This window comes from Amycolatopsis eburnea (genome assembly GCF_003937945.1).
Classification (GTDB): Bacteria; Actinomycetota; Actinomycetes; order Mycobacteriales; family Pseudonocardiaceae; genus Amycolatopsis; species Amycolatopsis eburnea.
Genome location: NZ_RSEC01000063.1, coordinates 1 through 57671, shown reverse-complemented (window position 1 = coordinate 57671; position 57671 = coordinate 1). Strand labels below are relative to the sequence as shown.

Sequence of the window (57671 nt, the reverse complement as noted above, 5' to 3'; positions counted from 1 at the left end):
CTTCGGCGGCTCGCCCGGCGGGCAGCGGCGCACCGTGCAGCGCCTGGTGCAGCCGCCCCACGGCGGCCTCCGCCGCTCCCGGCGCACCCAGGCCCGTCAGGACCTCCGTCGCGGGCAGCCCGGCGAGTTCGACGAACAGCCGCGCGTCGAGGCGGGCTTCCAGCCGGGGCGGCAGGCCGTCCGACGCCTGGGTCAGCAGGAGCAGCGGGCGGCTCGTGGCCGACCGGTGGGCCCGGGCCGCGGCCACGACGTCGGTCACGGCGTCGTCCAGGCGGCGGACTTGCGTGCCCGGGCGGGTCGGGACCGGCGAGCCGATCAGGTCGGCCCAGCGCAGCACGACGGCGGTGAGGCCGCCTGCGTCGCCGGGGTCCAGGAGGGCGCCGAACACGCGGGTGGTGACGGTGAGGCCGGGCGGGGTCGCGAACCGGGTCAGCAACTGCGCGGCTTCGCGGTGGAGCGGCTCGGCCGGGCCGGTCGTCGCGAGGGTCAGGCCCGGCGCGGCGGCGCGGACGGGTTCGCTCAGCGCCGGCCCGGGAACGGCGTCGTCGGGCCGCGCGGCCATCCGCCGCACCACCGACTCGAACCGGGTGACCAGGTCGGCCACGACGTCGTCGCCGAGCCGCCCGCTGTCGTACTCGGCGGTGGCGCCCAGCTCACCGTCTTCCCAGTGCAGGTGCAGGAACAGCTCGTACTGGGTGGCCGCGAGCGGCGGGTCGAGCGTCCGCACGGAGACCTCCGGCAGGTCGAGCCCGGCCGACCGGTCGCCGACGACGTTGAGCGCGTGCTGGAAGACCGGGTGGTGCGCGGGCTCGCGCGGCGGCCGGACCACCTCGACGATCCGGCTGAACGGCACCCCGCGGTGCCGCTGCGCGGTCAGCACCGCTTCGTGCACGCGGTGCAGGAGCGCCCGGGACGTGGTGGCTCCAGCCAGGTTCAGGCGGATCGGCATGAGGTGGGCGAAGCGGCCGACGACGCCCTGCAGCTCCGGGCGGTCCCGGCCCGCGGTCGGCACTCCGAGGACCACGTCTCCGCTCCCGGCTTCCTCCCCCAGCGTCAGCGCGTACGCGGTGAGCAGCACGACGAACGTGCTGACGCCGGCCACCCGGGCCAGCTCCCCGGCGAGCGGGCCGAGGCCGTCGCCGAGCCGCCGGTGCCGCACCCCGGCGTCGCCGGTCGCCCGCGGGCGGGCGCGGGCCAGCTCCAGCCGCGGTGGCGCGCCCCGCAGGCACTCGGCCCAGTACGCGGCGTCGGCGGCGGCCGCCGGGCCGGCCAGCTGTTCCCGTTCCCACACCGCGTAGTCCGCCATCTGCACGGGCAACGGCGGCAGCGGCTCGCCCAGCCCCAGCCGGGCCCGGTACGCGGCGGCCAGGTCGGTGAGGAGCAGGTGCCAGGACTCGTTGTCGCAGACGGCCTGGTGCAGGCCGATCAGCAGGTGGTGGCGGCCCGGTCCGTCGCGCAGCAACCGGATCCGCAGCAGCGGCCCGGTCGCCAGGTCGTACGGGTGCGCCGCGAGTTCGCGGACCGCCGCGCCCACTTCGGTCTCCGTGCCCGGCCACCAGCAGTCGAGTCCCTTGTGGACGATCAGGACCGGGCGGCCCCGCACCGCGCCGATGGTCGTCCGGAGGGATTCGTGCCGCCGCACGACGTCCTCGACCGCCGCGCGCAGCGCCGCCTCGTCGAGCGAGCCGGTCAGCGTCGCGGCGAAGGTGACCGCTCCCGAGTGGACACCGAGCTGCGCCAGCGCCCACAGGCGTTTCTGGGTGGCCGCCGGTTCGACGGGTTCGCCGCGGGGCGCGGGGCGGATCCCGGCGGCTTCCGGCGCGGCCTCGCCTGCCAGGTCGATCGTGGTGGCCAGCGCGGCGATCACGGGGTCGGCGTAGAACTCGTGGAACGGCACGCTCACGCCGAACTCGCGGTGCACCAGCGCGAGCATCCTGGTGACCAGCAGGGAATGCCCGCCCAGCGCGAAGAACCCCGTCCGCACGCCGACCTCGGCGGTGCCGAGCTGCTCGGCCCAGAGCACGGCCAGCCGCTTCTCCGTCTCGGTCCGCGGGGCCACGTATTCGTCCGCGCCGGCGGCGGGTCCCGCGACGGGCCGGGCCGCCGCGGCGATCCGCGCGGCGGTCGCCAGGTGCGTGGCGGCGTACTCCGCGCGTTCCGGGCCGGGCCGCGGGATCCCCCACCGCGCGTGCAGCCGGTCGACGGCCAGCGTGCCGAGCGCGGCGAAGAACTCTTCGGTGTAGGGAACGTGCCCGAGCGCGTCGGCGGCGGGGTCGGCGATCTCGGTGACGCCGAGGCCCGCGGCGAACTCGCCGGGCCACGTCACCTCGGCCCCGCGCACGGCGGCCAGGCCCCGCGCCAGCCGTTCGTCGGCGGCCGGGAAGGCGGTCCCGGGCTCGGGCGGGCAGACCACCAGCAGCAGGGGCGCGGCGGTCCGGGCGCGGAACGCCTTCACCGCGGCGAGGAGCTCGTCGACGACGCCGTCGAGGAACCCCGCCGAGGCGTCCCGGCGGCGGGTCCAGTCGCTCCAGCGCAGCAGGACGACCTGCGCGTCCCCGCCGTCCCCGGCGAGCAGCTGCTGGAGCACCTGGCCGTAGGGGGCGAACCGCACGTCGGCGGGGACCCGCCGGAAACCGGCCCAGAACCGCATCGCGTCGCCCATCGGCTCGGCCGTGAAGGACGCGGCGACCTCGACCCGGCGGCGCGGCGGCAGCAGCCCGGCCACCGGCCGCCCGGGCGCGGCGGCCAGCCCGGTCAGCACGGTGACCAGGCCGTCGGTGAGGTACCGGGCCGTCTCGGCCAGGTAGAGATCCGTGCTGTAGCCGAGAACGCCGGTCAGCCCCGCCGGGCCGCGGCGCACCGTCAGGAACAGGTCGAACTCGGTGGTGCCGGTTTCGACGCGCTCGGGGGCGAAGGTGACGCCGCCCGCTTCCTTCGCGCCCACGGCGATTTCGCTGACGCTCAGCATGATCTGGAAGAACGGGTTGTACGCGAGCCGCCGGGCGGGCGCGAGCTCCCGCACCAGCTCGGAGAACGGGACGTCCTGGTGCGCCACCGCGGCCGCGGCCGACCGCTGGACGCGGCGCAGCAGCTCCTCGCCGGACGGGTCACCGGACAGGTCGACCCGCGTCACCACGGTGTCGGCGATGCTGCCGATGAGCGGCTCCAGCTCGGTCCGCCGCCGGCGCGCGACCGGCGTGCCGAACAGCACGTCGTCCTGGCCCGTCGCCTGCTGGAGCAGGACCGCGAACGCCGCGGTGACGACGGTGTTGAGGGTGCTGCCGCAGCGCCGGGCCAGCGCGGTCAGCCGGTCGGTCACCTCGGCGCCGACGGTGAACTCCGCGTGGGCGCCCCGCCTGCTCTGCGCCGGCGGGCGCGGGCGGTCGGGCGGGACGGTCGACAGGGCCGGGGCGCCGGCCAGGCGCTCGCGCCAATAGGCGACCTGCTCGGCGAGCCGTCCGACGGCTTCGCGTTCGGCCACGGCGTAGTCGGCGAAGCGGAGCCGGAGCTCGGGCAGCTCACCGGTCCCGCCGTAGCAGGCGATCAGCTCGTCGAGGAAGACCTGGGTGGACCAGCCGTCGATGACGATGTGGTGGACGCAGACCAGCAGCAGGTGGTCGGCGGGGGCCGTCTCGAACAGCGTCACGGCCACCGGGGGCCCGGCGGTCAGGTCGAAGGCCTGCCGAACGCGTTCGGCGAGTTCGCTCGGCTTCGCCGTGACCAGCGGGGGCCGGAACTCTTCGAGGACCACCTGCCGGGGTCCGTCGGGGGTCTCGCGGAAGACGGTGCGCAACGCGGACTGCCGGGCGATGACGGCGGCGATCGCATGGTGAAGGCGGGAGCGGTCCAGCGGGCCGGTCAGGCGGATCGCCAGGGTGACGGGTGCGGACCGGCCGGGCGAGAGGCGATCGGCCAGCCACAAGCGTTCCTGCGCGGGCGAAAGGGGGTACCCGTCGGCGGGTTCCGGTACCGCCGCCCGCTGGGCCAGCCGGGCGCGCACCAGTTTCTGCTGCCGCGGCGTCAGTCCGCCGAGCAGGTCGTCGAGGTTCGTCGTCATCGCTGTCGTCCGCTCTTCCGGGTCGGCCGCATCACGGGGTGCGGGCGTGGTCATCGGTGCGGCCGACGACTTCGAGGCGGCCGTCGGGCAGGACGCGTGCCAGGTCGCCCGTCCGGTAGAGGCGGGCGCCCGGCTCGCGGGCGAACGGGTGCGGGCCGAACAGCTCGGCCGTCAGCGCGGGACGGCCCAGGTAGCCGCGGCAGACCGTCGGGCCGCCCACGTACAGCTCGCCCACCGCGCCGCACGCCACCGGCCAGAGGTCGGCGTCGAGGACGTACACCTCGACCGCGGGCAGCGGACGCCCGGCCGTGACCGCGATCGACGTCGTTTCCGGTGCCCCGCAAGCCGAGGGCGGCCGGTCGGGCAGCCACGGCGGGTCGGTGCCGGGTGGGGGCAGCACCACGGCGCCGCCGCTGGTCAGCGGGCCGAAGATGTCGCCGACGACGGCGTCGAACGTGCTTCCGGCGAACCGCGGGTGCCCCGGCCCGCAGCGGCTGCCGAGCGCGGCGAGGAAGGCCGTCACGCACCGGTGCTCGACCATCACACCCGGCCGCCCGGCCGCCGCCGACGCGTACACGACGCACGCCAGGTCTTCCGGCCGGGCGCCGGCGGCGGGCGGGCCGTCGCCGGTCGGGACGGCGGCCGGCTCGTCCACCAGCACCACGGGACCGGCGTCGCCGGGCAGCAGGCGGGCGAGGTCGGTGCGGGTGACCACCAGCGCGGCCCCCGCGTCGCGGAGCACCACGCCGAGCCGCCGGGACGGGTGTGCGGGCTCCAGCCCGATGTAGGCCGCCCCGGACTTCAGCACCGCCAGCAGGGCCACGACCAGCTCGGGCGACCGGTCGAGGAGCACGCCGACGTACCCGCCCCGCCGGGCCCCGCGCTCGCGCAGCCGGGCGGCCAGGCCGCGAGCCGCCTCGTCGAGTTCGGCGTAGGTCCGCGCGGTGCCCCCGTGGCAGACGGCGACCGCGTCCGGGGCCGCCCTCCGCCGGCGTTCGAAGAGGCCGTGGATGGTGTCCCAGCCGGGCGGGTGGTCGTGGGCACTGATCATGGCTGGCTGGTTACCTTCCTGCGGCGCGGCCGTGGAACCCACCTTCGCCGAGTGCTCTGACGCCCCGCTGACGGCGCCCTCACGCGCCGTCGCCGGTGCAGACCGCCTGCAGCTGCCTGACCTCCCCCGGCCCGGCCAGCTCGGCCGCGACCAGCCGCACCAGCGTGGACATCCGGTACCGCCCGTCCCGCGGCGCGCCGAGCAGGTGGACGTCGGCGAGGGTGTTGAGGGCACCGAGGACGCGGGGCACCGCGAGCCCGCTGTGCGCGGCGAGCTCGCGCGGGGTCACGCCGTCGTGCGGCCGGGCCCCGAGCAGCCGGAACACCCGCCGCGCGTCCGCCGACGCCAGCCGGTCGTACCCCGCCCGGATCCGGGCCCGCAGGGTCAGCCCGCCGAAGGCGAGCTCGTCGAGGCGGCGCTGCTCGTCGAGGAACTGGCCGGCCAGCGCCTGGAGCGGGAGGTCCGGCCGGGCCGCCAGCCGCGCGGCCACGATGCGGATCGCCAGCGGCAGGTTCTCGCAGAGGCGGACGACGGTCCGGGCGGCCGCCGGTTCGGCGTCGACCCGCCGCGGGCCCGCCGTGCGGCGCAGCAGTTCGAGCGCTTCCTCGTCGCCCGGGACGTCGAGGGTGTGGTGCGCGGATCCGTCGATCACGGTGAGCGCGCGCTTCCCGGTCAGCAGCGCGGCGGACGTGCCCGCGCCGGGCAGGAGCGGGCTGACGTCGCCGAGGCAGGCCGCGCCGTCCACGACGACGAGCACGCGCCGGGTGGCGAGCGCCGAGCGGAACACCGCCGCCAGCTCCTCCTCGTGCGCGGGCAGCGCCGTGACGCCCAGCATCGGGAGCCAGCGCCGGAGGATCTCCGCCGGCGCCGGGGTGTGCCCGGGGTCGGCGTGCAGGTTGGCGTAGAGCTGGCCGTCGGGGAAGCGCGGGGCCAGCCGGTGCGCCGCGTGCACCGCGAGCGTGCTCTTGCCGACCCCCGCCGGGCCGCTGAGCATCCCGACCCGGCCGGCGCCGTCCCCGTCGAACCAGCCGCAGACGGCGGCGAGTTCGGCTTCGCGGCCCACGAAGGTCGAGGTGTCGCGGGGCAGCTCGGCGGCAGGCCGGATCGACCCGGCGCCGCGCTGGCGCGGCAGCTCCGGCGACCGGAAGCCGCCCGCGCGCCCGGACAGGATGTCCCGGTGCAGCTGGCGCAGTTGCGGTCCCGGCTCGATGCCGAGGTCCTCGCGCAACCGGGTGCGGGCCCGGCCGTAGGTCGCGAGCGCGTCCGCCTGGCAGCCGGTGCCGAGGAGCGCGACCATCAGCAGGCCCCACAGCCGTTCGCGGTAGGGGTGCGCGGCCACCAGGGTTTCCAGCCGCGGCACCAGTTCCGCCTGCCTGCCCAGCGCGAGCGCGGCCTCCGCGGCGTCCTCCGCCACGGCGATGCGCAGGTCTTCCAGGCGCTGGGCGTCACCCTGCAGCGCCGTGGCCGACACGTCGGCGAAGGCGGGCCCGCGCCACAGGTCCAGGGCGTCCTGCAGGGCGGCGTACCCCTCGTCGAGGCGCCCGGCCTTGACCGCCGCGCGCCCCCGCGCCGACAGCCGCTCGAAGCGGTGCAGGTCGAGCGCGCCGTCGGGCAGCAGCATCCGGTAGCCACCCGGTTCGGTCACCAGCGCGGTGTCCGAGTCGAAGTTCAGGGTCTGCCGCAGCCGGTAGACGTAGGCCTGCAACGTGTTCTTCGCCTTGCTGGGCGGCGCGTCACCCCACAGCTGGTCCTCGAGCTCGTGCACGGGCACGGTCTGCCCGGCACGCAGCAGCAGGACCGCCAGCACGGTCCGCTGCTTGTCGGCGGCGATCTCGACCACCCCGGCGCCGTCCCGCACCTGGAGGCAGCCGAGGATCCGGAACTCCATCATGCGAGCGGCGCCGGCGGTGAGCCGGCGGACGAGCGGACACGGCGACGGCACGAACGATCCATGGTTCCCCCAGCGGTTCCCGGTCTCAGCCGGATCCATCATCACGGCGGGGGCTGAACGCTTCGCTGAACAACACCTGCTTCCGTCAGGCTTCCTCGCGGAGGCGGTCCTCGACCTCTTCGGGCGACATTTCCGCGATCTCCGCGATCAGGCGGGCCACCAGCTCCGGATCCCGCGGACCGTCTTCGGCGGCGGCGAGGCCGTTTTCTTCGAGCAGCGCGACGAGTTCCCCAGGCGTCTGCGCGACGTACAGCGCGTCGCCGGGCAGCTGCACGCCGGTCTCGTCGGCCAGGCGGGCGACGATCCGGGCGGCCAGCAGCGAATGGCCGCCGAGCTCGAAGAAGTTGTCGTCGAGCGCGACCCGGTCCACGCCGAGCAGGTCGCGCCAGACGCGCAGGACGATCTCGGCCGGGCCGGCCGGCGCCACCTCGACGGGTTCGGCGGGCGGAAGCGCTTCCGGCGCGGGCGTCCCGGCCGGCTCGATCCAGTGCCGCCGCCGCTGGAAGGGGTACGTCGGCAGCGGGACGCGCGACCACGGCCCGCGGCGCCACGAAGCCCAGTCCACGGGCGCGCCGGCCTCCCACAGGCGGCCCAACGTCCGGGCGAGGTAGGCGTCGTCGGCGTCGCGCTCCGCACCGGGCAGGCCGCCGATCGCGACCCGGTCGTCACCGGTCTTGCCGACGAGCGAGCGCAGCGTGGCTCCCGGACCGACTTCGAGCAGCACCGACGGCGGGCCGCTCAGCAGCCGCTGCACGCCTTCGTGGAAACGCACCGGGGAGAGCAGGTGCCGCACCCAGTACTCCGGGTCTTCGGCCTCTTCCGGGCGGATCCAGTCGCCGGTCAGGTTGGAGACGAAGGGGATTTCCGGCGGTTTCGGCGCGGCCGCGCGCAGCAGCGGCCGGAACCGCTCGGCCACGCCCGCCATCATCGGCGAGTGGAACGCGTGGGACGTCCGCAGCCGCCGGCAGGTCACGCCGTCCGCGCGCAGCCGTTCTTCCAGCGCCGCGACGGCGGCCACCGGGCCGGACACCGCGCACAGCTCGGGGCCGTTGACCGCCGCGACCGCGACGTCGTCGCCGAGGAGCGCGAAGACCTCGTCGGCGGGCAGGTTGACGCTGAGCATCGCGCCGGGCGGCTGCTCCTGCATCAGCCGGGCGCGCTCGGCGACCAGGTCGAGCGCGGTCCCGAACTCGAAGCAGCCGGCGAGCGTCGCGGCCACGTACTCGCCGACGCTGTGCCCGATCATCGCCGACGGCGCGAGCCCGAGTTCCGCCCAGAGGCGCGCCAGCGCGTGCTCGACGGCGAACAGCGCCGGCTGGGTGCGGGCGGTCCGGGCCAGGACCTCCGCGTTCCCGGCCGGGTCCCCGGCGTACAGCAGGCCGCGCAGGTCGAAGTCCAGCCGCTCGTCCGCGGCGTCGATCCAGCCGCGGAAGGTCTCCTCGCTCTCGTACAGCGCGCGGCCCATGCCCACCCGCTGGGCGCCCTGGCCGGGGAACATGAAGACCACGTCGCGATCGCGGGCGTCCGCGGCCGCCGGGCGCACCGCGGCCAGCGCGTCGACCGCCGAGCCGACGTCCGCGACGGCGATCGCCACCCGGCGGCGCAGCGGCGTGCGGCCGCTCTGCAGCGTGGCGGCGACGTCGGCGAGCCGGGCGTCCGGCCGGTCCTTCAGGTGCTCCCGCAGCCGGGTGGCGAGTTCGAACAGCGGCTCGTCCTCGCGGGCGGACAGCGGCAGGACTTCGTACGCCCGTCCGCCCCGCGGCGAGCCGGGCGCCGGCGCGGGCGGCGCTTCCAGGACCAGGTGCGCGTTGGTCCCGCCGATGCCGAACGAGCTGATCGCCGCGCGCCGGTGGCCCTCCCACGGCACCGGCTCGGTGACCAGGCGGAACCGGCTGCCGTCGAGGTCGATGTCGGGGTTCGGCCGGGTGAAGTGCCTGCTGGGCGGCAGCACGCCGTGCTCCACCGCCAGCACCGCCTTGATGAGCCCCGCGATGCCCGCCGCGCCGGACAGGTGGCCGACCTGCGCCTTCAGGGTGCCGAGCGTGCACGGCGGCCCTTCGCCGCCGAACGCCTCGGTCAGCGCCTCGAACTCGATCGGGTCGCCGAGGGACGTACCGGTCCCGTGCGTCTCCAGGTACGTGATCGTGCTCGGGTCGACGCCCGCGACGCGGTGCGCGGCGCGGATCACCCGCACCTGCCCGTCGACGCCGGGCGCGGTGAAGCTCATCCGCCGGGCACCGTCGTTGTTCACCGCCGAGCCGAGGATGACGGCGTGGACGGTGTCGCGGTCGGCGAGCGCGTCCGCGAGGGGCTTGAGCACGACCACGCCGACGCCGTTGCCGAACACCGTCCCGTCGGCCCCGGCGTCGAAGGGCAGGCAGCGCCCGGTCGAGGAGAACACCGAACCGTTCGTGTACTCGTAACCCTCGTACTGGGGCACGTGCACCGTGACCCCGCCCGCCAGCGCCATTTCGCACTCGCCCGCGATCAGCGCCTGGCAGGCCATGTGCACCGAGACCAGCGAAGACGAGCAGGACGCTTGCACGCTCAGGCTGGGCCCGCGCAGGTCGAGGTGGTAGGAGACGCGGGCCGCGAGCATGTCCTTTTCGGTCGCCAGCAGGAACTCCTGCGGGCTCGTGTGGTCCAGCGCCCCCGGCGTTTTCAGGACGTGCGAAAGCAGGTAGGCGTTCTGGCTGACGCTGGCGTAGACGCCCACCGGCGCGCCTTCGGTGCGGGGCGCGTACCCGGCGTCTTCCATGGCGGCCCAGGCGCATTCCAGGAAGATGCGCTGCTGCGGGTCGAGCAGGGCGGAATCCCGGGGCGTGTACCCGAAGAGCCCGTTGTCGAAGTGCTCGACGCCGTCGAGCACGCCGTGCACGTGCCGGTAGCCGGGCCGCCGGGCCACCTCCGGCGCCACCCCGGCGGCGATCGACTCCTCGGCGGTGAACGTGGTGACCTGCTCGCCGCCGTCGAGCACGTTCTCCCAGAACCGCGCGACCGAGGCGGCGCCGGGGAAGCGGCCCGCCATGCCCACGACCGCGATCTCGAGCCCGGTTGGCTCCGCCGTCATCGCTCGCCCCCGCTCATGGCGGCGCGGCGGCGGTCGCGGGCGGCCGCGGTGAGCCGGTTGCGGCCGCGGCCGTCACCCGCCTCCGCCGCCGGGCCGCCTGCCGCTTCGAGGTGCCGCACCAGCAGGTGCACGGTCGGGTTGCGGAAGAGCGTGACCATCGAGATCTCCCGTTCCATGGTCTGGACCAGCCGGGCCCGCAGCCGCATCAGCAGCAGTGACGTGCCGCCGATGTCGAAGAAGTTGTCGTGCGGACCCACGTTGTCGTGGCCGAGGGTCGCGGCCCAGGCGGCGGTCACCTGCTCGGCCAGCCCCGCGCCGGGCGCGCCCGGCCGGTTCGCCGCCCTGGCGAAGGGATCCGGCAGGGCGGCGCGGTCGACCTTGCCGTTCCCGTTCAGCGGCAACGCGTCCAGCACCACGATCGCCGACGGGACCATGTGCTCCGGCAGCAGCCCCGCCGCGAACGCGCGCAGCTCCGCCGGGGTGATCCCGGCTCCCGTCACGTAACCCGCCAGCCGCCGTTCGCCACCGGCGCCGTGCGGCACGACGACCGCGCGCGTCACCCCCGGGTGGCGGTCGAGGACGGCGGCGACCTCCCCGGGTTCGACGCGGTAGCCCATGATCTTGACCTGGTCGTCGGCGCGGCCGACGAACTCCAGGTCTCCGCCGGGCGAGCGCCGGACCAGGTCGCCGGTCTCGTACATCCGTCCCCCGGGTTCGCCGGGACACGGCGTGAAGGCGGCCGCGGTCGCGGCGGGCGCGCCGAGGTAGCCGCGGGCCACGTTGCCCCCGGTGATGCCGAGCGTCCCGGTGACGCCGTCGGGGACCGGCTCGCCGTCCGGCCCGAGGACGTGCACGCGCACCCCGCGGAACGGGCGGCCGAGCGGGATCGGGTCGGGAACCTCGGCGGGGACGGGGTAAGCGAGCATCGAGACGGTCGTTTCGGTGGGCCCGTAGTGGTTTTCGACGGCCAGGTCCGGCCGGGCGACACGGATCCGGCGCACCAGCGCGGGCGTCAGCGGCTCGCCCGCGCAGATCAGCAGGCGCCGCGGCAGCACGCCGGCGAGGGCGGCGCCGTCCCCGCCGGCCAGCGCGGCGAGGTGGCTCGGGACGAGCTTCACCGCGTCGATCCGGTGCCGCGCGAAGTAGTCCGCGAGCGCGCCGGCATCGACGGCCTGTTCCCGGGACAGCACGTGCAGCCGGCCCCCGGTGGTCAGCGCCGCGAACACGTTGGTGCTGCCCAGGTCCGCGGAGAACGTCGACAGCAGGGCCCACGACCACCCCGGCTCGATCCGCTCCGCGAGACCGGCCAGGTAGTGGGCGTACTGGCGGTGCTCGACCGCGACGGCCTTGGGCGCGCCGGTCGAGCCCGACGTGAAGAGCACGTAGCACAACGCCGACGCGGGCACGGGCGGCCGCGCCGGTCCCGGTTCGCCGTCGCACTCCCCCAGTACGACGACCGGCCGATCGGCGACGCGGTCCGCCAGCTCCCGAGTCGTCACCACGGCGACCGCGCCCGCGGCGGAAAGCAAGGCACCGAGCCGGGAACCGGGCAGTTCGGGGTCGAGCGGGAGGTAGGCCCCGCCCGCCCGCAGGATGCCCAGCATGCCCGCGATCATCGCCGCCGACCGCGGCACCAGGAGCCCCACCGGCCGGTCCGGTCCCGCGCCGAGCGCCGCGAGCCGCGCGGCCACCCGCTCCGCCCGGTGCTCCAATTCGGTGTAGGTGAGGTCGCCGTCCGGCCCGGTGACCGCGATCTTCGACGGGGCCGCCCGCGCCTGCGCGGCGATCAGTTCGTGCAGCGTCGTTCCTTCGGAGGCTCCCATGAACGCAATCGTCGTGCCGCACACTGACTTTGCGCTGAACCGGCGGTACCCCGCGCGGCACTGGGATGATCGGGCGACGGCGGTGCATTCCTTCGAGTGAAGATCGTCCGCCACCCGGTAACGGTGTGGAATAGGGCGGAGAACGGTCGTCAGTGACTAGATCGAATCGTTCCGCTACAGTTGCCGGGGCTGCCCGAGGGCACGCCGGCACCGAACCGGGGACTGGTGCCACCACGCTACTTCTGGGGGTTGACGACCGTCATGGGCATTACGAGTGCCTTGGTGGGCAACGGGAAACGGGCGATGCGCGCAACCGCCGGAAAGCCGCGGTGACGACGCCCACCCGGAAATCCGGCTCGAGCCCGACGGCGCACCACCACATCGCGCGGCCCCGAAATCCGGTTCCGCGCGGCCGAAACAGGGGAGACTGATGACCGTCCACGTCCTGGGACCCGTCGAGATCACCAAACATGGCGCACCAGTACCGGTCAGACGGCGGAAACAACGCCTGCTCCTCGCTCTCCTCGCCACCCGCGCCAACCAGCTCGTCCCCCTGTCGCGGATCATCGACGTGCTGTGGGAGCAGGAAGTTCCGAAAGCGGCGCGCAACCAGGTCCACGTGCACGTCGCGGCCGTGCGCCGGGCGCTCACCGCGAGCGACGGGGATCCGGCGGCGGTGGAGACCTGCCCCACCGGCTACGTGCTGCACGCGCCGCCCGCCGACGTCGACCTCGTGCGGTTCGACAACGCCGTGGCCCGCGGGGAAACCGAGCTGTCGGCCGGCCGCCTCGCCGAAGCCCGCCGCCTGTTCCGCACCGCGCTGGCGGCCTGGCGCGGCACCGCGCTCGACGGGCTGGAGGGCCGGTTCGCCCACGCCGAATCGGCGCGGCTGGAACAACGCCGGCTCCGCGTGCACGAACACCAGCTGGACATCGGCCTGACGCTGGGCCGGTTCGCCGACCTGGTCCCGGAACTGGCCGGGCTGCTCTCGACGCATCCCTTGCACGAAGGGTTCCGCCGGCGTTACATGCTCGCGCTCTACGGTGCCGGCCGGTCCGCCGACGCGCTCGCGGCGTTCCGCGACGGCCGCCGCGTGCTCGGCGACGAGCTGGGCATCGAGCCGACCCGCGAGCTGCGGGACACCGAGGTCGCGATCCTGCGGGCCACCCCGGTCGAGGAGCTGGTCGGAGCGCTGCCACCGGCCGCCCGCCGGGAGGACGGCCCCGACTGGGCGCCCCGGCCCCGGCCGCGCCAGCTTCCCGCGCAGGTCAACCACTTCGTGGGCCGCGCGGAAGTGCTGGCCCGGCTCGACGACGTGGCCGGCCGCCGCCGCAGCCCGGTGCTCGTCACCGGACCCGGCGGCATCGGGAAGACGGCGGTGTGCACCCGGTGGGCGCACGCCAACGCGGCCGGCTTCCCCGACGGCGCCCTGTACATCGACCTGCGCGGGTCCGGTCCGTCGCCGGTCGAACCCGCCGAAGCGCTGGGCCGGGTCCTGCGCGCGCTCGGCACCCCGGCCGGCCGGATCCCCGACGACGTCAACGAAGCGGCCGCCGACTTCCGCTCGCTGCTCGCCTCGACCCGCACGCTGATCCTGCTGGACGACGCGGCTTCGGCCGCGCAGGTGCGGCCGCTGCTGCCGGGCACGCCGTCCTGCCGGGCCCTCGTGACCAGCCGCCACCGCCTGGACGACCTCACCGTCCGCGACGGCGTGGAGCCGATCCGGCTCGACGCGCTCTCCGCCACCGAAGCGGGCGACCTGCTCGCCGCGATCGCCGGCCGCCGCCGGCTGCACAACGAGCCGACGGGAACGATCGCCCGCCTGGCGGCCGCCTGCGAGTACCGGCCGACCGCGTTGCGCGGGGCCGCGCTGCAGCTCGCCGAACGTCCCGAGCTGCGCATCGCCGGGTTCCTCCGTGAACTGCTGGCCACGCCGAGCTTCCCGTAGCGCGGCCACGAAGGAAGCGGACACCGCCGCTCGCCGACCACGTGCGTCACTTCGCCCCTCCTGCGCGTGTTCCGCCGGGGGCGGCCATCCCGGCGAGCAGCAGCCCACACGCCGTCTCCGCCGGCGCCGCGCCGCCGTGGCCCGCGGCCACGCGGACGGGAACGCCCCGAGCTGCGCATCGCCGGTTTCCTCCGGAAACCGCTCCGCACACCGGCCTTCCCGCAACACGACCCCGAAGAGAGCGGTCACCGTGCCCTTCAGCCGCTCGGCCAGAGGGAATACCGCCCGTCGCCGTCGACGTGCGTCACTTCGCTCCCCCGCGGGTTCCGTCGGGGTCGGCCACGATCCCGCCGAGGGCGGCGAGCAGCAGCCCGGACGCCGTCTCCGCCAGCGCCGCGCCGCCGTGGCCCGCGGCCACGCGGACGGACAGGTCCCACTCCGGCGCCGCGGGGCGCCGCGAGACGGTCATCGAGAGCGGGAAACCGTTGCGGTCGCCGAACCACCACTCGTGCGCGCGGATCGCCCGGACGTCGTCGACCCCGTCGTAGGCGCGGAAGTCGGCGTAGTTGAACAGCGCGTCCGGCGGGCCGAACCCGGTCGCCGCGCGGAGTTCGCCCGGGGGGAAGTGCCGGTGCGGCAGGTGCGCCCGCTCGGCTTCGAACGCCGCGCGGACCAGTGCGCGCGGCGGGCCGCCGGGCAGTTCCAGCCGCAGCGGGAGGGTGGTGACGAACATGCCGACCACGGCCTCGGCGCCGCTGTGCTCCGGGCGGCCGTTGCTCACCAGCCCGGTGAGCACGTCGGTGGTCCCGGTCAGCTCGCCGAGCATGCGGAGGTGGGCGGCGAGGTACACGGACTTCGGTGGCACGCCGGTCTGGACCGCGAGCCGGCGCACCTGTGCGGTCAGGGACGCCGCCAGCGGCAGGGTCAGGGTCGCTTCCGCGTCGCCCGTCCCGTTGGTCCACAGTGGAACGGGCGAGTAGCCGTCGAGCGCGCTCTTCCAGTACGCGGCGGTTTCGGGGTCGGTGGCCGCTTTCCGTTCCAGCACGACGAAGTCGCGGTAGCGCGCCGCGGGCGGAGCGGCGATCGGCGCGCTCCCGCCGAGTTCGTGGTCGTAGGCCTGGAGCAGGTCGGCCAGCACCACGGCGAAGCTCCACCCGTCGACCACCGAGTGGTGCACCGAGACCGCGAGGTGCCAGGTGCCGTCCGCGTGGCGCAGCACGTGGCACCGGGCCAGCGGCGCTTCCGCCAGGTCGAACGGCCGCCGCCACTGCTCCGCCCACCACTGCTCGAGCGCTTCGGCGGGCCCGGCCGCCGCGGGCGCGTCCAGCAGGGTCAGCGGGATCGGCGCGGCGGCGTGCACCTGCTGCATCGGCTCCGCGTGGCCGACCAGGTCGAACGACGTGCGCAGCAGTTCGTGGCGGCCGGACACCGCGTCCAGCGCGCGGCGCAGCGCGCCCTCGTCGAGCGGTCCCGACAGCCGCACGGCGCTGAGGTCGTGGTACAGCGTGGGATCTTCGGTGATCTCGCACTCGTAGATCAGGCCGACCTGCAGGAGCGACGCCGGGTACACGTCGTCGTCGGACGCGGGTTGCGGGGCGCTCTCGGCGGCACCGTCCACTCCGGACGCGATCAGCCCGGCGATCGTGGGGTGCTGGAACACGCCGTGCACGCTGAGCGCGATGCCCGCCTCGCGGGCCTTCGACACGACGCGGATCGCGGTCATGGAATCGCCGCCGAGCGCGAAGAAGTCGTCGTCCGGGCCGACGTGGCCGACGCCGAGCACGCCTGCCCAGATGCCCGCGAGCACCTCGGCCGGGCTGCCGGTGGCGTCCACTGTGGATTCCTCGGCGCGGCCTCCCCGATCCCGCAGTGCCGCGCGATCGAGCTTCCCGTTGGCGGTCAACGGAAGCGCGTCGAGCGCGGTGATGGTGGACGGCACCAGGTGCGCGGGCAGCACCCCGGCCAGCGCGGCCCGCACCTCGCGCGGGCCGGCCTCGGCGACGACGAAACCGGCCAGGTGCGCTTCGCCCTCCTGGTCGTGCTGGAGGACCACGGCGGCGGCGCTGACGCCGGGCAGCCCGGTGAGCGCGGCTTCGATCTCCGCGGGTTCGACGCGGAAGCCGCGGAACTGGATCTGGTCGTCGACGCGGCCGAGGAACGTCAGCTCGCCGTCGCGCACGGCCGCGAGGTCGCCGGTGCGGTAGCGGCGCCCACCCGGCGGGCCGGCCGGGTCGGGCACGAACCGGTCCGCGGTCAGCCCGGGCCGACCGAGGTAGCCGCCCGCGACACCGGCGCCGCCGACGTAGACCTCGCCCGGTTCGCCCGGCGGGACGGGCCGGAGGTCCGCGTCGAGGAGGCTGACCCGCAGGTCGTCCAGCGGCGCCCCGATCGGGCTGCCCGCACCGGCGGTGTCTTCGCGGGTGAGCGGCCGCGCGGTGACGTGCACCGTGGTTTCGGTGATGCCGTACATGTTGACCAGCCGCGGCGCGCGGTCGCCGTAGCGGTCGAACCACGGCTCAAGCGCGGCCGGTTCGAGGGCCTCGCCACCGAACACGACCAGCCGCAGCGCCGTGTCCGGCCAGCCGGCCGCCGCGGCGGCGCGGATCAGCTGCCGGAAGGCCGACGGGGTCTGGCTCAGCACGGTGACCCGCTGCTCGGCCAGCAGCCGCCAGAACGCCTCGGGGTCCCGGCTGACCTCGTAGGGCACCACGACGACGCGGCCGCCGTGCAGCAGCGCGCCCCACAGCTCCCACACCGAGAAGTCGAAGGCGTAGGAGTGGAACAGCGTCCAGGTGTCGTCCTCGGTGACGCCGAACTCCGCGCGCGTCACCTCGAACAGCCGGGTCACGTTGGCGTGGCTGACCACGACGCCCTTGGGCCGTCCGGTCGAACCGGAGGTGTGGATGACGTACGCGGTGTCGTCCGGGCGGACGGCCGCCGGCTTCGTCTCGGCGGCCGCGGCGCCGTCGTCGAGGGCGACGAACGGGACGCCCGGTACCCGGTCGGCGAACCGGCGCTGCCCGGTGACGACCGGGCAGCGGCAGTCGGCGAGGACGAACCCGAGCCGGTCGGCCGGGTACCGCGGATCGAGCGGCACGTACCCGCCCCCGGCCTTGAGCACCCCGAGGAGCGCGACGACGAGGTCCGCGTCGCGGTCGGCGCAGACGCCGGCGAGCACCCCGGGGCCCACCCCGGCGGCCCGCAACCGGCTCGCGAGCCGGTCCGCCGCTTCGTCGAGCTCGCGGTAGGTCAGCTCCCGCCGTCCGTCGGTGACCGCGATCCGGTCCGGCGTGCACCGGGCCTGGGCGGTGAACAGCTCGTGCAGGCCGCTGCTGGAGGTCATCGGACCGGTGCCCTTTCTGCCGGAGTCGCGGTCGTGGGCGCGGTGCGGAACACCGGCGTCCGGGGATCGGCGGCCAGCTCGGCCAGTGCCCGCAGGCACTCGTCCAGCAGGTGCTCGGCGCTGTCGCGGTCGAAGAGCGCGGTGGCGTATTCGAGGTCGAGCACGAGCCGGTCCGGGCGCCGGTAGGCCTGCAGGTTGAGGTCGTACCGGGTGGTCCCCGGGTTGACCAGTTCGGCCGAGACTTCGAGGCCGCCCTTGGCGAACTCGTAGAACTCCAGGTCCTGGTAGGCGAAGACGGCGTCGAAGAGCGCGTTGCGGGCCGGATCGCGGGCGATGCCCAGCCGCCTCGCCAGCGGCTCGGCCGGGTGGTCCGGATAGGACAGTGCGGCGGCGCGGCGGTCGTCCAGGTCCCGCAGCAGCCCGCCGAGGTCACCGCCCTCGGCCGGTTTCGCGCGCAGGCCCACGACGTTCGCGAACATGCCGACCACCCGGTCCAGGTCGGGGTGGGCGGTGCGCCCGCTCGTCGGGGTGCCGATGACGAAGTCGTGCTCCCCGGTGCGCCGCGCGAGCGCCGCGACGTACGCGGTGAGCACCGCGGTGAACGGTGTCGTGCCGGCCTGCCGCGCGGCCTCCTCGACGCGGGCGAGTTCGCTCGCGGGCAGCTCGCGGCGGGCCACCGCGCCCGCGGTCGCCCGCCGGGTACCCCGCGGACGGTCGAGCGGCAGGTCGGCGGTGGGCGGCCCGGCGAGTTCGGCGAGCCAGAAGGCTTCGGCGGCCGGGTCGTCCCCGCGGTCGTGGCACCACTTCGCGGCCCCGGCGAAGCTCGGGGCCGGCGCCGGCTCTTCGCCGAGGTAGAGGTCGAGCAGGTCGGCGACGAGCACCCGCAACGAAAGGCCGTCGAGCACGATGTGGTGGGTGTCCAGGTAGAGGTCGTGGCCGCCGGGTCCGGCCGGGACCAGCAGCGCGCGCAGCAGGGGCGGCGCGTCGAGCCGGAACGGGCGCACGAACCGGGCGGGCACGTCCGGGACCGGCGCGTCGAGCACCTCGAAGGCGACGCCGGTGCCCGGTGCAGCGACCTGGCGCACCCCGCCTTCGGCGAGCACGAAGGTCATCCGCAGGGCGTCGTGCCGTCCGGCCAGCGCCCGCACGGCCCGTCGCAGGCGGGCGGGGTCGAGGGGCCCGCGCAGCCGCAGCCGCACCGGCACGTTGTAGGCGACGGAATCCGGATCGGCCGCCCAATGGGCGTAGAGCGCGAGCTGACGCGGGTGCAGGGGCACCCGCGTACCCGGTGCCGGTTCGGGGATCGGCGGCGCGTGCCCGGTCGCCGCGCCGTCCAGCGCCGCGGTCATCCCGGCGAGGGTCCGGGCGCGCAGCGCTTCGGCGTAGCCCAGCCGGACGCCGAGCCGCCGGTCCAGCTTGCCCAGCAGCGCACCGAGCTTGAGCGAGCTGCCGCCGATGGCCAGGAAGTCCTCGGCCGGCCCGATGGTGTCCGCCGGCAGGCCGAGCACTTCGCCCCACAGCTCGGCGAGCCGTCCCTCCGCTTCGGTGTGCCGGACCTTGGCCCGTGCGGCACCGGGCGCGGGCAGCCGGGCGGTGTCGACCTTCCCGTTGACGTTCAACGGAAGCCGGTCCAGCCAGAGGAACTGGTCGGGCACCAGGTAGTCCGGCAGGGCCGCGGCGAGTTCCGCCCGGACGGCGGCCTCGTCGGTGTCCGGCGCGACGAGGTAGGCGACGAGCCGCTTGTCCTGCACGGTGTCGCCGACCGGCTGGGCGTACGCGTCGCGCACCCCCGGCACCGCGTACAGCGCCGTGATCACTTCGGCGATCTCGATGCGGTGGCCGCGGATCTTCACCTGGCCGTCGACCCGGCCGTGGAAGTGCAGCAGGCCGTCGGCGTCCTGGCGCGCCTGGTCGCCGGTGCGGTAGTAGCGCACGCCGTCGACGTCGACGAAGCGTTCGGCGGTCAGCTCGGGCCGGTTGAGGTAGCCGCGCGCGACGCCGGACCCGCCGGTGCAGAGCTCGCCGATCACCCCCGGCGCGACGGGCACGCCGTGTTCGTCCAGCACGAGCACCGTGGTGCCGCCGAGCGGCCTGCCGAGGGGAACCGGCCCGCCGGGCTCGGCGTCGATCGGGTGGACGGTGGTGAAGATGGTGTTCTCGGTCGGCCCGTACGCGGCGTGGAGGGCCAGGCCCGGGGAGTGCGCGCGCACCAGCTCGAGGTGCCGCGGCGACACGACGTCCCCGCCGGTGAAGACCTTGCCCAGCGGCGCGAAGATCGCCGGTTCGTCGTCGACGAGCTGGTTGAACAACGCCGACGTCACGAACGCCCAGGTGACCCGGTGCTCCCGCAGCGCGGCGGCGAACCGCACCGGCACGACGACGGTCTCCGCGCCGACGATGCACAGCCGCGCGCCGTTGAGCAGCGCGCCCCAGATCTCCATGGTCGCGGCGTCGAACTCGAGCGGGCTGGCGTGCAGGACGTGGTCGTCGGGCCCGAAGGCCAGGAACTCCGGCTCGCGGACGACGCGGAAGATCCCGGCGTGCTCGATCAGCACGCCCTTGGGCTTCCCGGTGCTCCCGGAGGTGAAGAGCACGTGCGCGAGCGGCGATCGCTCGTCCAGCGGCGGCGGCGCCGTGACGCTCTCCGTCCCGCTCCCCCACGCCTCGACCCGGGAGAGCCCGGCGACCTCCACCCCCTCCGGCGCCACTGCCTGGACGAGGCCGGCGTCGGCGGCCACGACGATCCCGATGTCGTTGTCGGCGAGCAGTTCCCCGATCCGCTTCCCGGGCGCCGCGGGACTGATCGGCACGTAGGCACCCCCGGCCAGGGTGATCCCGACCGCGGCGACGACGGCGTCCACCCCGCGCGGGAAAGCCATGCCCACCAGCGTTTCCCGCGTCACCCCGAGCCGCTGCAGCCCGGCGGCCACCGCGGTGGCACGGTCCGCCAGCTCGCGGTAGGTGAGGGTGGTGTCACCACAGACCGCCACGGCGTCGGGCCGCTCGCGGACCTGGTCGAGGAAGCATTCGTCGAGACGGAGCGAACCCACGGACCCCCCTGACTCCGGCATGTCCCGAAGTATCGGGAGGGGGTGGCAGCGGATCCCTGAACACGCCGCTGAACGCGATCGACCAGGCGAGGGTGGGCCGGCTCCTGCGCCTGAACCGTAACGACCGCGGCGACGAGCAGCATGCGGGCAGCCGCACTCATCACCTCTGCCCTCGAATTCACTGCCTGTCTTGGTCGACCTCTTCAGGGAGCACCGCGGAGAGCACCTCGCGAAGGCGAGGAAGATCGCTCGCGGCGCACCTGGGTGGTTCGGTGGTCAGCACGCGGAAGGTGCTGCTCCCGCTGATCATCGCCCGCACCGTGCCGTTCGGGAGGCGCTCGACCAAGGGCGGTGACGTCAGCCGCGGTCCTGGTGCTCCGCGCCGGTGCTGAAGTGGCGGTCCAGGTACTCCTCCGGCGGCAACGCGCTGTCGCGCAGCAGGGAAAACACCTCGCTGCCCGGCGTCAGCTCCTTCTCGCCCGTCGCATACCCCTGGGCGAGGCCGAGGTACTCGATGCCGGCCCGGGCCGCGTACTCGTGGGCGTCCGCCTCGGCGAGGGACAGTGCCTCGTCGAGGTCGGGCGCACGCCACAGGGTGATGCGCTCTTCGTACGGTTCTTCGCCCGCCTGCGTCCACCGGAAGACGCAGCGCACCGCGAACCATTCGTCGGTTTCGTCCGTCACCGCTCCCCCGTCGCCGTTGGCCCGGCGGAGATTTTAGTGCGTTTCGGTGGTGTACCCGCCGTCGAGGGTGAACGTCGCGCCCGTGATGTTGCCCGCCACCCGGTCCGCGGCGAGGAAAGCCGCCAGGTTCGCGACTTCCGCGGGCTGGGTGAAACGGCCGGTCACCGCGTGCGAGGCCGCCTCGTCGGCCACCGCGCCGGCGGTCGCGCCGGAGCCGGCCGCGACCGTCTCCGCCACGCCGCCGGTGCCGAGCCACAGGTCCGTCGCGACCGGGCCCGGGTTGATCGCGTTGGCGCGGACGCCGTGCGGGCCGAACTCCTTCGACACCGACTTCGTGAAGTTGACCAGCGCCGCCTTCGCCGCGCTGTAGTCGATGACGCCGGGGTCGGGCAGGTGCGCGTTGATCGAGGCGATCGTGACGACGCTGCCCCGGCCCGCGGTCACCATCGTCGGCAGCGCGGCCCGCGTGGCGCGGACCGCGCTCAGCAGGTTGAGGGTGATCGACCGGGTCCACTCCTCGTCGGTGACCAGCAGGAAGCCGTTCGGCCGCGGGGTGACGGCGCCGACGTTGTTGACCAGGATGTCGACGCGCCCCAGCTCGTTCAGCGCCAGCTCCACGAGCCGGCCCGGGCCGTCGGCGGTGCCGAGGTCCACGGCCAGCGCGTGCGCCTTCCCGGCCCGCGTGAGCTCCTCCAGCTCGCGCCCGGGCTTGCGGGCGCCGGCGACGACGTGGACGCCCTCGGCGACGAGGGTTTCGGTGACGGCGAGGCCGATGCCCCGGCTGGCGCCGGTGACGACGGCGACCCGGCCCGCGAGGTCCAGTTCCACGGGCTCAGACCCCGTGCTCGCGCAGCCAGGCGAGCACGGCGTCGGCGACGTCCCGCCAGCCGCTGTCGATGGTGAGCGAGTGGCCGCGCCCCTCGAACTGCTTCAGCTCGGTGACGGCGGTGGAGTCGCGGTACTGCTTGAGCGTCGAGCGGGTGACCACGTCCGGGACGGTGTGGTCCGCGGTGCCGGACACCAGCAGGAGCGGGCCGCGGTCTTCGCGCCGGGTGTCGACCTTCGCCTCGGAGTGCAGCACGAAGTTCGCGGCCGCGGCCTGGAACAGCGGCCGGGCCGGTGACGGGATCGTCCAGCGGCGGTGCAGCTCGGCGGACTCCTCGTCGGTCAGCGCGTTGCCGAAGCCGAACCGGAACTCCTTCTCCGTCAGCGACACCGCCCGGTGCAGGTTGGCCGGGTTGCCCAGCGCCGGCAGGCCCGCGCGCAGCTGCGCCAGCGGGAGCGGCAGCACGCCCTTGATCTGCGCCGGGTCGATGGCGACGCCGGCCGCGCCGATGCCCTGGCCGAGCAGCTTCTCGGTGATCAGGCCGCCGAAGGAGTGGCCGATGACGACCGGCGGCCGGTCGAGGCCGTCGATGATCGAGGCGAAGTGGTTCGTGGCGTCGTCGATGCCGACGTCCGCGACGGCGTCCGGGTTCGCCCGCGCCGCCTCGACGGTTTCCGGCTCGTGCGGCCAGCCGGGCGCGACGGGCGCGTACCCGGCGGCCCGGAAGTGGTCGATCCAGGGGATCCACGACGTGGCGTGGAGCCACAGACCGTGGATGAACACGACAGGGGTGCCCGCGGCTGCCATCGGATCCTCCGGGTTTTCGGGACGGCGTCTCCGGCACGAGCCAACCCGATCCGGGCCGGGCCGTCCAAGACCTGGTGCGTGCGCATCGATAGCCGCAGTGGCATCGTTGGCGCTCCACTCCCTCGCGCGGAAGGCCCGGATGGACCTCGACCTCAGGCTGGTGCGGTACTTCGTCACGGTCGCCGACGAGCTCCACTTCGGCCGGGCCGCCGCCCGGCTGTACATCAGCCAGCCGGCGCTGTCCAAGCAGATCCGCCGGCTCGAGGCCGAGGTCGGGGCGCCGCTGCTGGTGCGCGACAGCCGCCACGTCACCCTGACACCGCGCGGTGAGCGGTTCCTGCACCTCGCGCGGCAGCTGCTGGCCACGGCCGGGCAGATGCTGCGCGAACCCGCGCCGAACCGCCTCCGGGTCGCGCACATCTTCGAGCTGGACACCAGCCGGGTGGTCACCGACGCCTACCTCGCGGCCCACCCGGGCGTCGAGGTGGTCCAGAGCCAGATGGACAGCGCCCGCCAGCTCGCCGCGCTGCTCGACGACCACCTCGACGTCGCGATCCTCCGCGTCACGACCGCGTTGCAGGCCGAGTACCCGGCGGGCTGGCGGCACACGCCGCTGCGGCTGGAGCCGTTCCGGCTGGTCGGCAGGCCCGGCGACCCGGCCCGGGCGTCGGTGTCGATGCACGAGCGGCCCCTCGAGGTCTTCGCGGACGGGCCGGGCACGGCGCTGTACAACGTGCACGGCCACTACCTGAGCTCGTTCGCCCGGCACACCGGGCTCGCCCTGCGCTGGCTGGGCAACCCCGGCACCTTCGACCACTGCCGCGCCGCCCTCGGCCGGGCGCCCGACAGCGCGTTCCTGCTCGAATTCGACAGCTACGCCCGCCGCTACCCCGAGCACGGGTTCCCGGTGCACCGGCCGAAGGAACTGCAGCCGGTGTACCCGTGGTCGCTGGCGTGGCGCGACGGCGACGAGCCGGAGCCCGTCCGGGACTTCCTGCGCGTCGCCCGCGAAACCGCCGAGCGGCACCGCTGGCTGCGGCCCGAGCGGGCCGGCGGCGCGCCGCTGTGGACCCCGCCGGAAGACCTCTCCGCCACCCCTTAGCTCACCAGACGAAGATCCAGCCTCCCCGCCCCGATCGGCCTAAGATTCGGCGTCCGCACGTATCACGGCTCCGCACCTCCTACTCTCAGTGGTGTGGACGGCATCGACAGTCTCCGGCACGCCATCGAAACGATCCCCATCCCCGGCGCCCCGCCCCGGCTGTCGCGGCAGGGGGCCGCCGTCGGGCTCGCGCTCCTCGACACCTCCTTGCGGCTCAACCACGTGCGGCGGCTGACCGAGCGGCTGACCGTCGTCGAGCACGGGACCGCGCGGCGCAGCACCGAAGTCGACGTCAGCCTCAAGCTCCTCGACGAAGGACAGCGCCAGGCCACCGCGCAGCTGCAGGACCTCATCGGGCAGGAACACGGCGGGCGCGCCACCGAGCGGCCGGCGCGGCAGCGGTCGCTGTGGGTGCCGCTGGCCCGGCTGCCGCGGCGGGACGTCTCGCCCGTCGACGTCTTCGACAGCTCGGGCCAGAAGCTGCCGCGGCTCACGCAGCACGAGGCGTCGCGGCTGGTCGCCGCCGGGCTCTACCGGTTGCTGCGCGGGATCCTCGGCAGCGACGAGAACGCCCAGACCGCCAAGCACGAGCTGAACACCTTCCTGTTCCAGGTGCACGAACCGCGCTGGCTGATCCAGCAGGCGCTGCTGACGCTGCTCACCGAGCGGAACCACCCCGACGAGGAGTTCGCGCTGGCGCCGTCCGGTGGCACCGTGCCCGGGTACGGGCGGCAGTGCCGGGAGCTGGCGCTGGGCATCCTCGACGGCTGTGCCGAGCTGCTGGTCGAGTACGCGTACCTGCTGAACGTCGCCGTCCGGGACTACATGCTCGTGGTGGCCCTCGACGATTCCGTGGAAGAACACCGGCTCAGCTACGAAACGCCGCTGCACGTCGACGCTCGGCAGCCCCTCGCCAAGGAGCAGTGGCGCCGGCTGGCCGCGAGCCGGCGCGGGTACGTCGTGAGCTACCAGACCATGATCCCGGCGACGCTGAAGTCCTACCACCTGGTGGCCCGGACCGCGCCGGAAGCCGAGATCTCGCGCATGTACCTGTCCACCGACGCCGATCAGCACCAGGTCGAAGGCCTCGCCGAAGACCTCGGGTCGCTCGCCGAACGGCAGGACGCCGCCCCGCTGCAGGAAGCCGACGGCGCCCGGCACAAGATCCTCGAGCTGCAGGCGCAGACCGTGCTGCGGCGGCTCGCCGACCTGCTGCGCCGCCGCAAGTGGGAGGCAGGCCAGTCCGGCGTCGAACTCTCGCCGCGCAGCCTGCCCGCCTGCCACCGGCTCGCCGCCGCGGCCACCACCGGCGAGGCCGTCCGGACGGGGACCAACGAGCTGGACAACTCGCTGCGGCGGCACCCGGAGTTCACCGCCGCGAACCTGCGCGAGGCCGCGCGCGAGCTGACCGACCGCGAGTTCGGCCAGGACCTCGTGCTGGTCAACGGCATCGCCGACAACGAGGCGCGCGCATACTGGCGTCGCTCCGGCGGCCGCGACACCCGTGGCGACCACGTCCGGGTGCGCGCGACGCTCGTGCTCCGGGACTCGACGAAGTCCGGCCCGCTCAACGTGACCTTCTACGCGCTCGCCGTCGCGACGGTGTCGTTCGTGATCGGGTGGCTGCTCGTGGGCAGCCCGTGGCCGTACGGCCGGGAGGCCACCAAGGCGCTCGGGCACATCGGCGACGGCCAGTCCGTGATCACCCTGTTGCTGCTGCTGCCCGGTTTCCTCTACAGCCGCCTGTCCCTGCCCCCGCGCCGCACCGTGCTCGGCTACCTCGGGACGCTGCCGCAGGCCCTCGTCCAGCTGAGCATCGCGGCCATCGCCGGGTTCGCCGCGACCGTCGCGACGCAGAGCCGGGGCGAAGTCGTGCAGGTGGCGCTGACGGTCGCGGTCGGGCTGCCGGTGCTCGCCGCGCTCGTGCTGTTCGGGCAGGCGTCCTGGCGCGAATCGGCGATCCCGCTGTCGCGCATCGGGGCGCCGCGGTGGGCGGGCGCCGGCGCCTGGGACCGCCGCCGGCCGCTGGAAGCCGATGTCCGGTTCGACTCTTCGGGGGGATGGTGAAGATGCGCGGCCAACGGGTCTCCGTGCGCAACGTCGCCGATCTGGCGCGCGCCGGTTTCGAAATCGCGCGGCAGCCGCTGACCAAAGTGGACTTCGAGGTGCACCACGCGATGGCGCGCCACGGCTACCTGCGCGACCTGGTGACGGCGAACGCCGGCGACGCGGTCTTCCTGGAAACGCTGTGCTCGGCCACGAACGGCGCCGGCGTCGTGATCGGCACCCGCACCCGCAAGCCGCTGGACGGCACCGAGATCGTCGAGCACGTCGACGGCAGGCAGCCGGCGGAACGCCCGGAGGAGAACGACGGCGGCTGGGTCTTCCACCAGACGACGTCGCCGAACCCGACGTTCATCTACGAGTCCGAGCAGACCTTCGAAGGCCTGATCTCGATCGACCCGGCGGCGCGCGAAGTCTGCGAGTGGCACGGCCTCGCCGTCCGCGACCTGGTGCGGGAGATCTCCGACGCCGCGGCCGCGTTCATCGACGCGCCGCTGCTGTCGCTGCAGTGCCCGGCGCAGCTGCCGCTGGTCGTGAAGACCCGCAACCACGACCTGCGCACCCGCAAGGAGATCGCGTCGCCGTGCGCGTCGCTGGCGGTCCGGTTCGCGATCGCGCTGCGGGACGTGTCCGCGGCCGCGCGGTTCGAGCTGGCCGACCGGTTCCGCGAGCTGTGCGAGAAGCACGGCTACAGCTTCTGGCTCGCCGACACGCGGCCCGGGCACCGGCAGGGCAACTGGTTCGAGGTCTCCCACGCCGACGGCGAGTTTTCCCCGCTGTACAAGGGCGACCTGCGCTCCCGCCAGCGCATCGGCAGCTGCCTCCCGGTGACCTTCGTCGGCCCGGCCCGCGTCGGCTCGACGCACGCGATCGTCTCGTTCCTGCAGCGCTACCCGCAGGTGGGCGTGGTCGGCTGCGCCGGCACGACGCTGTCCGACGTGGCGTTCGTCCACCTCCAGCTGTCGGTCCACGGCGTGGCCGCGGACCGGCTGAACCGCATCCTGACCAAGCTGCTCGGCGAGCCGTCGACCCCGGCCCGCCCGCAGAAGCTGCTGCGCGAGCTGTTCAAGCGCCTCGGCCTGCCCCCGGACCCGGAGGACCCGCCGGCGACGCCGACCGACCCGACGGCCGACTACCAGACCTTCGCCGGCCCCGCGTTCGCCTACCGGCCGTTCCAGATGCCGGACTGCCTGGCGGTGTGGGTGTCGTGGGAGATCGCCCGCCAGCACCAGGGCCTGGCGGCCCCGCTGGACTGCCTGTACCGCGCCCTGAGCCAGGTCGCGTCGGCGGGCGACCTGGCCACGGTGGAGTACCTCATCTGCCGCGCGACCGAGCAGTCGGTGATCCGCGGGAAGGCGAAGCTGGCGGTGCCGAAGTCGGTCCTGCGCCAGTTCGCTTCGGGCGGCGTGGAGCTGCCGGCGTCGAAGCTGTGCGCGATGGTGGAGGAGGCGTGGAAGGCCCAGGTGGACCGGTCCGGGGTCGACGGCGTCAGCGAACTGACGGTCGCGTGGCGCGAGTCCTGGCTCGGCCACTGGACGTACTCCTGAGGTCGTGAGTGTTTAGGGCGGTTCTAACCGCCCTAAACACTCACGACCGGCCGCGGCAGATTCCTACAGGCGCTTCTTCACGTCCGGTTTCGCGGTGGCCGCCGGGGTGCCGCCGATGTCGGACTCGATCGCCGCCGTCACGATGCGGTTGCGGTCGCCCGTGGACAGCACGCCGTTGGTCACCAGTTCCTGGGTCACCGCCTTCACGTGCTTCACGAAGGCGTCGTGCGAGGCGTACTCCGCGTTCTCGTCGATGACGTCGTTGAGCGTGCACCCGTTGCCGATGTCGATGTTCTCCACCTGGCTGTCGACGCCGCCGATCACCACCGTGTCGCGGGTGTCGGAGTTCGGGCACGCGTCCGGCGGGGGCGCGGCCGCGACCACCGTGAACGCACCGGACACCTCCGCCGAGACGTTCCCGGCGATGTCCGTGGCCCGCGCACGCACCGTGTGCGCACCCAGCGCGGGCACGGCCACCGGCGCCGAGTACCGCGTCCACACCCCACTGTCCAGTTTGTACTCCACGACGCCCACCCCGGACTCCGCGTCGGAAGCGAGCACCGTGACCGTCGCCGAACCCACGTAGTTCCAGCTCCCGTCCTGCTTCCCGGTCACCTGCAACGCAACCGAAGGCGCGGTGGTATCCCCGCCGGCGACCACCGTGAACGCCACCGACCCCTCCGCCGACGCGTTGCCGGCGACGTCACGAGCGCGGTAGCCCACCGTGTGCGCCCCCACCGCCGTCACCGCGACCGGTGCCGCGTAGGCGGTCCACGCTCCACCGTCCACTTTGTACTCCACCGCGGCGACCCCGGACCCGGCGTCCGAAGCCGTCACCGTGACCGTCGCCTTGCCGACGTAGCTGCCGTCGTCGTCCTGGGTTCCGGCCACCGCGGCCGTGACGACCGGTGCCGTCGTGTCCCGCTTGACCACCGTGAAGCTCGACATGCCCTCCGGTGACGTGTTCCCGGCCGCGTCGGTCGCCCGGAAGTGGACCATGTGCGCACCGGCACCCGTCACCGCGACCGGTGCCGAATAGCGCGTCCAAGCGCCGCCGTCGAGCTGGTACTCCACCGAAGCGACCGCGGAGTCGGCGTCGGTCGCCGTCAAGGTCACCGTGGCCACGTCGAGGTAGTTGCCCGACGGATCCTTGTCCCCCGAAAGGGAAGCGGTGACCGTGGGCGGCGTCGTGTCGCCCTGCCCCTCGACGATCGTGAAGTGCGCCATCCCCTCTTCGGACGTGTTCCCGGCGACGTCGGTCGCGCGGTAGTTCAGCATGTGCATGCCCACGGCGGACACCACCACCGGCGCCGAGTACGCGGTCCACGTGCCGCCGTCGAGCTGGTACTCGACCGACGCCACGCCGGAGCCCGCGTCGGTCGCGGTCAGCGACACCGTCGCCGACTCGATGTAGTTCCCCGACGGGTCGCGATCACCCGCCACCGCCGCGGTCACCACCGGCGGCGTGGTGTCCCCGGTGCCGTCGGAGACGACGAACTCCCCCACCATCGCGCTGTGGCCGGGGATCGTGCAGAAGTACCGGTACTTGCCCGGCGTGAGCGTCACCGTCGCCTCGTGCCGGCCGTTCTGCGGGTCGAACGGGTTGGCCAGGATGTTGAGCGAGACGTCGTGGTTGTAGCCCGGCGTCGAGGTGTCGAACGTCAGCGTGTGCGACATCCCGGTGGTGTTGCCGGTGGCTTCGCTGTTCTCGAAGACGATCGTGGTCTCGCCGGGCAGCGCGCCGGTGGGCGCGGACGCGTATTCGGTGGTGCTGTTGTTCCCGGTCCAGGTCAGCGTCTGGACCGGCGCCGCCACCGCGGGGGTGGCCAGCCCGAGCAGGGCGAGAAAAGCCGTCAGCAGCACGGCGATCAGTCGTGGGGACATCGCGGGAGAACCTTCCTGGGATGGGAGGGACGGGGGCCGGGCGCGTGCCCGGCCCCCATCGCGCTACAGCTGCCGCACCCGGATGTTGCGGAACTCGATCAGGTCGTTGTCGCTGTGGTTCTGCAGCCCGATGAACCCGCTCACGAACTGCCGCAGGTCGGTCGGCGGGTCACCCGCCCGCGACGACTGCTGGCCCGGCGTGTTGTCGAACTCGTTGATCACCACGCCGTTGCGGATCATCGTGTAGTGCTGCCCGACGACCTTGATCTCGTACTCGTTCCACGTGCCCTTCGGCCGGGCACCCGCCTGGTCGAGCGGGCGCGGGTCGAAGTTGTAGACCGACCCGGTCTTCTGCGGCTCACCGGTGTCGCCGTCGTAGATCTGGATCTCGTGGCCGCAGTAGATGGCCACCCACGCCTGCGACGTCCGCGCCGACCCGACCGTGCCGCAGCTGCCCGGCGGCCGCTGGTCCAGCGGGGTCCGCGGGTCCGGGAACCGGACGAACAGCCCGCTGTTGGCCCGGTACCCCTCGGGGGCGATGTCCTTGAACTGGACCTTCACCGAGAAGTCGCCGAACTGCCGCTGGGCGTACCACAGCATGCCCAGCCCGCCTGCCGAGCGGATCGACCCGTCGGGTTGCAACGTGAACTGACCCGAAGGCGCTTGTTCCCACGCTCGCAGCGACGCGGCTGTGCCGTCGAAGAGCGCCTCGTAGCCGGTGGTGCCGGCGGTCCCGATCGGCGACGCCGCCGCGGCCGCGTTCAGCTCGGCCACCTCGGCGTCGTTCAGCACCCCGAGGTCGGACAGCGTCTGCGTGGCCTGGTCGACGTGGTTGACGAACGCCGCGTGCGTCGTCCACACGCCTTCGTCGTCGATGAAGTCGTCCACCGTGCAGCCGCCACCGGCGTTGCGGTTGACCACCTTCGTGATGCTGTCGCCCAACGTCACCACCGGGCTCGGATCGGCCACCACGCAGCCGACGTTCACCGAGGTCCGGGTCGTCACCGCTTCGCCGTTCGCGTAGGTCACGGTCAGCTTGGCGGTGAACAGGCCGGTGCGCGGGTAGGTGTGCCGCGGGTCGGCCTGGGTGGACACCGAGCCGTCGCCGAACTCCCAGCGGTAGGACACGCCGCCGGACTTCGAGCCGGTGAACGCCGCCGTCAGCGCCTTGTTCTGCACCATCGTCGACGTCGCCGCCGGCGCCGGGGTCGCCGCGCCGCCGGTGTAGCTGATCTTCAGCAGCTTCTGGTTGGCGTCCAGGGAGAAGAACCCGTTGCCGTAGTCCAGGACGTACAGCGCGCCGTCCGGCCCGAACTTGGCGTCCATCCAGCTCTGCACCCGGGTGTCCCCCGAGCCGCCCGGGATGATCTGCCGGAACGTCTCGGCGAACACCGGCGGCTGGTGCGTCGGCACGCCCGCCGGGTCGACGGTCACCGCGACGCGGTTCTGCGAGTTGGACTCGTCGCCGATGAACCACTTGTTGTCCCAGTACGCCGGCCACGCGACGCCGCTGTTCGTGTTGACCAGCGAGCGGTGGTACGTCGGCCCGGACATGACCGCCTGGCCGCCGCCGCGCAGGTACGGCTGGGTGTAGGTGGCGTCCGCCGCGACGTACGTCGGGATGGACGAGCCCGGCCGCTTCGGGAAGACCGGCCCGCCGCCGTCCGGCGAGTACCAGATCATGTTGTCCTTGATCGGCGGCAGGTTCACCAGGCCGGTGTTGCGCGGCGAGGTGTTGACCGGGTTGTCGCAGTCGTACCAGCCGGTCAGCTCGGCCGCGTTGGTGCTGCTGCGGTCGCGGTAGGGCTGCCGGTTGCCCATGCAGTACGGCCACCCGTGGTTGCCCGCCTCGGTGATGATGGTCGCCGTCTCGTACTTCGCCGGGCCCAGTTCAGGGCTCGGCGAGGACGCGTCCGGACCGACCCAGCCCGCGGTCATCCAGTTGTGCACGGGATCGATCTGCAGCCGCGAGATGTTGCGGACGCCCATCACGTAGATCTCCGGGCGCGTCTTGTCCGCCGGCCCGTTCGGGAACAGGTTCCCCGGCGGGATCGTGTAGGTACCGTTCGGCTCCGGGTGGATGCGCAGGATCTTGCCGCCCAGGTCGTTCGTGTTGCCCGCGGTGCGGCGCGCGTCCTGGAAGGAAAGGCCCTTGTAGTCGAGCGTCCAGTTGTTGCCCGAGTAGCCGTTCGAGCCGCCCGAGGAGTTGTTGTCCCCGGACCCGACGTAGAGGTTGCCGTCCTTGTCGAACGCCATGCCGCCGCCGGCGTGGCAGCAGCTGTGGATCTGCACGTCCCAGGACAGCAGGTCCTTGCGGGTCGCCTGGTCGATGGTCTGCTTCGCCAGGTCGTAGGTGAAGCGGGAGATCGTGCGCTTGCCGATCCGCTTGTCGCGGTCGATCGACTCGTGCGGCATCCAGTAGGCGTAGAACCAGCCGTTCTCGGTGAACTTCGGGTCCAGCGTGATGCCGAGCAGGCCCTCTTCGTTCTTGACCAGCTCGTCACCGCTGCCCCGGTTGCCCATCACGCGCAACGTCGTGAGCAGCTTGACCTTCTTGGTCGCCGGGTCCCACTGGTGGATCGTGCCGCAGCCGAGGCCGACGTTCGGGTCGTCCCAGCTGACGACCGGGCCGGTCGGGCAGGCCGCCTTGCCGATGTAGAACACCTTGCCGTCCGGCGCGATGGTCAGGCCGTGCGGCTCGCCGATCTGGTCGAGCTGCCCGGCCGCGTTCTTGCCGGTCAGCCGCTCGACCTTGTAGTTCGCGGCGATCCCGGCCTGGCAGTCGCCGCGCACCATGCCGGTCGTCCAGCGCAGGGCGCCGAGCAGGTGCTTCCGGAACTGGTCTTCGCCGTAGGACCCTTCGGTGCGGCCCATGCCGGTGTAGAAGGAGCGGCCGCCGTCGTAGTCGCGGCACCACGAGATCGGGTGGAACGCGCCGTTCGCGCCGACGCCCGGGTTGTAGCCCTTCTCCTCGACCTGCGCGACCGTGTGGACGGTGCCGACCGGGTTGGTCTCCCAGTTGAGCCACCGGTCGGTGCGCGTCCAGTTCTGCGGCAGCCCGGCGGTGGCCGGGTGCTGCGCGTCGAGGACGTCGACGACGGCCTGCTGCGGTGCCGGCTCGGGCGGCGGCGGGGTCGTCGAGGTGTCCTTGAAGAGCTTGAGGTCGGCGAGCTGGATGAGCGGCTCACCCGAGTTCGCGGTGATGTTCAGCCGGTAGTTCGGGTACACCGTCGTGTTGGCGAAGGTGAACGTCCGGGTCTGGAACCGTTCCTGGAACACCTCGTTGGTGCGCGTGTCCAGGTCGACCCAGGTGCTCCCGTCGGCCGAGCCCTGCAGGGTCCAGTTCTTCGGGTCACGGCCCGGGAAGTCGTTGGCCGAGACCAGCGAGTAGCTGCTGACCGCGACCGGAGTGGCCATCTTGTACGCCGCCCAGCCGGTGTTCGCGAACGTCAGCCACTTCGTGTTCTCGTTGTTGTCGGCCAGCTTCTCCTTGGTCTCGTTCGGCGGGTTTTCCGCGCTCGCGGTCACCGACGCCACCGCTTCCGGCGTCGGGCGCGCGCCGACCGGGCGAGCCCCGATCAACCCGGTGAACCACTGGGACGAGTCCTGGGCGCGGGCGGCGTCGGAGATGCCGAGGAACCCGCCACCGGCCTTCATGTACGCCTGCAGCGCGCCTTCCTGGTCACGGCTGAGCGTGACGCCCTGCGCGGACAGGAACACGACACCGCGGTACCGGGCCAGGTTCGCGGCGTTGAACACGGCGGGGTCCGAGGACGCCGTCACCGTGATGCCGTTGTCCGTGCCCAGCCGGGCGATCGCGTCCGCCGCGCGCAGCACGGGGTCCTTCTGGTCCGCCGCCGCGCCGTGGAAGACCAGCACGTTGACCGGCACGTTCACCGCGGCGGACGCGGCCTGCGCCACCGGCATCGTGATCAGCGGGGCCCCGGCCGCCAGGACCGAGCCGATGGCGAGCACGAGCGCCCCGCGCCTTCCGAACCACCGTTTTCCCATAGCTCCCGTCCTCATGCGTGCGTCCGTCCATCGGGGCTCATGTCGTGCCCGGCATGGTCATGCAGCTTGAACCGGTCGATCGCTTCCTGCGCTCCGTCTGGCAGGCTGCCGTCGGCGTTGCGGACCAGGAACAGGCCCACCATCCCGCCGTCGGAATGGGTCTGGACGTGGCAGTGGTACATCCACGCCCCCGGCCCGACGCCCTCGCCGGCGATCACCTGGAAACCGAACGAACTGCCGGGGTCGAGGTTCTTGTTGTCGACGATGGCAGCGTTGTCATCGGCGCTGCTGAGCATCCCGGTGCGGGTGTCGGCCCAGCGGTGGGCGTGCAGGTGGAACGTGTGCGGCAGGCTGCCGTACCCCACGCACACCCACTCGACGCGCTCGCCGAGCCGCGCCTCGAGGATCGGCGTGTCGGGCGCCATCTTGTGGTTGATCATCATCTCGTTGAACACCACGGTGTACTGCTTGCTGGGCAGCAGGTCGCCGCGCTTGCGCACGATCAGCCCGCCGTAGAGCCCGCGCGCGAGCCCGGCGGTGCCGTGGTCGGTGCCCATCGCGTGGTCGTGGTAGTGCCAGTAGCCGGCGTTGCCCGGCATCCAGAAGCCGCTGCCCGTGTCGTAGCGGGCGCGCGTCTTCCAGGTGTAGGTCCGCGTCTCGTACGGCTTGTTGAACGACGCGTTGAGCGGGGCGCCGTCGGATCCCGTGTCGTAGTTGACGCCGTGCGGGTGGATCGACAGCCGCTGGTCGGTCCGGTTGACCAGCTCGATCTCGAGGGTGTCGCCCTCGTAGATCTCCAGCAGCGGCCCCGGGATCGTGGCCTTGCCCGGCTCGAGGCCGTAGCCGTAGAGGCCGCCGGGCAGGGCTTCGGCGTAGATGGTGATCTGGCGGGTCAGGCCCGCCGCGTAGGCCGAATCGGCCATCCCGACCGCGGGCGCGAGGACGCCCGCGGCGGTTCCGGCCAGCATCGACCGACGTGACACTCGCATGTGGATTCCCCCGGGGTCAGAAGCGCACGGTGCGGAGGTACTCGAACCCGACCTTCGCGGTGTTCAGCGGATCGGCGGGCTGGTCGTGCTCGACGATGTACTCACCGATGGTGTGGCAGGACGCGGCGAAGATGCGCGGGAAGTCGATGACACCCGCGCCGGGGTCGACCATCTGCCCGTCCGCGGTCCGGTCCTTCACGTGGTACTGCTTGACGCGCGGGTAGTTGCGCCGGAACAGCTCGACCGGGTCCGCGCCGCCGTTCACCGCCCAGAACAGGTCGATCTCCAGGTGCACGAGCCGCTTGTCCGTCTTCGCGGTGAGCACGTCGTAGGGCACGACGCCGCCGATCGGGGCGAACTCGTGGTCGTGGTTGTGGTACCCGAGCTTCAGCCCGGCCTTCTTGAACGCCACCGCCGCGGTGTTCATGCGGCCCGCGAAGGCTTCCCACTCGGCGATGGTGCCGAAGTTCGCGTACGGCACGACGGCGGAGGTGTTGCCCAGGATCTTCGCGTCGGCGATGGTCTGGTTCAGGTCGCCGTCGATGCCCACGTGCGTGGACGACGCCGTGAGGTGGCACCGGTCGAGGATGGCGCGGAACTCGGTCGCGCTGCGGCCGTACGTCCCGGCCAGCTCGACCTTCCGGTAGCCGATGTCGGCCAGCGCCGACAGCGTGCCTTCGGGATCGTTCTGCAGCAGGGAACGCAGGGAGTAGAGCTGGATGCTGATCTTGTCGAGCGGCACGCGGCGGCGGGCCGGGGAGGCGGCCGCGGTGCCGGGTAGCGCGATGGCCGCGGCCCCCACCGTGAGGGCCGCCGTCGCCACGTTCAGGAACGTTCGTCGGGAGTGCTGCTCTGGCCGTTCACCGCACATGGAACTCCCTCATCTCTGGTTGCTGAAAGCCGCGTCGAAAGCCGCCGACGGCTGGTCGAACAGGTGCTCGCGCAGGTACTTCACCGCCTCCGCCGCGCCCCGGAGCCGGTCCATCCCGGCGTCTTCCCACTCCACCGAGATCGGGCCGGTGTAGCCGATCGAGTTCAGCGCCCGGAAGCAGTCTTCCCACGGGACGTCGCCGTGGCCGACGGACACGAAGTCCCAGCCGCGCCGCGGATCCGCCCAGGCCAGGTGCGACCCGAGCCGTCCGTTGCGGCCGTCGAAGCGCTTGCGGGTGTCCTTGCAGTCGACGTGGTAGATCCGGTCGGCGAAGTCGAGGATGAACCCGACCGGGTCGAGGTCCTGCCAGACGAAGTGCGACGGGTCCCAGTTCAGCCCGAACGCCGGCCGGTGGTCCACGGCTTCGAGGGCGCGCTTGGTCGTCCAGTAGTCGTACGCGATCTCCGACGGGTGGACTTCGTGCGCGAACCGGACGCCGACCTCGTCGAAGACGTCCAGGATCGGGTTCCAGCGCCGGGCGAAGTCCGCGTAACCGTCATCGATGTCATCGCGCGTGACCGGCGGAAACATCGCCACGTACTTCCAGATCTTCGACCCCGTGAAGCCGATGACGGTGTCCACGCCGAGCTTCGCCGCGGCCCTCGCGGTGTCGGCCATTTCAGCGGCCGCCCGCTGCCGGACGCCCTCGGGTTCGCCGTCGCCCCAGATGCGGGACGGCAGGATCGCGCGGTGCCGGGCGTCGATCGGGTCGTCGCAGACGGCCTGGCCGACGAGGTGGTTCGAGATCGCCCACACCTTGAGCCCGTGCTCGGCCAGCAGCGCCAGCCTCGCGGGGACGTAGTCCTCTTCGGACAGGGCGCGGTCGACCTCGAAGTGGTCGCCCGAGCAAGCGATTTCCAGGCCGTCGTAACCCCAGTCGGCGGCCAGCTTGCAGACCTCCGTGAACGGCAGGTCGGCCCACTGGCCGGTGAACAACGTGACGGGACGGCTCATTTCCCCTCCTCCACGGCGGTCCAGGTGGCTTCCGTTGCCGCGCTTTGCCAGACGGCGTGCAGGACCCGCTGGACGCGCAGGCCGTCGTCGAAGCTCGGCGTGGGGTCCGTGCCCGCGCCGATGGCGTCCAGGAGGTCGGCGACCTCGTGGGTGAACGTGTGCTCGTAGCCGAGCAGGTGCCCCGGCGGCCACCACGCGCCGACGTACGGGTGGTCGGGCTCGGTGACGAGGATCCGGCGGAACCCGGCTTCGGTGCCGGTGCCCTCGTACCACTGGAGTTCGTTCATGGACTCGAAGTCGAACGCCAGGCTCGCCTTCGAGCCGTTGATCTCCAGCCGCATCGCGTTCTTGCGGCCCAGCGCGAACCGGGTCGCCTCGAAGGTCGCCACCGCTCCCCCGGCCAGCCGGGCCAGGAACAACGCGGTGTCGTCGACCGTCACGTCGTCCGTGCCGCCGGTTTCGGACGGCCGTTGCTTCACGAAGGTGTTGGTCAGCGCCGAGACGCCGGTGATCAGGTCGCCGGTGACGAACTGGGCGGCGTCGATGATGTGCGCCCCCAGATCGCCGAGCGCGCCCGAGCCCGCGCTTTCGCGACGCAGCCGCCAGGTCATCGGCGCTTCCGGGTCCGACAGCCAGTCCTGCAGGTACACCGACCGCACGTGCCGGATCTCGCCGAGCGCCCCGCTCGCGACGAGGTTCCTGGCGTGCGCGAGCGCGGGCACCCGGCGGTAGTTGAACGCGACCATGGCCCGCACCCCGCGTTCCCGGGCCCGCCGCGCCGCCTCGGCCATCGCCTCGGCCTCCGCGACCGAGTTGGCCAGCGGTTTCTCGCACAGCACGTGCTTCCCGGCCTCCAGCGCCGCGATCGCGATCTCCGCGTGGCTGTCCCCCGGCGTGCAGACGTCGACCAGGCCGACGTCGTCCCGCGCGACGAGCTTCCGCCAGTCGGTTTCGACGTCCTCCCACCCGAACTTCTCCGCGGCCGCCCTGGCCCGGGTCTCGTCGCGGCCGCCGAGCACGGCGAGCCTCGGTACCAGCGGCGGGTCGAAGAACCGGTGCACGCTGCGCCAGGCGTGCGAGTGCACCGCTCCCATGAACGCGTGCCCGACCATGCCGATCCCGATGGTTTCCCGGCTCATGCCCCTCCTTGTGTTCTGGCGAAAAGTCCGGTCAGGAATCGAAGCCGACGTCGAGGTACTGGTCGACGTTCTCCTTCGTCACGACCGCCGAATACGTCGTGATCTCGGCCGGGATGTCGTGCTCGGCCAGGTCGCCGATCCCCTTGCCCTGCCCGAGCAGCCGGGCGAGCGCGACCGCCGTCGAGGCCATCGACGGGCTGTAGAGCACGGTCGCCTTGATCGGCGACGAGTCCGCCTTGATCAGGTTCATCATGTTCTTCGACCCGGCGCCGCCGACCATGATGAACTCCTTGCGGCCCGCGGTGTCGATCGCCGCGTTGACGCCGATGCCCTGGTCGTCGTCGTGGTTCCACAGGGCGTCCAGCTTGGGCGCGCCCTGCAGCAGGTTCGCGGTCTGCTGCTCGCCCGACTCCGACGTGAACTGCGCCGACACCCGCGGGCCCACGCTGAACCCGGCGCGCCCCAGCGCGTCCTTGAAGCCCTTGCTGCGTTCCTGGGTCAGCGGCAGCGAATCGATGCCCGCGACCTCGCCGATGATCGGGTTCGCGACGTTCTTCTTCTTGAGCTCCGCGGCGATGTAGTTGCCCGCGTTGACGCCCATCCGGTAGTTGTCGCCGCCGATCCAGGTTCTATAGGCCAGCGGCGTGTCGAAGACGCGGTCGAGGTTGATCACCGGGATGCCGGCGTCCATCGCCTGCTGGCCGACCGAGGTCAGCGCCTTGCCGTCGAAGGGCAGGATCACCAGCACGTCGACCTTCGCGTTGATCAGCGTCTCCACCTGGGAGATCTGCTGGTTGACGTCGTTGGTGCCCTCGGTGGCGGTGAACTTCACCTCGCTGAACTTCTGCGCCTGCGCCTTGGCGTTCTTGGTGATCGCCGCGATCCAGCCGTGGTCGGCGGCGGGCGCGGAGAAGCCGATGGTGACCGGCTTGCCGGGCTGGGCGTTGTTGCCCGCGTTGGCGACCGGCGCGTTCGACTCCGAGTTCGCGGGCGTGTTCGACGTGCAGCCGGCCAGCAGCGCGCCGGCGCCGACGGCGGCCCCGCCCAGCAGGAATCCCCGGCGGCCGAGGAAGGGTTGTTCGGTCATGACGGCCTCCAAAGGTGTTTCTACGGACCGGTCCTGGCTTTCCTGGCCCGGAACTGCAAGAGCACGGCGAGCACGATGATCACGCCCTTGGCGATGTTCTGGATGTCGGTGTCCAGGTTGTTCAGCGTGAAGATGTTCGACAGCACAGTGAAGATCAGCACGCCGATGAGGGTGCCGATGAGCGAGCCGCGGCCGCCGGTCAGCAGCGTGCCGCCGATGACCACCGCCGCGATCGCGTCGAGCTCGTAGAACATGCCGTTGGTCGACGCGCCCGCCGTCGTCCGCGCGACGACCATCAGCGCGGCGATCCCGCAGCACAGCCCGGCCACGCCGTAGACGAGCGCGAGGTGGCGCTTGACGTTGATGCCGGCCAGCCGCGACGCCTCGGCGTTGCCGCCGACCGCGTACGTCCGGCGGCCGAACGTGGTGCGGTTGAGCACGACCCAGCCGACCGCGAAGACCAGCGCGAACAACCAGATCAGCGTCGGGATGCCCAGGAAGCTCCCCCGGAAGAAGGCGAGGAAGTCCTGGTCGGCGACGACCTGGGTGCGCCGGCCGCTGATCCGCTCGGCGAGCCCGCGCGCCGAGACGTACATCGCGAGCGTGGCGATGAACGGCACGACCTTGCCGTAGGCGACGAGCACACCGTTGATCAGCCCGCAGCCGAGCCCGACCGCGAGTCCACAGAGGACCATCACCCACGGGCCGTACGACTGCGTGGCCAGCGTCGTCAGCCAGACGCCGGCCAGGCCGACCATCGAGCCGACGGACAGGTCGATCCCGCCGCTGATGATCACGAAGGTCATCCCGACGCTCACCACGCCGATCGCCGCGGCCAGCCGCAGGATCGTCGAGATGTTGCTTTCGGTGAAGAACAGTTCCGGCCGGGTGAACTGTCCCACCAGGCAGAGCACCACGAGCACGCCGGCCAGGCCGAGCAGCCGCGGGTCGGCGGCGAAGGCGAACCGCCGCTTCCGTTCGGCGGGAAGCGCTTCCTGTGGCGGTGCTTGCGTTTCGGTCATGCCGCGCTCCCCTCGAGAATCACGTCGAGCACCTCGGCCTCGGTCAGCCCGCCGGAGCGCCGGTCGGCGAGGACGCGGCCCTCGCGCAGCACCAGCACCCGGTCGGACAGCCCGAGCACCTCGGGGATTTCGCTGGAGACCAGCACGATCGCGACGCCGGTCGCGGCCAGCTCGTCGATCAGCCGGTACAGCTCGGCGCGGGCGCCGACGTCGACGCCGCGCGTGGGTTCGTCGAGCAGCAGCACCTTGCAGCCGCGGACCAGCCACCGCGCGAGCACGGCCTTCTGCTGGTTGCCGCCGGACAGCGTGCGCACGATCCGCCGCGGGTCGGCGGGCCGCAGGTCGAGTCGGCGCAGGCTCGCGCCGGCGTCGTCGAGTTCCTTGGCGCGTTCGGTGAACCCGAGCTTCGCGTAGCGGCCGAGGCTGGCCAGGGTCACGTTGTGCACCACCGGCAGGTCGAGCAGCAGGCCCTGGCTCTTGCGTTCCTCGGGCGCCAGGCCGATCCCGGCCTTGACGGCGGCCAGGACGTTGCCGGTGCCGAGCGGTTTCCCCTGCACGGCGACGGTTCCGCGGTCGGCCTTGCGCGCGCCGAAGATCGTCTCGAGCAGTTCGCTGCGGCCCGAGCCGACCAGCCCGGCGATGCCGACGACCTCGCCCGCGTGCACGGTGAAGCTGACGTCCTCGAACTCGCCCGCCCGCGAGAGGTGCTCGACTTCGAGGGCCACCTCCGGCCGGGCGTGGCCGTCGTGACGCGGGCCGAACACGGTCTCCACCTTGCGGCCGGCCATGAGCGCGACCAGGTCGGCGGTCGGCGTCTCGCGGGCGTCGAGGCCGGTACCGACGGTCCGGCCGTCCTTGAGCACGGTCACCCGGTGCCCGATCCGGCGCAGCTCCTCGAGCCGGTGGGAGATGTAGACGACCGCGACGCCGTCGGCGGTCAGCTCGCCGACGATCCGGAAGAGGTTGTCGACCTCCTCGCCCGCCAGCGCGGCGGTCGGTTCGTCCATCACGAGCAGCCGGGCGTCGTGGGCGAGCGCGCGGGCCATCGAGACGAGCTGCTGCCCGGCAGCCGACAGCTTGCCGACCTCGGTGTTCGGGCGGATGTCGGGGTGGCCGAGCCGGGCCATCAGGCGGGCGGCCTCGTCGCGGGCCTGAGAGATGCGCGTGAAGCCGAAGCGGGCGCGTTCGTGGCCGAGGAAGATGTTGTCCGCCACCGAAAGGCCCGGGACGAGGTCGAGTTCCTGGTACATGGTGGCGATGCCGAGGCGCAGGGCGTCGACCGGCGTGCCGAGCGTGACGGGCTCGCCCTGCCAGGTGATTTCGCCGGTGTCGGGCTGGTGCGCGCCGGCGAGGACCTTGATGAGCGTCGACTTGCCCGCGCCGTTCTGGCCGAGCAGGCAGTGCACTTCGCCCGGTTCGACGTCGAGGTCGACGCCGTCGAGCGCGCGGACGCCGGGGAAGGTCTTCACGATCCCGCGGACGGACAGCAGGCTCATACCGTGGCCTCCTCGACGAGCGTCGGGTTCGCGAACAGCCGCTCGGCGGCCAGGTGCGCGGCGCCCCGCAGCGGCGCGCCGAGGCCGAGCCGGGACGGCACGACGCGGGCGTGGCCGAGCGGCCGGGCGGCCAGCTCGACGCGGACCGGCTCCACCAGCCAGTCCCCCAGCTCGGCGAAGTAGCCGCCCAGCACGACGACGTCCGGGTCGAGCACGTCGACCACAGTGGACAGTGCGACGCCGAGCGCGACGCCGAGTTCGTGCACGGCCGTGGCGGCGCGCTGGTCGCCACGCCGGACGCGGTCGGCGAGCAGACCGACCCGTCCTTCGACGCCGAGCGCGGGGTCGTGCAGCGGGTCCCCTGGCGGCGCCGCGGCGCGCAGGACGGCGGCGAGGTTCGCCTTCGTCTCCAGGCAGCCGGTCCGGCCGCAGGCGCAGCGCTCGCCGACCGGGTCGACGGCGATGTGCCCGACTTCGCCCGCGAACCCGCGCGCGCCGCGCAAGATCGCGCCGGCGGAGACGAGGCCGCCGCCGACGGTCGTGCCGCCGCTGAGGTAGAACAGGTCTTCGGCACCATCGAGGGACTCGGCGAGCGCGCCGAGGTTGGCGTCGTTGTCGACGGCGACGGCCTCGGCGGGCAGGTTCAGCCGCGCGGCCATCAGCCCGGCGATCTCGGCGTCCCGCCAGCGCAGCACCGACGCGAGTCTCAGCACGGCGACGGCCGAGTCGACCAGCCCCGGCACGGAGATCGCGACCCCGACCGGAGCGCCGGGCAGGACTTCACGGGCCAGGTGGGCGAGTTCGTCCATGCCTCGCTGCAGCCCGAGCGCGGCGACGTCGACGGTCTCGGCCCGTTCGGCCAGCACCCGCCCGGCCAGATCGGTGACCACGGCCGACAACCGGTCGGCCTCGATGCTCAAGGCCAGCGCGTACGCGCCTTCGCCGTGCAGCTCGACGAGCCGGCTCGGCCGCCCGTTCCCGGGCAGCACCCCGGCGGCCCGGACCAGCCCGCGCCCGGCGAGGTCGGTGAGCAGCGCGGGAACGGCCGACTTGGCGATCCCGCACCGGGCGGCCAGCTGCGTCCGCGAGAGCGGCCCGCCCCGCAGCGCGCGCAGGACAGCGGCCAGGTTCGCGGTCCGCGGGCTCGCCGGATCGGCTCGCCTCGTCCCGGTGACGGCCACGGTGCCCCCAACTTGTGCTGCCTGCTGAACGGACTTTGTCGCTCAGGCAGCGAAAGTAGGGTGGCGCGCATCACTCGTCAAGGTGATGGAGGCGCTCTATGCCCGGTTTTCACCCGGATAGACGTGCGAAACCGGACAGACTTTCGTACTTTCGATGCGAAAGTCTGTCCGATCCTGACATTACTGCCCGGGGTTGCTCAGCAACCGACCGTGAGTCAAGCCCCAGGATCGCCCCCGACGGCAGCACGGCCGATCCACCCATCCGCGATGTCATGAAAGAGTCGTTCACCTCGCCAGACGACATGAACGACCCTTTCATGACATTTCCGGACGGGCGGCGCGCACCGGGCCGGGCCGCGGTCAGCTGCTCAGCGTGAAGGCCCGGTCCGTCGCCGACCACGCGGCTCCGATCACGCCCGCCGTCTCGCCCAGTTCGGACAGCACGATCGGCAGGTTGCCCGTCGCCAGCGGGAGCGAACGCCGGTACACCGCGCTGCGGACCTCCGCCAGCAGCTGGTGGCCGAGCTGGGCGACCCCGCCGCCGATCACGACCATGCCCGGGTTGATGAAGCAGACCAGCGAGGCGATGACCTGGCCGAGCCGCCTGCCGCCGTCGCGGATGAGGTTGACCGCGCCGAAGTCGCCCGCCGCCGCCGCGCGGCCGACGTCGCGGGCGGTGACCGCGCCGCCGTCCGCGGCCACCTCGGCCAGGTGGGCCGAGCGGCCGCTGCGGGCCAGCGCCAGCCCGTCGCGGGCCAGCGCGGCGCCGCCGAAGTAGGCCTCCAGGCAGCCCACCTCGCCGCACGCGCAGGTCGGGCCGAAGTCGTCGAGGCGGATGTGCCCGATGTCGCCCGCCGTGCCCGCGACGCCGCGGTACACCTTGCCGCCGAGCACGATGCCGCAGCCGATCCCGGTGCCGATCTTGACGAACATCAGGTCGTCGGTCGAGCGCGCGACGCCGGCGTGCCGCTCGCCGAGCGCCATCGCGTTGACGTCGTTGTCCACCGCGACCGGGCAGCCCCACAGCCCGCCGAGGTGGTCGCGCACGTTGAACCGGTCCCACCCGGGCATGATCGGCGGCGCGACGGCCATGCCCTCGGCGAAGCTGACCGGCCCCGGCAACCCGATCCCGGCGGCGACCAGCCGCCCGGGCGCCTCCTCGCGCACCTTGTCGGCGAGCGCGGCGACCCGCCGCAGCACCGGGTGCGGCCCCTGCCGCACGTCGCAGTCCTCGACGGCGTGCGCGAGCACCTCGCACGAGGCGTCGGTGACCGCCACCCCGACCGACGTCGCGCCGACGTCGACGGCGAGCACCCGCAGCTCCCCGGACAGCCGCACCAGCGTCGAGCGCCGCCCACCCCGGCTGGCCGACGGCCCCGCAGCCTCGACCAGCCCGACCTCGGCGAGCCGGGCCACCTCGGCCCCCACCCGGGCCCGCGGCAGCTCGAGCCGCTCCCCCAGTTCGACCCGTGACATCGGGCCCTCGTCCCGCAGCAGGGTGAGCAACCGGGTCTGGTGCCGGGTTTCGACCATCGAGTGCTCCGTGCCGGATACCGCGCTCATTCGCCTCAGCCTACTGCGTCGGGGCGCGAACCACGCCGCGTCCCGAGTGGACAGTCGCCGCCCACGTCACCAAAGCGCCCAGCGCGAACGCCGCGCCCAGCAGGGCGGACCCCAGCCAGCCCGCCGCCTCGAACGACGCCGTCGTCGTGGCGGCCCCGAGCGCGGAACCGAGCGAATAGAAGACCATGTACCCGCCGATCGCGCTGCTGGTGCGCCCGGGGAAGGCGGCGGTCAGGACGTGCTGGTTGCCGACGTGCACGACCTGGACGGCGAAGTCCAGCACGACCACGCCGAGCACCAGCAGCGGCAGCGACCGGCCGAGCTGCCCGGTCGCGGCCCACGAGCACACCAGCAGCACGAGCGCGAGACCCGCCACCCGGCGCGCGTGCCCGGCGTCGGCCCAGCGGCCGGCCCGGGCGGCGCCGAGGGCACCCGCCAGCCCGGCGAGGCCGAACAGCCCGATCGCCGTTTCGCCCAGGTGCCACGGCGCCGCGGCCAGGGGCAGCGCCAGGCCGCTCCAGAGGGTGCCGAAGGACGCGAAGAGGAAGAACGCGATGAGCCCGCGGCCGAGGAAGACCGGCTGGGTGAACAGACCGGCCAGCGACCGGAGCAGCGGCCCGTACCGCCCGGTGCGGACGCGCTCGTCGGCCGGCAGCACGGCGAGGCTCAGCGCGCCGAGCGCGGCAGCGAGCACGGCCAGCGTGAGGTAACTGCCGCGCCAGCCCCACAGGTCGGCCAGCGCGCCGGTGGCGATGCGCGCGCCGAGGATGCCCACCACCACGCCGGACGTCACGACGCCGAGGTTGCGGCCCCGCTCGCCGGCCGGGGACAGCTCCGCCGCGTACGCGACCGCCGTCTGCACCACGACCGCGAACGAGCCCGCCGCGGCCAGCCCGGCGAACGCCACCCAGGCGGCCGGCGCGGCCGCGGTGAGCGCCAGGCCGGCCGCTTCCAGTCCCAAGTGGACGGCGAGCAGCCGTCGCCGGTCGAGCAGGTCTCCCAGCGGCACCAGCAGGACCAGCCCGGCGAGGTAGCCGAGCTGGCCGGCGGCGACGAACCAGCCGGCCGCGTTCCGGGCGACGCCGAGGTCGTCCCCCATCGGGCCCAGGACCGGCTGTCCCGCGTAGACCCCGGCGACCGCCACCCCGCACACGACCGCCAGCAGCAGCCTCGTTCCCCGTCCCATGACCCCTCCGCACTTGGTTGCGTTTTGCAACTCTTCGCAGAGTAGGTCAGAATGGTTTCGATCAGCAACTCATGGAGGACGTGGTGGAAGCGAGCTGGACCGACCCGGAGTGCCCGGTCGCCCGCGCGGCCGATCTGGTCGGGGACCGCTGGAGCCTGCTGATCATCCGCGACGCGATGGACGGCGCCCGCTCGTTCACCGACTTCCAGCAGCGCACGGGCATCGCGCGCAACATCCTCACCGACCGGCTCCGCAAGCTCACCGCGCACGGCCTGCTCGAGCACGTCGAAGCGCCGACGGGCAAACGCCGCCGCTACGCCCTCACCGACGCGGGCAAGGACCTCTTCCCCGTGGTCGTCACGCTCCGGCAGTGGGGCGAGCGGCACGCCTTCGAGCCGGGCGAACCGCGTTCGGTCCTGGTCGACGCGCACGGCGCCGTCGTCCCGGACGTCGTGCCCGCGGCCGCTGACGGGACCACGCTGACCAGCGACACGACGTCCGTGCTGAAGGCGCCTAGCTGATGAAACCCGCCGACTTCAGCCAGTCGCGGGCCACCTCCGCCGGCTTCTGGCCGTCGACGCTCACCTTCTTGTTCAGCTCGGTCAGCGTCGGCGTGTCCAGCTTCGCCGCGATCGGGGTGAAGACCTGCTCCAGCTGCGGGTACTTCTGCGCCACCGCGGACGCGATCGAGATAGCCGGGTTGTACGTCGGGAAGAAGTGCTTGTCGTCTTCGAGCACGACGAGCTTCTGCCCCGCCACGCGGCCGTCCGTCGTGGCGACCTCGCCGAAGCCGCAGGTGTCGCCCTTGCCGACCGTCGGGTAGATGACCGCGTCGTTGAGCAGGTGCTCCTGCGGGGCGGGCAGGTCGAACCCGTACGTCTTCTCCAGGCCCGGGAAGCCGTCGTCGCGGCTCTTGAACTCCGGGCCGATGCACGTCGACGCCGCCGCCGGGTCGCGCTTCACCAGTGCCGCGTAGTCCGAGAGCGTCTTGACGCCGGTGCGCGCGATCGCCGCCGGGTTGCCGGCCAGCGCGTAGGTGTCGTTGGCAGGCGAGCGGGCCCACCAGGTGACGTTGTTGGCGGCGTCGGCCTGCTTGACCGCGTCGTACTGCGCCTGCGGGTCGGCGATCGGCTTGGTCTGCTTCAGGTAGCTGATCCACGCGGTGCCGGTGTACTCCCAATAGAGATCGACCGCGCCGCTGGTGAGCGCCTGGCGGACGTTGCTCGAGCCGGTGATGTTGGTCTTGTCCTGCGGGCTCGCGCCGGCCGCCTGCAGCGCGACGACGGCGATCTGGCCCAGCAGCAGCTGTTCGTCGAACTCCTTGGAGCTGACCCGGATCTGCGCCCCGCTCAGTGCGTCGATCTTCTTGATGGACCCTTCGCCCACCTGGGCGCCGGACTGGTCCTTGCCGATCGTGCAGCCGGCGGCGAGCACCACGACGAGTGCGGAAACGGCGGCGATCGTGCGGCGCATGGTGTCCTCCTAGGGTTGGGTTCCGCGCGGGTGCAGGACTTCCTCGGCCAGCAGGCCCAGCCAGTCGGCGAAGAGCGCCAGCGCGGCGACGACGATGCCGAAGGTCAGGCTCAGCAGCGGGCGGTACAGCCCGATCCCGGCGACCAGCCCGCCGCCGAGGCCGCCGCCGTCGATGAACGTCGCCAGCGTCGCGCTCGCGACGGTGAGCACCAGCGCCGTCCGGATCCCGGCGAGGATCACCGGGACCGCCAGCGGGAGTTCGATCCGCCAGAGGATCGCCGTCTTCGTCATGCCCATGCCGCGCGCGGCGTCCACGAGCGTCGGGTCGACGCCGTCGAGCCCGACGATCGTGTTGCGCAGCACCGGCAACGTGGCGTAGACGACCAGCGCCGTCACCGCCGTCGTGGTGCCGGTGCCGATCCACAGCGCGAGCAGGACGACGAGCCCGATCGACGGGATCGCCTGGCCGAGGTTGCCCAGCCCGAGCCCGATCGGCCGGGCCCACCGCGACCCGGCGCGGGTGAGCAGGATGCCCAGCGGGAGCGCGATCGCGATGGTGCAGACCGTGGAGATCAGCGTCAGCCGCAGGTGCGCGCCGAGTTCGGCGAAGATCTCGTTCGCGTTGAGGTAGCGCTGCTCGATCGAGTCGATGGGCTGCGCGCGCACGATCAGGAACACCGCCAGCAGCGCGAGGGCGAGCAGCACCGGGCGCACCAGCAGGCCGAGCCGGCGCCGCCGTGGCCGCTTCGCCGCCTGCGAGGCCGGTTCGGGCGCCGGCGCGGCCGCGGGCGGCGGCTCGGCGGCGGGCTCGAGCGCCGCGACCAGGCGTGCGACGTCGCAGACACCCCGCACGGCACCGCCTTCGGTCACCGAGACCGCGGTGCGGCCGGTGCGAACCATCGTGTCCAGCACGTCCCGCAGCGTCGCCGTGGCGGCGATCGAGGGCAACCCGTCCGCCGCCGGCCCGAGCGGCACGTCCGCCACCGGGATCAGCGCGAGCCGCTTCAGGTTCCGCTTCGAACCGGCGAACGCCGAGACGTAGTCGTCGGCCGGCGCAGCCAGGATCGCCTGGGGCGTGTCGTACTGCGCGAGCACCGACCGCGGCCGCAGCACCGCGATCCGGTCACCGAGCTTGAGGGCCTCGTCGAAGTCGTGCGTGACGAACACGATCGTCTTGCGCACCTGCTTCTGCAGCCGCAGGAGCTCGTCCTGCAGCCGGGCGCGCGTGATCGGGTCGGTGGCGCCGAACGGCTCGTCCATCAGCAGCACCTGCGGGTCCGCCGCCATCGCCCGCGCCACGCCGACGCGCTGCTGCTGGCCGCCGGAGAGCTCACGCGGGTAGCGCCGGCCGTGCTCGCGGGTCAGCCCGACGACGTCGAGCAGTTCGCGCACGCGGCCGGCGACGCGCTGCCGCGTCCAGCCGAGCACCCGCGGCACCACGCCGATGTTGGCGTCCACCCGCAGGTGCGGGAAGAGCCCGACCTGCTGGATGACGTACCCGGTGTGGCGCCGGTGCTCGTCGAGGTCGAGCTCGGCCACATCGGTGCCGCCGAGCGTGACGACCCCCGACGTGGGCTCGACGAGCCGGTTGATCATCCGCATGGTCGTCGTCTTGCCGCAGCCCGACGGGCCGGTCAGCACGACGATCTCGCCCGCCGGGATCGTCAGCGAGAGGTTGTCGACCGCGGGCACCGCCTGGCCGGGGTAGTGCTTGCTGACCCCGCGCAGCTCGATCGTCTCGCCGCCGGCGCCGGTCGGCTCCCCCGGCGCGCCTTCGAGGCGGGTGCGCGGGCGCCGCCACGCCGTCAGCTTGCCGACGACGACGTAGGCCAGGTCGAACAGCAGCGCCAGCACTATGATCCCGACCGTCCCGGTCAGCACCTGGTTGAGCGAGTTGACCGAGCCGAACCGGCCGAGCCCGTCGAAGATCTCGTTGCCGAGGCCGGGCCCCTTGACGTAGGCGCCGATGGCCGCGATCCCGATGGTGATCTGCGTCGACACCCGGATGCCGGACAGGATCACCGGCCACGCCAGCGGCAGCCGCACCCGCCACAGCACCCGCACCCGGCCGAGCCCCATCCCGTGCGCGGCGTCGACGACGGCCGGATCGACCCCGCGCAGCCCGACGATCGTGTTGCGCGTGATCGGCAGCAGCGCGTAGAGCACCAGCGCGAACAGGACGTTCGTCAGCCCGAGCCCGAACGGCCCGATCAGGATGCCGAGCAGCGCGATCGACGGGATGGTGAGGAAGGCCGCGGTCGTCGTGGTGGCGAGCGAGCCGAGCCAGCGCCGCCGGTAGGTGAGCACGCCGATCGTGGTCCCGATCAGCACGGCCAGCGCGACCGCCGCGAGGGTGAGGTCCACGTGCAGGATGGCGTCGTTGACGACGTCGATCCAGTTCTCGCGGAGGTACTCCCACCAGCTCAGGGCTTCGCTCCTCGACGTCGCGGTCGGTGATTCACCGGCCGCGTCCGGAGTGCGGCCGGGTCCCAGCCCAGCACGCCGACGGGTGTCCTGTCCACCGCCCGGCACCCCTAACCGGCCGGCGATCGTCGTGCGATGCGGTACATCGGCCGAAAGAACGAGGTCGGCTGTCCCTTCGGCCGAGGTGCTCGCTCGCGCGCTCCCCTAGCTTCACGACCATGGAGTTCAAGCGCGTCGGGGTGGCCGTGGCCACCGCCGTCGCCGTGGCGGTCGGCATCGGGGCGACGGTGCTGGCCACCGCCTCCGACCCCGTCGCGCCCGAGGTCGTCAGCGCGACCCCGGCCGAAGCCGGGCACGAGAACGAGGGCAAGTACACCACCGGGGACTACGTGCTGACCGTGCACGAACTGGACGACGACGGCGACGGCACGAGCACCGCCATCGGGCCGCACACCACGTACTACTCGAAGACGCTGCACGGGACCGGAACCCGCGCGAACACCGTCGTCAAGTTCTCGTCCGGCAGCGACCGCGACGCGCCGGTCGTGTTCAGCTACCCCGCTCCCGCTCCCGGCCGGGCCATCGACTGCGTCGCGTCCGGCACCGAAGCGTCGCCGGTCGTGCGGTGCGAAACGAAGCCGTGGGTTCAGCCGCGCCGCAGCACCACCTCGTCGACCTGGTCACCGGCTTCGCCGAGCGCGCGCACGGTGAGCTGCCCCGGGACGACGTCGACCGCCACCAGGCCGTAGCCGCGGTAGCGGACCCGCGACCACGTCACCGCTGTGTCCGTCGGCGTTTTGCTGCCCTTCTTGTACGACTTCATCGTGGCGGTGACGTCGTTGACGTGACCCAGGTAGCTCTCGGGTGCCTTCTTGTAGAACGCGTCGAGGGCCTGCCCGCCGCCCCCGGCGGTGATGTAGGTCGTGCCGTCGGCCGCCGGGTTCACCACCCCGGTCTTCTTCGTGCCCTTCCCCGCCTTGATCGGGTCGGTGCGCTCGTAGAGCCGGTTGTGCGCGGTCAGCACCAGGTCGACGCCGTGCTTGTCGAACAGCGGCGCCCACTTCTCCTGCGCGCCGCGCTCGGCGCCATAGCGGTCGCCGGTGCTGTAGACGGAGTGGCTGCAGTAGACCACGACGAACTCGACGGCCGGGTCGGCGCGGAACCGCCCGAGCTGCGCGTCGATCCACTTGAGCTGCTTGCCCGCCGTGTAGTCGAGCTTGGCCGGGAAGCGGTAGCAGACCTCGCCGGAGTCGAGGCTCAGGAACCCGACGTTGTGGTAGCGCCACGCGTAGATCCCGGTGGAGCCGCTCCACGCGTTGTCCGGCATGGTGAAGCGCGCCCGCACGCCGCCGTTCCCGGTGCTGTCGTAGAACTTCTCGTACTCGCGGTGGCCTAGGGTGATCATCCACGGGATCCCGGACGCGACCACGTCGTTCTGCGCGAAGAAGGAGTCCCACTTCCGCGCGTCGTATTCGAAGTCCTCCGACGTGGGCTTGTCCTCGGGCTCGTGCATCGCGTAGCTCAGGTCGCCGAGTGCCAGGTGGAACGCCGGGGCGAGGTCCGCGATCCGGCTCGCGCCGTTGATCGCGTTGTAGCCGAGGCCTTGGTCCCCGGCCGCGGTGAAGGTGAACGCGCCGGAAGCGCCTGCCGTGCGGAAGGTCGCGACCTCGCCGAGCCGGTCCGCGGCCACGGGGTCGTAGCCCGCGTGCCCGAGCACGTAGTGGTAGGTCGTGTCCGGCGTCAGCCCGGTCAGCTTGGCGTGCAGGAAGTACTGCGTGTACGTGGCCGGCGCGTGCGGCGGGAAGTCGTGCTCCTCCGGGTGCTGCCAGGACAGCTTGCTTTCCAGCGGCCGCACTTCGGCGGCGACGGGCGCCCCCAGCGTCGACGGCGAGGTGCCGAAGCGGACGTACGGCCCGGTCACCTTGCCGGGCACCTGCCAGGACACCGTGACCTGGGTGGCCGGGTCCGCGCCGAACGCCAGGTGCCTGCCGAACGGCCGCAGCGCCGGGCCGGCCGGTGCCGCGGCGCCGAACAGCGCGCGCCGGGAGAGGTTCGTGGTCATCGCGTGTCCTCCGGTCAGCCGCGGCGGATGGTCAGGTCGTCGACGAGGACGTTGTCTTCGGTGAGCGCCCGCACCTTCAACTGGCCGGGCTTCCCACCGGCCGCCGGGGTGACGTCGACGTGCACCAGGCTGTAGCCGCGGAAGCGCACCCGCGACCAGGTGACCTTCTTCGAGTGCCCGCCGCCGTCTTCGTCGTCCCACCGCATGGTGGCCGTGGCGTCGTGGACGTGCCCGATGTAGGAGTCACCGGCGGACTCGTCGATCCAGTCGTTGATGCTCTCGCCGCCACCGCCCGCGGTGATGTAGGTGACGCCGTCGGTCCTGGAGTTCACCGTGCCGCCGGGTGCGACCTTCTTCGTGCCCTTGCCCGCCTTGATCGGGTCGGTGCGTTCGTAGAGGTGGTTGTGCCCGTTGAGGACCAGGTCCACCTGGTACTGGTCGAACAGCGGCGCCCACTTCTGCTGCGCGCCGAGTTCGGCGCCGTTCGCGTCCGACGTCGAGTAGGTGCACTGGTGGCAGTAGACGACGATGAACTCGATCGTCGGGTCGTCCCGGAACTGCGCGAGCCGGCTCTTCAGCCAGGCGGTCTGCTTGCCCTCGGTGTAATCCAGGTTGGACGGGCTGTTGTAGCAGATGTCGTTGCCGTCCAAGCTGATCAGGCCGACGTTCTGGTAGCGCCACGAGTAGATGCACGTCGAGCCGGCCCACGCGTTGTCCGGCATGGTGAACCGGGCGCGCATGCCGGCGTAGCCGTGGTCGTCGTACCAGCCCTCCATCTCGTGGTTGCCGATCGCGACCATCCACGGGATCCCGGCCGCGACGAGCTCGTTCTGGGCGAAGAACGAGTCCCACTTGCGGGCGTCGTACTTGTCTTCGTCCGGGTGCCCGCCTTCGCCGTTGAGCGCGTAGCTGAGGTCCCCCATCGCGAGGTGGAACCGCGGGCCGAGATCGGCGATCAGGCTGTTGGTGGCGAGCGCGTTGTAGCCGACGCCCTGGTCGCCGAACGCGGTGAAGGAGAACCCTTCGGTGCGGCCCGCGGCGGGCGCGGTGCGGAAGGTGCCGACCTCGCCGGGCCTGCCGCTGGTCGCCGGGTCGTAACCCTGGTGGCCGACGACGTAGTAGTAGGTCGTGTTCGGCACCAGGTTGTCGAGCTTGACGTGGTGGTAGTACTGCGTGATCGTGGACGGGCTGTGCGGGGAGAAGGTGTGCGTCGCGGTCTGCCAGGACAGGTCGCTCTTCAGCGCACGCACCTCGGCGGGCACGGTCGCGCCGTAATCCCCTTCGACCGTGCCGATCCGCAGGTAGGGCGCGGTCACCTGAGCCGGTGTCTGCCAGGAGACGACGACCTGCCGCGAGGCGTCGGCGCCGTAGGCGAGGTGCCTGCCGAAGGGCCGCAACGCCGAGCCCGGCACGGTTTCCGCGCGCAGCAGCACCGACGGTCCCCGCGGGACCGGGGGCGCCGCCTCGGCGGTTCCGGGCAGCAGGAGGCGCCCGGCGGCCAGCGCGGCACCGCCGGCCGCGGCACCGCGGAACACGGTGCGCCTGGTGTGCTTCCGGACGTTGTGGTCGTACCACTCGGCGAGCCGCAGTTCCATGCGCTCAAGTTAAGAAACTTTCCTAACTACGTCAAGAGCACGCCTGGACACCGACGGTTGCCGCGAGTCGATCAAGTCGGTACAGTCCGGCTTGCCGGGGAAATCCCTGGCACCGCCGCGTTGTTTCGCCCGAGCCCGATGGCCCCAAGGAGCACACGTGCGCGTCTTCCGCCGGTTCACGGCACCCGCGATCCTCTTCTCGGCACTGCTCGCCGCCCCGGTCGGCACCGCGCAGGCCGCCACCGCGAAGTGGCCCGGCGACCCGGCCGTCGCGGTCGCCGACGCAGCCGGCTTCTTCGGCGAAAACCTCAGCGGGCTCTCGTTCGCGGGCGCCGACGTGCTGTGGGCAGTGAAGAACGGCCCGGGCACGCTGTACCGGCTCGTCCGCACCGGCTCGACGTGGGGCCCGGACCCGGCGAACGGCTGGTCGTCCGGGAAGGCCCTGCACTACCGCGACGGCAGCGGCGACCCGGACACCGAAGGCGTGGTGGCCACCCCCGACGGCGTCTTCGCCGCGACCGAGCGCGACAACGACGGTGACGGCAGCATGCTGAAGGTGCTGCGGTTCGACACGACGTCCTCGGCCAAGTCACTGAACGCGGTCGCCGAATGGGACCTCACCGACGATCTGCCCGCCGTCGACGACAACGGCGGCTTCGAGGCCATCACCTGGGTCCCGGACGCGTTCCTGACCGCGGGCGGCTTCCTCGACGAGCACCGGAAGGCGCCGTACGACCCGGCCGCGTACCCCGGGCACGGCACCGGCCTCTACTTCGTCGGGCTCGAGGACACCGGCAAGGTCTACGCGTACGCGCTCGACCAGTCCGGCGGCGGGTTCACCAAGGTGGCGACCATTTCGTCCGGGTTCCCGAAGATCATGGAGCTGGAGTTCGAGCCGGCCACCGGCCGCCTCTGGTCGGTCTGCGACGACACCTGCTCGGGCAAGACGGCGACGCTGAAGCTCACCGGCGGCAAGTTCACCGTCGCGGCGACCTACGCGCGGCCGTCGAAGATGCCGAACTACAACAACGAAGGCTTCGCGATCGCGCCGTCGTGCTCGGCCGGTCGCAAGGCGGTCGTGTGGGCCGACGACGGCAACGACGGGGACCACGCACTGCGGTCCGGTGCGCTGAGCTGCTGACTCAATCACTGATTGAATCACTGCTTGAAAGCTCGCGCTCCCGGTGGTCTACTCGTCGGATGGACCCGACACCCGACCGGCTGCTGGCCGCCGCCGAACGGCTGCTGCTGGCGGGCGACTACGACAGCGTGTCCGTACGGGCGATCTGCACGGCGGCCGGGCTCAACCCGGCCGCCGTGCACTACCACTTCGGCTCGAAGGACGCGCTGGTCGCGGCGATGCTGGAGGACCGGCTCGCCCCCGTGTGGCGCGGCCTGCTCGACGACCTCGAGCGGCGGCGGAGCGAGGGCTGGGTGCCGGCCGCGGCGGACCTGGCCGACGCCGTACTGGCGCCGCTGGCCGGGCTGGCCGCCGACCCGGTCGGCCGCCTCCGGCTGCACCTGCTCGCCCGCGTGCTGCTCTCGGGGCAGCGGATGCACTGGCGGTCACCCTGGTTCAGCCTGGACCCGTGGGCCGAGCTGCTGCGCGCCGCCCGGCCGGACCTGAGCGGCGAGCAGGCGACCACGCGCTGGGTCCTGGCCTTCCAGCTGCTGCTCCAGGTGTTCGGGCAGCCGGCCGCGCCCGCGCCGGCCGAGCCGCGGCTGCCGCTCGACGCCGTCCGTTCGTTCGTCACGGCCGGGCTGGACGCGCCGTGACGCCGCCCGACGTGTTCGCCCCGGCCCGGCTCGGCCCGGTCCGGCTGCGCAACCGGGTGATCAAGGCCGCCACGTTCGAAGGCCGGACGCCGGACGCGCTCGTCACCGACGAGCTGATCGAGTACCACCGCCGTCCCGCCCGCGGCGGCGTCGGCATGACGACGCTGGCGTACTGCGCGGTGTCGCCCGAGGGCCGCACGGACCGCCACCAGATCTGGATGCGACCCGACGCGGTACCCGGGCTGCGCCGGTTCACCGCCGCGATCCACGCCGAGGGCGCGGCGGCCTGCGCGCAGATCGGGCACGCCGGGCCGGTGGCGAACGCGGCGTCGAACCGCCTCCCGGCGCTGTCCCCGACCCGCCGGTTCAGCCCGCTCGGCATGCGGCTGACGCGCGCAGCCACCGCCGCGGACCTGGACCGGATCGTCGAAGCCCACGCGAGTGCGGCCCGTACGGCCGAGGAAGCCGGCTTCGACGCCGTGGAAGTCCACTTCGGACACAACTACCTGGTCAGCGCGTTCCTCAGCCCGCGGCTCAACCACCGCACCGACGGCTTCGGCGGCAGCCTCGCGAACCGGGCCCGGCTGGCGCGCGAAGTCGCCCGCGCGGTGCGCGACGCGGTCGGCGACCGGCTCGCGATCACCGCCAAGCTGAACATGGACGACGGCGTCCCCGGCGGCTTCTGGCTGGACGAAAGCCTCGAAGTCGCCCGATGGCTGGAGGCGGACGGCAGCGTCGACGCGCTGGAGCTCACCGCGGGCAGTTCGCTGCTCAACCCGATGTACCTGTTCACCGGCGACGCGCCGGTGCGGGAGTTCGCGGCCCGCTTCCCGCAACCAGCCCGCCTGGGCCTGCGCCTCGGCGGCCGGTTCTTCCTGCGCGAGTACCCGTTCCGCGAGGCCTACCTGCTCGACCGCGCCCGCCAGTTCCGCGCGGCGCTGCGCCTGCCGCTGATCCTGCTCGGCGGGATCACGACGGTGGAGACCATGAACCTGGCGATGGCCGAGGGCTTCGCGTTCGTCGCGCTGGCCCGCGCCCTGCTGCGCGAACCGGACCTGGTCAACCGCATGCGGGCGGACGCGAGCACGCGTTCCCTGTGCGTCCACTGCAACCGCTGCATGCCCACGATCTACGGCGGCACGCACTGCGTCCTGGCCTGACCCCCTGCGCCGATCGGCCCAATTCGCGGTCTTCCGGAACCCGGGTTTCCCTGCGCGCGTCACTATGAAGACGTCAAGGGGGGTGCGATGCCGGAGGGGAACCCGCTCGTCGCGGAGTCGAAGCAGGACCCGGACGGCCCGGGCGCGTTCACCGCCGGCAACGGCGACTACGGCTGGGCCGGCGGCATCGGCATCGCCGAGTCGTCGATGGACGCCTTCAACGGCATCAAGGACGGTGACTGGGTCTCCGGCGGTCTCGGCATGCTGTCGCTGGCCGGGGAAATCGCCGGGGCGGCGATCGACCCGTTCGGGTACCTGATGTCGTCGGTGGCGTCGTTCCTGATGGAACACGTGCAGCCGTTGAAGGACATGCTCGACTCGGTGGCGGGCAACCCGCCGGTGATCCAGTCGTATGCCGACACGTGGGGCAACGTGTCCAAAGCGCTCGGGGAGCGCAAGACCGACTTCGACAACGCGGTCAAGAACGGCACCACCGGCTGGACCGGCGCGGGCGCGGACGCCTACCGCAAGTTCGCCGCGGAGCATTCCGAGGCGCTCTCGGGTGCGGCGACGGTGGCCGGGGCGATCAGCACGGTCACGATGATCATGGGCCAGGTCGTGTCGTTCGTCCGCGAGACGGTCCGGCAGCTGATCGCGGACCTGGTCGGCAAGCTGATCGCGTGGGTGATGGAGGAGGTCTTCTCCCTCGGTTTCGGCACCCCGGTGGTGGTCGCGCAGGCCTCGGCGGCGATCGCGAAGTGGGGCAAGAAGATCGGGGAGCTGCTGAAGAAGCTCACCGACACCATCCGGAAGGTGTCGCCGCTGCTGTCGAAGCTGGTCGACGTCTTCGAGAAGATCGCGAAGGTGTTCGGGAAGGTCCTGGGCAAGGTCTCCGGCCTGGACGGGTTGAAGGTCAAGGAAGGCGGCTTCGTCCACAAGATCCCCAAGGGGGAGGGTGGCGGGGTCCACACCCGCGCCCACGGCGGGGACGGGGACTCCCCGGACGGGGATGGCTCGCACTCCGGGGACGGCGAGGGTTCTCACTCCGGTGAGGGCGACGGGTCGCGGGGCGACTCGGGCGAGTCCGGCCGCGCGGACGGGGATTCGCCGAGTTCGGACCCGATGAACACCGATTCCGCGCCCGATGGAGGGTCCCGCCGCGGCTCGGACCGGGACAGCTCCTCCACCCACAGCGGGGACGATTCCCCCACGGCGCGCGGGGACGAGGCACCGGACGGCAGCCCCTCGACGGCGCGGTCGGACGAGGGCTCACCCACCCACGGCGGGGACAGCAGCGCCGACGGCACGCCCTCGCACACCGGGGACAGCGGTCCTTCGGCGACGCGTTCGCCGTCCCACTCGGGTGATTCGAGCCCCTCGGCGGCCCGCAGCAACGAACCCTCGCACACGGGTGACAGCAGCCCGTCGCACACCGGGGACAGCACGCCGTCGCGGGCGAGCGACAGCAACCCCTCACCCACCCGCGGGAGCGACAGCACCCCCTCGCACGGCGGGGACAGCAGCCCGTCACCCACCCGCAGCGGCGAGCCCGCCCACACCGGGGACAACACCCCCGCCCGGGCCAGCGACACCAGCCCCTCACCCACCCGCAGCAGCGAACCCGCCCACACCGGGGACAGCAGCCCCTCGCCCACCCGCGGCAGCGACAGCACGCCCTCCCACACCGGCGACTCCAGCCCCGCACCCACCCGCAGCAGCGAACCCGCCCACACCGGCGGGGACACCAGCCCGTCACCGACACGAGGCAGCGACAGCACCCCCACGCACTCCGGCTCCTCGCCCGCCGCACGGACCGACGGCTCGCACGCCGGGACCGACACCCCCAGCAGCGCCGCACCTCCCCGCGCCGACGGCACCACCTCCGCCAGCGGCACCGCACCCACCACACCCCGCACCACCGACCCCGGCACCGTCCCCGCACCCCGCACCGCCGACACCCCCGGCGTCCCGCCCCAGGGCGGGACGCCCATGACCGGCGGGATGCCACCCGGCGGCGCACCCGCCACCGGCGGTGGCGGGCTCGGCGGCGGCTCCCCGCGCACCGGTGGTGGCGGCGGCTGGACCGGCACCCCCGGCAGCCCCGGCGCGCACGTCGACACACCCGGACGTCCCCGCCCCGGCAGCGACCTGCCCGCAGGCCGTCCCCGCACGCCCGAGGCACCCGCCCCGGCCGCCCGCGGCGGCTACGGGCCCGGCACCCACGCACCCGACACCCCCGGCACCCGGCCCCGCCCCGACACCGGCACGCCCGACACCCGACCCGGCGGCAACGCCCCTGGCACCCGGCCCCGCCCCGACGGCGGCACGCCCGACATCCGACCCGACGGCCACACCCCCGCCACCCGCACACCCGGCGCCGACACCCCCGCCACCCGGCCCGGCACCCCCGGCCAC

35 protein-coding genes and 1 pseudogene (1 of these 36 running past the window's edge) are annotated in these 57671 nt (G+C 73.0%); 10 read left to right on the top strand and 26 right to left on the bottom strand.

What is annotated here, in order from left to right; all coding sequences use genetic code 11:
• The 5 genes from EIY87_RS44075 to EIY87_RS44055 all read right to left on the bottom strand — a co-directional run.
• Nucleotides 1-4057, bottom strand: partial view of a condensation domain-containing protein gene (locus EIY87_RS44075; RefSeq protein WP_158641461.1) — the 5' portion only. It extends 245 nt beyond the left edge of the window; the window shows 4057 of its 4302 coding nt (coding positions 1-4057); it begins with the start codon at nucleotides 4055-4057; its stop codon lies off the left edge, out of view.
• A gap of 31 nt (nucleotides 4058-4088) precedes the next feature.
• Nucleotides 4089-5108, bottom strand: coding sequence for an AMP-binding protein (locus tag EIY87_RS44070; protein ID WP_125316013.1), 1020 nt, complete (start codon nucleotides 5106-5108; stop codon nucleotides 4089-4091).
• Between the two features lie 79 nt (nucleotides 5109-5187).
• A complete protein-coding gene (locus EIY87_RS44065; RefSeq protein WP_158641460.1) occupies nucleotides 5188-7050 on the bottom strand; it encodes an AfsR/SARP family transcriptional regulator in 1863 nt (620 codons plus the stop codon).
• Between the two features lie 94 nt (nucleotides 7051-7144).
• On the bottom strand, nucleotides 7145-10129 hold the full coding sequence (locus EIY87_RS44060; protein WP_125316008.1) for a type I polyketide synthase: 2985 nt from the start codon (nucleotides 10127-10129) through the stop codon (nucleotides 7145-7147).
• Nucleotides 10126-11952, bottom strand: coding sequence for a non-ribosomal peptide synthetase (locus EIY87_RS44055; protein WP_125316006.1), 1827 nt, complete (start codon nucleotides 11950-11952; stop codon nucleotides 10126-10128). Before EIY87_RS44055 ends, EIY87_RS44060 begins: the two co-directional genes overlap by 4 nt.
• A gap of 430 nt (nucleotides 11953-12382) precedes the next feature.
• Here EIY87_RS44055 and EIY87_RS44050 point away from each other — a divergent pair, with 430 nt between their 5' ends.
• Complete coding sequence (locus EIY87_RS44050) at nucleotides 12383-13900, top strand: AfsR/SARP family transcriptional regulator (protein WP_125316004.1); 1518 nt, start codon at nucleotides 12383-12385, stop codon at nucleotides 13898-13900.
• A 304-nt stretch (nucleotides 13901-14204) separates the two neighbouring features.
• Here EIY87_RS44050 and EIY87_RS44045 read toward each other — a convergent pair whose 3' ends face one another.
• The 5 genes from EIY87_RS44045 to EIY87_RS44025 form a co-directional block, all read right to left on the bottom strand.
• A complete protein-coding gene (locus EIY87_RS44045) occupies nucleotides 14205-17243 on the bottom strand; it encodes a non-ribosomal peptide synthetase (protein WP_125316002.1) in 3039 nt (1012 codons plus the stop codon).
• A complete protein-coding gene (locus EIY87_RS44040; protein ID WP_158641459.1) occupies nucleotides 17240-20293 on the bottom strand; it encodes a non-ribosomal peptide synthetase in 3054 nt (1017 codons plus the stop codon). The genes EIY87_RS44045 and EIY87_RS44040 overlap by 4 nt, the downstream gene beginning before the upstream one ends.
• A gap of 357 nt (nucleotides 20294-20650) precedes the next feature.
• Nucleotides 20651-20977 (bottom strand): hypothetical protein, encoded by a 327-nt coding sequence (locus tag EIY87_RS44035; RefSeq protein WP_125315998.1) that lies wholly within the window; start codon nucleotides 20975-20977, stop codon nucleotides 20651-20653.
• Between the two features lie 33 nt (nucleotides 20978-21010).
• Nucleotides 21011-21805: an SDR family NAD(P)-dependent oxidoreductase gene (locus EIY87_RS44030; protein ID WP_125315996.1), complete on the bottom strand. Its 795-nt coding sequence runs from the start codon at nucleotides 21803-21805 to the stop codon at nucleotides 21011-21013.
• A gap of 4 nt (nucleotides 21806-21809) precedes the next feature.
• A complete protein-coding gene (locus EIY87_RS44025) occupies nucleotides 21810-22610 on the bottom strand; it encodes an alpha/beta hydrolase (RefSeq protein WP_125315994.1) in 801 nt (266 codons plus the stop codon).
• Nucleotides 22611-22749: 139 nt separating this feature from the next.
• On the opposite strand from EIY87_RS44025, the gene EIY87_RS44020 reads away from it, so the two are divergent.
• The 3 genes from EIY87_RS44020 (at nucleotide 22750) to EIY87_RS44010 (ending at nucleotide 27323) form a co-directional block, all read left to right on the top strand.
• Nucleotides 22750-23712: a LysR family transcriptional regulator gene (locus EIY87_RS44020; RefSeq protein WP_125315992.1), complete on the top strand. Its 963-nt coding sequence runs from the start codon at nucleotides 22750-22752 to the stop codon at nucleotides 23710-23712.
• Between the two features lie 93 nt (nucleotides 23713-23805).
• Nucleotides 23806-25779, top strand: a complete 1974-nt coding sequence (locus EIY87_RS44015; protein ID WP_125315990.1) for a hypothetical protein — start codon at nucleotides 23806-23808, stop codon at nucleotides 25777-25779.
• A 2-nt stretch (nucleotides 25780-25781) separates the two neighbouring features.
• Nucleotides 25782-27323, top strand: a complete 1542-nt coding sequence (locus EIY87_RS44010) for a hypothetical protein (protein WP_225440402.1) — start codon at nucleotides 25782-25784, stop codon at nucleotides 27321-27323.
• Between the two features lie 63 nt (nucleotides 27324-27386).
• Here the strand turns inward: EIY87_RS44010 and EIY87_RS44005 are convergent, their stop codons facing one another.
• From EIY87_RS44005 to EIY87_RS43945, 12 genes are all read right to left on the bottom strand, one after another.
• The gene (locus EIY87_RS44005; RefSeq protein ID WP_125315988.1) at nucleotides 27387-29207 is read right to left on the bottom strand and encodes an OmpL47-type beta-barrel domain-containing protein; all 1821 of its coding nucleotides are present in this window, start codon (nucleotides 29205-29207) and stop codon (nucleotides 27387-27389) included.
• A 63-nt stretch (nucleotides 29208-29270) separates the two neighbouring features.
• Nucleotides 29271-33134: a ThuA domain-containing protein gene (locus tag EIY87_RS44000; protein ID WP_404800163.1), complete on the bottom strand. Its 3864-nt coding sequence runs from the start codon at nucleotides 33132-33134 to the stop codon at nucleotides 29271-29273.
• Between the two features lie 95 nt (nucleotides 33135-33229).
• Entirely contained in the window at nucleotides 33230-34207 is a 978-nt protein-coding gene (locus EIY87_RS43995; RefSeq protein ID WP_125315984.1) for a multicopper oxidase domain-containing protein, read from the bottom strand.
• Between the two features lie 16 nt (nucleotides 34208-34223).
• Entirely contained in the window at nucleotides 34224-35078 is an 855-nt protein-coding gene (locus tag EIY87_RS43990) for a TIM barrel protein (protein ID WP_125315983.1), read from the bottom strand.
• Nucleotides 35079-35087: 9 nt separating this feature from the next.
• On the bottom strand, nucleotides 35088-36092 hold the full coding sequence (locus EIY87_RS43985; protein ID WP_125315981.1) for a sugar phosphate isomerase/epimerase family protein: 1005 nt from the start codon (nucleotides 36090-36092) through the stop codon (nucleotides 35088-35090).
• Nucleotides 36089-37231, bottom strand: a complete 1143-nt coding sequence (locus tag EIY87_RS43980; protein ID WP_125315979.1) for a Gfo/Idh/MocA family protein — start codon at nucleotides 37229-37231, stop codon at nucleotides 36089-36091. Before EIY87_RS43980 ends, EIY87_RS43985 begins: the two co-directional genes overlap by 4 nt.
• 31 nt (nucleotides 37232-37262) lie before the next feature.
• The gene (locus EIY87_RS43975; RefSeq protein WP_191984501.1) at nucleotides 37263-38318 is read right to left on the bottom strand and encodes a substrate-binding domain-containing protein; all 1056 of its coding nucleotides are present in this window, start codon (nucleotides 38316-38318) and stop codon (nucleotides 37263-37265) included.
• 20 nt (nucleotides 38319-38338) lie between these two features.
• Entirely contained in the window at nucleotides 38339-39340 is a 1002-nt protein-coding gene (locus EIY87_RS43970) for an ABC transporter permease (protein WP_125315976.1), read from the bottom strand.
• Nucleotides 39337-40836 carry a sugar ABC transporter ATP-binding protein gene (locus tag EIY87_RS43965; RefSeq protein WP_125315974.1) on the bottom strand — a complete coding sequence of 500 codons (1500 nt, stop codon included), beginning with the start codon at nucleotides 40834-40836 and terminating at the stop codon, nucleotides 39337-39339. The genes EIY87_RS43970 and EIY87_RS43965 overlap by 4 nt, the downstream gene beginning before the upstream one ends.
• The gene (locus tag EIY87_RS43960; RefSeq protein WP_158641458.1) at nucleotides 40833-42017 is read right to left on the bottom strand and encodes an ROK family transcriptional regulator; all 1185 of its coding nucleotides are present in this window, start codon (nucleotides 42015-42017) and stop codon (nucleotides 40833-40835) included. Before EIY87_RS43960 ends, EIY87_RS43965 begins: the two co-directional genes overlap by 4 nt.
• A 360-nt stretch (nucleotides 42018-42377) precedes the next feature.
• A complete protein-coding gene (locus tag EIY87_RS43950; RefSeq protein WP_191984519.1) occupies nucleotides 42378-43550 on the bottom strand; it encodes an ROK family transcriptional regulator in 1173 nt (390 codons plus the stop codon).
• Nucleotides 43551-43590: 40 nt separating this feature from the next.
• Complete coding sequence (locus tag EIY87_RS43945) at nucleotides 43591-44766, bottom strand: MFS transporter (protein ID WP_125315971.1); 1176 nt, start codon at nucleotides 44764-44766, stop codon at nucleotides 43591-43593.
• 71 nt (nucleotides 44767-44837) lie between these two features.
• Between EIY87_RS43945 and EIY87_RS43940 the strand changes: the two genes are divergently transcribed.
• The gene (locus tag EIY87_RS43940; protein WP_125315969.1) at nucleotides 44838-45287 is read left to right on the top strand and encodes a winged helix-turn-helix transcriptional regulator; all 450 of its coding nucleotides are present in this window, start codon (nucleotides 44838-44840) and stop codon (nucleotides 45285-45287) included.
• Here EIY87_RS43940 and EIY87_RS43935 read toward each other — a convergent pair.
• Nucleotides 45280-46239, bottom strand: a complete 960-nt coding sequence (locus tag EIY87_RS43935) for a glycine betaine ABC transporter substrate-binding protein (protein WP_125315968.1) — start codon at nucleotides 46237-46239, stop codon at nucleotides 45280-45282. The two genes, EIY87_RS43940 and EIY87_RS43935, sit on opposite strands and share 8 nt — an antisense overlap.
• A 9-nt stretch (nucleotides 46240-46248) precedes the next feature.
• Nucleotides 46249-48771 (bottom strand): ABC transporter permease subunit, encoded by a 2523-nt coding sequence (locus tag EIY87_RS49215; protein ID WP_318531925.1) that lies wholly within the window; start codon nucleotides 48769-48771, stop codon nucleotides 46249-46251.
• A 110-nt stretch (nucleotides 48772-48881) separates the two neighbouring features.
• Between EIY87_RS49215 and EIY87_RS43925 the strand changes: the two genes are divergently transcribed.
• Entirely contained in the window at nucleotides 48882-49412 is a 531-nt protein-coding gene (locus tag EIY87_RS43925; protein WP_225440401.1) for a hypothetical protein, read from the top strand.
• Here EIY87_RS43925 and EIY87_RS43920 read toward each other — a convergent pair.
• The gene (locus EIY87_RS43920; protein WP_125315966.1) at nucleotides 49310-50725 is read right to left on the bottom strand and encodes a purple acid phosphatase family protein; all 1416 of its coding nucleotides are present in this window, start codon (nucleotides 50723-50725) and stop codon (nucleotides 49310-49312) included. The two genes, EIY87_RS43925 and EIY87_RS43920, sit on opposite strands and share 103 nt — an antisense overlap.
• Nucleotides 50726-50739: 14 nt before the next feature.
• Nucleotides 50740-52320, bottom strand: a complete 1581-nt coding sequence (locus EIY87_RS43915; protein WP_125315964.1) for a purple acid phosphatase family protein — start codon at nucleotides 52318-52320, stop codon at nucleotides 50740-50742.
• Between the two features lie 157 nt (nucleotides 52321-52477).
• Here EIY87_RS43915 and EIY87_RS43910 point away from each other — a divergent pair, with 157 nt between their 5' ends.
• From EIY87_RS43910 to EIY87_RS43895, 4 genes and pseudogenes are all read left to right on the top strand, one after another.
• A complete protein-coding gene (locus EIY87_RS43910; protein ID WP_125315962.1) occupies nucleotides 52478-53461 on the top strand; it encodes an esterase-like activity of phytase family protein in 984 nt (327 codons plus the stop codon).
• 59 nt (nucleotides 53462-53520) lie between these two features.
• Nucleotides 53521-54096, top strand: a complete 576-nt coding sequence (locus EIY87_RS43905) for a TetR/AcrR family transcriptional regulator (RefSeq protein WP_125315960.1) — start codon at nucleotides 53521-53523, stop codon at nucleotides 54094-54096.
• The gene (locus tag EIY87_RS43900; protein WP_125315958.1) at nucleotides 54093-55256 is read left to right on the top strand and encodes an NADH:flavin oxidoreductase; all 1164 of its coding nucleotides are present in this window, start codon (nucleotides 54093-54095) and stop codon (nucleotides 55254-55256) included. The genes EIY87_RS43905 and EIY87_RS43900 overlap by 4 nt, the downstream gene beginning before the upstream one ends.
• Before the next feature lie 87 nt (nucleotides 55257-55343).
• Nucleotides 55344-57671: pseudogene (locus EIY87_RS43895) on the top strand (hypothetical protein); the annotation flags it as partial.

What these genes read in the sequence shown, in the direction of transcription:
- EIY87_RS43975 (WP_191984501.1), bottom strand. Translation starts at nt 38,318, where the DNA reads ATGACCGAACAACCCTTCCTCGGCCGCCGGGGATTCCTGCTGGGCGGG.
- EIY87_RS43995 (WP_125315984.1), bottom strand. Translation starts at nt 34,207, where the DNA reads ATGCGAGTGTCACGTCGGTCGATGCTGGCCGGAACCGCCGCGGGCGTC.
- EIY87_RS44045 (WP_125316002.1), bottom strand. Translation starts at nt 17,243, where the DNA reads ATGACCTCCAGCAGCGGCCTGCACGAGCTGTTCACCGCCCAGGCCCGG.
- EIY87_RS43945 (WP_125315971.1), bottom strand. Translation starts at nt 44,766, where the DNA reads ATGGGACGGGGAACGAGGCTGCTGCTGGCGGTCGTGTGCGGGGTGGCG.
- EIY87_RS44020 (WP_125315992.1), top strand. Translation starts at nt 22,750, where the DNA reads ATGGACCTCGACCTCAGGCTGGTGCGGTACTTCGTCACGGTCGCCGAC.
- EIY87_RS44010 (WP_225440402.1), top strand. Translation starts at nt 25,782, where the DNA reads ATGCGCGGCCAACGGGTCTCCGTGCGCAACGTCGCCGATCTGGCGCGC.
- EIY87_RS43980 (WP_125315979.1), bottom strand. Translation starts at nt 37,231, where the DNA reads ATGAGCCGGGAAACCATCGGGATCGGCATGGTCGGGCACGCGTTCATG.
- EIY87_RS44005 (WP_125315988.1), bottom strand. Translation starts at nt 29,207, where the DNA reads ATGTCCCCACGACTGATCGCCGTGCTGCTGACGGCTTTTCTCGCCCTG.
- EIY87_RS44025 (WP_125315994.1), bottom strand. Translation starts at nt 22,610, where the DNA reads ATGGCAGCCGCGGGCACCCCTGTCGTGTTCATCCACGGTCTGTGGCTC.
- EIY87_RS43965 (WP_125315974.1), bottom strand. Translation starts at nt 40,836, where the DNA reads ATGAGCCTGCTGTCCGTCCGCGGGATCGTGAAGACCTTCCCCGGCGTC.
- EIY87_RS44050 (WP_125316004.1), top strand. Translation starts at nt 12,383, where the DNA reads ATGACCGTCCACGTCCTGGGACCCGTCGAGATCACCAAACATGGCGCA.
- EIY87_RS43970 (WP_125315976.1), bottom strand. Translation starts at nt 39,340, where the DNA reads ATGACCGAAACGCAAGCACCGCCACAGGAAGCGCTTCCCGCCGAACGG.
- EIY87_RS43985 (WP_125315981.1), bottom strand. Translation starts at nt 36,092, where the DNA reads ATGAGCCGTCCCGTCACGTTGTTCACCGGCCAGTGGGCCGACCTGCCG.
- EIY87_RS44060 (WP_125316008.1), bottom strand. Translation starts at nt 10,129, where the DNA reads ATGACGGCGGAGCCAACCGGGCTCGAGATCGCGGTCGTGGGCATGGCG.
- EIY87_RS43925 (WP_225440401.1), top strand. Translation starts at nt 48,882, where the DNA reads ATGGAGTTCAAGCGCGTCGGGGTGGCCGTGGCCACCGCCGTCGCCGTG.
- EIY87_RS43940 (WP_125315969.1), top strand. Translation starts at nt 44,838, where the DNA reads ATGGAGGACGTGGTGGAAGCGAGCTGGACCGACCCGGAGTGCCCGGTC.
- EIY87_RS43950 (WP_191984519.1), bottom strand. Translation starts at nt 43,550, where the DNA reads ATGGTCGAAACCCGGCACCAGACCCGGTTGCTCACCCTGCTGCGGGAC.
- EIY87_RS43915 (WP_125315964.1), bottom strand. Translation starts at nt 52,320, where the DNA reads ATGGAACTGCGGCTCGCCGAGTGGTACGACCACAACGTCCGGAAGCAC.
- EIY87_RS44070 (WP_125316013.1), bottom strand. Translation starts at nt 5,108, where the DNA reads ATGATCAGTGCCCACGACCACCCGCCCGGCTGGGACACCATCCACGGC.
- EIY87_RS44055 (WP_125316006.1), bottom strand. Translation starts at nt 11,952, where the DNA reads ATGGGAGCCTCCGAAGGAACGACGCTGCACGAACTGATCGCCGCGCAG.
- EIY87_RS43905 (WP_125315960.1), top strand. Translation starts at nt 53,521, where the DNA reads ATGGACCCGACACCCGACCGGCTGCTGGCCGCCGCCGAACGGCTGCTG.
- EIY87_RS43920 (WP_125315966.1), bottom strand. Translation starts at nt 50,725, where the DNA reads ATGACCACGAACCTCTCCCGGCGCGCGCTGTTCGGCGCCGCGGCACCG.
- EIY87_RS44000 (WP_404800163.1), bottom strand. Translation starts at nt 33,134, where the DNA reads ATGCCGGTGGCGCAGGCCGCGTCCGCCGCGGTGAACGTGCCGGTCAAC.
- EIY87_RS43990 (WP_125315983.1), bottom strand. Translation starts at nt 35,078, where the DNA reads ATGTGCGGTGAACGGCCAGAGCAGCACTCCCGACGAACGTTCCTGAAC.
- EIY87_RS43935 (WP_125315968.1), bottom strand. Translation starts at nt 46,239, where the DNA reads ATGCGCCGCACGATCGCCGCCGTTTCCGCACTCGTCGTGGTGCTCGCC.